46 protein-coding genes (2 of these 46 cut by a window edge) are annotated in these 57671 nt (G+C 71.0%); 26 read left to right on the top strand and 20 right to left on the bottom strand.

Annotation, left to right across the window (positions count from 1 at the left end; translation table 11 throughout):
- From H9Y04_RS31105 to H9Y04_RS31090, 4 genes are all read left to right on the top strand, one after another.
- Window positions 1-407: the 3' portion of an SACE_7040 family transcriptional regulator gene (locus H9Y04_RS31105; protein ID WP_187817437.1), read on the top strand. 184 nt of this gene lie to the left of the window's left edge; only the last 407 of its 591 coding nucleotides appear in the window; its start codon lies beyond the left edge, outside the window; it ends in the stop codon at window positions 405-407.
- Between the two features lie 422 nt (window positions 408-829).
- Window positions 830-1987 carry an acyl-CoA dehydrogenase family protein gene (locus tag H9Y04_RS31100; RefSeq protein WP_187817436.1) on the top strand — a complete coding sequence of 386 codons (1158 nt, stop codon included), beginning with the start codon at window positions 830-832 and terminating at the stop codon, window positions 1985-1987.
- 19 nt (window positions 1988-2006) lie between these two features.
- A complete protein-coding gene (gene tesB / locus H9Y04_RS31095) occupies window positions 2007-2879 on the top strand; it encodes an acyl-CoA thioesterase II (RefSeq protein WP_187817435.1) in 873 nt (290 codons plus the stop codon).
- A 171-nt stretch (window positions 2880-3050) separates the two neighbouring features.
- On the top strand, window positions 3051-3998 hold the full coding sequence (locus H9Y04_RS31090) for a cation diffusion facilitator family transporter (protein WP_187817434.1): 948 nt from the start codon (window positions 3051-3053) through the stop codon (window positions 3996-3998).
- On the opposite strand, the gene H9Y04_RS31085 is transcribed toward H9Y04_RS31090, so the two are convergent.
- Entirely contained in the window at window positions 3995-4570 is a 576-nt protein-coding gene (locus tag H9Y04_RS31085) for a TetR/AcrR family transcriptional regulator (protein WP_308801248.1), read from the bottom strand. The two genes, H9Y04_RS31090 and H9Y04_RS31085, sit on opposite strands and share 4 nt — an antisense overlap.
- Window positions 4571-4675: 105 nt before the next feature.
- On the opposite strand from H9Y04_RS31085, the gene H9Y04_RS47835 reads away from it, so the two are divergent.
- The gene (locus H9Y04_RS47835; protein ID WP_187817433.1) at window positions 4676-5851 is read left to right on the top strand and encodes a DUF2867 domain-containing protein; all 1176 of its coding nucleotides are present in this window, start codon (window positions 4676-4678) and stop codon (window positions 5849-5851) included.
- 160 nt (window positions 5852-6011) lie between these two features.
- On the opposite strand, the gene H9Y04_RS31075 is transcribed toward H9Y04_RS47835, so the two are convergent.
- Together H9Y04_RS31075 and H9Y04_RS31070 are read right to left on the bottom strand one after the other, a co-directional pair.
- A complete protein-coding gene (locus H9Y04_RS31075) occupies window positions 6012-6797 on the bottom strand; it encodes a phosphatase (RefSeq protein ID WP_187817432.1) in 786 nt (261 codons plus the stop codon).
- Window positions 6798-6866: 69 nt separating this feature from the next.
- Window positions 6867-8522, bottom strand: a complete 1656-nt coding sequence (locus tag H9Y04_RS31070) for a PucR family transcriptional regulator (protein WP_187817431.1) — start codon at window positions 8520-8522, stop codon at window positions 6867-6869.
- A gap of 122 nt (window positions 8523-8644) precedes the next feature.
- Here H9Y04_RS31070 and H9Y04_RS31065 point away from each other — a divergent pair, with 122 nt between their 5' ends.
- The 4 genes from H9Y04_RS31065 (at window position 8645) to H9Y04_RS31050 (ending at window position 16848) form a co-directional block, all read left to right on the top strand.
- Window positions 8645-10120: a sodium:solute symporter family protein gene (locus tag H9Y04_RS31065; protein ID WP_187817430.1), complete on the top strand. Its 1476-nt coding sequence runs from the start codon at window positions 8645-8647 to the stop codon at window positions 10118-10120.
- A gap of 242 nt (window positions 10121-10362) precedes the next feature.
- Window positions 10363-11355, top strand: a complete 993-nt coding sequence (speB, locus tag H9Y04_RS31060; RefSeq protein WP_187817429.1) for an agmatinase — start codon at window positions 10363-10365, stop codon at window positions 11353-11355.
- Window positions 11352-13040, top strand: coding sequence for a thiamine pyrophosphate-binding protein (locus H9Y04_RS31055; RefSeq protein ID WP_187817428.1), 1689 nt, complete (start codon window positions 11352-11354; stop codon window positions 13038-13040). The genes speB and H9Y04_RS31055 overlap by 4 nt, the downstream gene beginning before the upstream one ends.
- Before the next feature lie 76 nt (window positions 13041-13116).
- Window positions 13117-16848 (top strand): ABC transporter ATP-binding protein, encoded by a 3732-nt coding sequence (locus H9Y04_RS31050; protein ID WP_187817427.1) that lies wholly within the window; start codon window positions 13117-13119, stop codon window positions 16846-16848.
- Here the strand turns inward: H9Y04_RS31050 and H9Y04_RS31045 are convergent.
- Window positions 16832-17398, bottom strand: coding sequence for a hypothetical protein (locus H9Y04_RS31045; protein ID WP_187817426.1), 567 nt, complete (start codon window positions 17396-17398; stop codon window positions 16832-16834). The two genes, H9Y04_RS31050 and H9Y04_RS31045, sit on opposite strands and share 17 nt — an antisense overlap.
- 130 nt (window positions 17399-17528) lie before the next feature.
- On the opposite strand from H9Y04_RS31045, the gene H9Y04_RS31040 reads away from it, so the two are divergent.
- Together H9Y04_RS31040 and H9Y04_RS31035 are read left to right on the top strand one after the other, a co-directional pair.
- Entirely contained in the window at window positions 17529-17939 is a 411-nt protein-coding gene (locus H9Y04_RS31040; protein ID WP_214661802.1) for a hypothetical protein, read from the top strand.
- Window positions 17940-18094: 155 nt separating this feature from the next.
- Window positions 18095-19513, top strand: coding sequence for a S28 family serine protease (locus tag H9Y04_RS31035; RefSeq protein ID WP_187817425.1), 1419 nt, complete (start codon window positions 18095-18097; stop codon window positions 19511-19513).
- Window positions 19514-19606: 93 nt separating this feature from the next.
- On the opposite strand, the gene H9Y04_RS31030 is transcribed toward H9Y04_RS31035, so the two are convergent.
- The 4 genes from H9Y04_RS31030 to H9Y04_RS31015 form a co-directional block, all read right to left on the bottom strand.
- Window positions 19607-20224, bottom strand: a complete 618-nt coding sequence (locus tag H9Y04_RS31030; RefSeq protein ID WP_187817424.1) for a hypothetical protein — start codon at window positions 20222-20224, stop codon at window positions 19607-19609.
- A 139-nt stretch (window positions 20225-20363) separates the two neighbouring features.
- Entirely contained in the window at window positions 20364-22199 is a 1836-nt protein-coding gene (locus H9Y04_RS31025; RefSeq protein WP_187817423.1) for a glycoside hydrolase family 3 protein, read from the bottom strand.
- Between the two features lie 379 nt (window positions 22200-22578).
- Window positions 22579-23379 carry a sugar phosphate isomerase/epimerase family protein gene (locus H9Y04_RS31020; protein WP_187817422.1) on the bottom strand — a complete coding sequence of 267 codons (801 nt, stop codon included), beginning with the start codon at window positions 23377-23379 and terminating at the stop codon, window positions 22579-22581.
- 128 nt (window positions 23380-23507) lie between these two features.
- A complete protein-coding gene (locus H9Y04_RS31015) occupies window positions 23508-24461 on the bottom strand; it encodes a bifunctional helix-turn-helix transcriptional regulator/GNAT family N-acetyltransferase (RefSeq protein WP_187817421.1) in 954 nt (317 codons plus the stop codon).
- 148 nt (window positions 24462-24609) lie between these two features.
- Here H9Y04_RS31015 and H9Y04_RS31010 point away from each other — a divergent pair, with 148 nt between their 5' ends.
- Entirely contained in the window at window positions 24610-25392 is a 783-nt protein-coding gene (locus H9Y04_RS31010) for a GNAT family N-acetyltransferase (RefSeq protein WP_187817420.1), read from the top strand.
- Between the two features lie 276 nt (window positions 25393-25668).
- On the opposite strand, the gene H9Y04_RS31005 is transcribed toward H9Y04_RS31010, so the two are convergent.
- Entirely contained in the window at window positions 25669-26709 is a 1041-nt protein-coding gene (locus H9Y04_RS31005) for a LacI family DNA-binding transcriptional regulator (RefSeq protein WP_187817419.1), read from the bottom strand.
- 1478 nt (window positions 26710-28187) lie between these two features.
- Between H9Y04_RS31005 and H9Y04_RS31000 the strand changes: the two genes are divergently transcribed.
- The 3 genes from H9Y04_RS31000 to H9Y04_RS30990 all read left to right on the top strand — a co-directional run bounded on the left by H9Y04_RS31000 (window position 28188) and on the right by H9Y04_RS30990 (window position 31487).
- Window positions 28188-29345 carry a Gfo/Idh/MocA family protein gene (locus H9Y04_RS31000; RefSeq protein WP_187817418.1) on the top strand — a complete coding sequence of 386 codons (1158 nt, stop codon included), beginning with the start codon at window positions 28188-28190 and terminating at the stop codon, window positions 29343-29345.
- A 121-nt stretch (window positions 29346-29466) separates the two neighbouring features.
- Entirely contained in the window at window positions 29467-30633 is a 1167-nt protein-coding gene (locus H9Y04_RS30995) for a dihydrodipicolinate synthase family protein (protein WP_187817417.1), read from the top strand.
- Window positions 30630-31487, top strand: a complete 858-nt coding sequence (locus tag H9Y04_RS30990) for a sugar phosphate isomerase/epimerase family protein (protein ID WP_187817416.1) — start codon at window positions 30630-30632, stop codon at window positions 31485-31487. Before H9Y04_RS30995 ends, H9Y04_RS30990 begins: the two co-directional genes overlap by 4 nt.
- Window positions 31488-31545: 58 nt before the next feature.
- Here the strand turns inward: H9Y04_RS30990 and H9Y04_RS30985 are convergent, their stop codons facing one another.
- Entirely contained in the window at window positions 31546-32160 is a 615-nt protein-coding gene (locus H9Y04_RS30985; protein WP_187817415.1) for a DUF937 domain-containing protein, read from the bottom strand.
- A 278-nt stretch (window positions 32161-32438) separates the two neighbouring features.
- Here H9Y04_RS30985 and recD2 point away from each other — a divergent pair, with 278 nt between their 5' ends.
- Entirely contained in the window at window positions 32439-34703 is a 2265-nt protein-coding gene (gene recD2 / locus H9Y04_RS30980; RefSeq protein WP_187817414.1) for an SF1B family DNA helicase RecD2, read from the top strand.
- Between the two features lie 186 nt (window positions 34704-34889).
- Window positions 34890-36200, top strand: coding sequence for a citrate synthase (locus tag H9Y04_RS30975; protein WP_187817413.1), 1311 nt, complete (start codon window positions 34890-34892; stop codon window positions 36198-36200).
- Window positions 36201-36886: 686 nt separating this feature from the next.
- On the opposite strand, the gene H9Y04_RS30970 is transcribed toward H9Y04_RS30975, so the two are convergent.
- The 3 genes from H9Y04_RS30970 to H9Y04_RS30960 form a co-directional block, all read right to left on the bottom strand.
- Complete coding sequence (locus H9Y04_RS30970; protein WP_187817412.1) at window positions 36887-39166, bottom strand: heavy metal translocating P-type ATPase; 2280 nt, start codon at window positions 39164-39166, stop codon at window positions 36887-36889.
- Window positions 39167-39261: 95 nt separating this feature from the next.
- Entirely contained in the window at window positions 39262-39570 is a 309-nt protein-coding gene (locus H9Y04_RS30965) for a heavy-metal-associated domain-containing protein (protein ID WP_187817411.1), read from the bottom strand.
- Window positions 39571-39707: 137 nt separating this feature from the next.
- A complete protein-coding gene (locus tag H9Y04_RS30960; RefSeq protein WP_187817410.1) occupies window positions 39708-40613 on the bottom strand; it encodes a PrsW family intramembrane metalloprotease in 906 nt (301 codons plus the stop codon).
- Between the two features lie 55 nt (window positions 40614-40668).
- Here H9Y04_RS30960 and H9Y04_RS30955 point away from each other — a divergent pair, with 55 nt between their 5' ends.
- The gene (locus H9Y04_RS30955) at window positions 40669-41883 is read left to right on the top strand and encodes a cation:proton antiporter (RefSeq protein WP_187817409.1); all 1215 of its coding nucleotides are present in this window, start codon (window positions 40669-40671) and stop codon (window positions 41881-41883) included.
- 58 nt (window positions 41884-41941) lie between these two features.
- On the opposite strand, the gene H9Y04_RS30950 is transcribed toward H9Y04_RS30955, so the two are convergent.
- Complete coding sequence (locus tag H9Y04_RS30950; RefSeq protein WP_187817555.1) at window positions 41942-42589, bottom strand: TetR/AcrR family transcriptional regulator; 648 nt, start codon at window positions 42587-42589, stop codon at window positions 41942-41944.
- Between the two features lie 178 nt (window positions 42590-42767).
- Here H9Y04_RS30950 and H9Y04_RS30945 point away from each other — a divergent pair, with 178 nt between their 5' ends.
- Window positions 42768-44987 carry an MMPL family transporter gene (locus H9Y04_RS30945; protein ID WP_187817408.1) on the top strand — a complete coding sequence of 740 codons (2220 nt, stop codon included), beginning with the start codon at window positions 42768-42770 and terminating at the stop codon, window positions 44985-44987.
- Window positions 44988-45060: 73 nt separating this feature from the next.
- On the opposite strand, the gene H9Y04_RS30940 is transcribed toward H9Y04_RS30945, so the two are convergent.
- From H9Y04_RS30940 to H9Y04_RS30930, 3 genes are all read right to left on the bottom strand, one after another.
- Entirely contained in the window at window positions 45061-45258 is a 198-nt protein-coding gene (locus H9Y04_RS30940) for a helix-turn-helix transcriptional regulator (RefSeq protein ID WP_187817407.1), read from the bottom strand.
- Between the two features lie 365 nt (window positions 45259-45623).
- Window positions 45624-46553, bottom strand: a complete 930-nt coding sequence (locus H9Y04_RS30935) for a helix-turn-helix domain-containing protein (RefSeq protein WP_187817554.1) — start codon at window positions 46551-46553, stop codon at window positions 45624-45626.
- Window positions 46554-46590: 37 nt separating this feature from the next.
- Entirely contained in the window at window positions 46591-47499 is a 909-nt protein-coding gene (locus H9Y04_RS30930) for a sugar phosphate isomerase/epimerase family protein (protein ID WP_187817406.1), read from the bottom strand.
- A gap of 316 nt (window positions 47500-47815) precedes the next feature.
- Here H9Y04_RS30930 and iolC point away from each other — a divergent pair, with 316 nt between their 5' ends.
- From iolC to mmsA, 5 genes are read left to right on the top strand one after another with little or no spacing between them, the layout of a single operon-like run.
- Complete coding sequence (gene iolC, locus H9Y04_RS30925) at window positions 47816-48721, top strand: 5-dehydro-2-deoxygluconokinase (RefSeq protein ID WP_187817553.1); 906 nt, start codon at window positions 47816-47818, stop codon at window positions 48719-48721.
- Between the two features lie 11 nt (window positions 48722-48732).
- Window positions 48733-49605: a Cgl0159 family (beta/alpha)8-fold protein gene (locus H9Y04_RS30920; RefSeq protein WP_438818174.1), complete on the top strand. Its 873-nt coding sequence runs from the start codon at window positions 48733-48735 to the stop codon at window positions 49603-49605.
- Window positions 49606-49629: 24 nt separating this feature from the next.
- Window positions 49630-50433, top strand: a complete 804-nt coding sequence (gene iolB, locus H9Y04_RS30915; protein ID WP_187817404.1) for a 5-deoxy-glucuronate isomerase — start codon at window positions 49630-49632, stop codon at window positions 50431-50433.
- Entirely contained in the window at window positions 50430-52292 is a 1863-nt protein-coding gene (gene iolD / locus H9Y04_RS30910; RefSeq protein ID WP_187817403.1) for a 3D-(3,5/4)-trihydroxycyclohexane-1,2-dione acylhydrolase (decyclizing), read from the top strand. The genes iolB and iolD overlap by 4 nt, the downstream gene beginning before the upstream one ends.
- A 28-nt stretch (window positions 52293-52320) precedes the next feature.
- Window positions 52321-53823, top strand: a complete 1503-nt coding sequence (gene mmsA, locus H9Y04_RS30905) for a CoA-acylating methylmalonate-semialdehyde dehydrogenase (protein WP_187817402.1) — start codon at window positions 52321-52323, stop codon at window positions 53821-53823.
- Window positions 53824-53870: 47 nt separating this feature from the next.
- On the opposite strand, the gene H9Y04_RS30900 is transcribed toward mmsA, so the two are convergent.
- On the bottom strand, window positions 53871-54611 hold the full coding sequence (locus H9Y04_RS30900; protein WP_187817401.1) for a CTP synthase C-terminal region-related (seleno)protein: 741 nt from the start codon (window positions 54609-54611) through the stop codon (window positions 53871-53873).
- 106 nt (window positions 54612-54717) lie between these two features.
- On the opposite strand from H9Y04_RS30900, the gene H9Y04_RS30895 reads away from it, so the two are divergent.
- Window positions 54718-55671, top strand: a complete 954-nt coding sequence (locus H9Y04_RS30895) for a LysR family transcriptional regulator (protein WP_187817400.1) — start codon at window positions 54718-54720, stop codon at window positions 55669-55671.
- 23 nt (window positions 55672-55694) lie between these two features.
- On the opposite strand, the gene H9Y04_RS30890 is transcribed toward H9Y04_RS30895, so the two are convergent.
- Window positions 55695-56486 (bottom strand): SCO4651 family lipoprotein, encoded by a 792-nt coding sequence (locus tag H9Y04_RS30890; RefSeq protein WP_187817399.1) that lies wholly within the window; start codon window positions 56484-56486, stop codon window positions 55695-55697.
- Window positions 56487-56530: 44 nt separating this feature from the next.
- Window positions 56531-57025: an ATP-binding protein gene (locus H9Y04_RS30885; protein ID WP_187817398.1), complete on the bottom strand. Its 495-nt coding sequence runs from the start codon at window positions 57023-57025 to the stop codon at window positions 56531-56533.
- 111 nt (window positions 57026-57136) lie between these two features.
- Here H9Y04_RS30885 and H9Y04_RS30880 point away from each other — a divergent pair, with 111 nt between their 5' ends.
- On the top strand, window positions 57137-57671 hold the 5' portion of the coding sequence (locus H9Y04_RS30880; RefSeq protein ID WP_236071687.1) for a helix-turn-helix domain-containing protein. 290 nt of this gene lie beyond the right edge of the window; the window shows 535 of its 825 coding nt (coding positions 1-535); the start codon lies at window positions 57137-57139; the stop codon falls past the right edge of the window.

Raw genomic sequence — 57671 nt, 5'->3', positions numbered from 1 at the left:
TGGGGATCAGTGAGCAGCTCCTGACGGGCGGCAAGCGCCGCGTCTCCGAGGTGGAGGGCACGCCCTCCGAGCTCCTGGACTCGCTGATCGAGGGCCATATCGACTTCGCCCTCGACGACCGCCCGCTGATCACCCTGCACGACCGCGAGCTCGACCGCCTGCGCGACAGCGACCGCAAGCTGGTGCGCCAGCTGCAGCGGCAGTACGTGGAGCTGTGGGTCGAGGTCGTACGGAAGGTCTACCCGTCCCTGTCCGAGGCGGACGCCCGCGCCTCGGTCCACGCCGTCTTCGGCCTCCTCAACTCCACCCCGCACCTGAGCCGCCCGGGCGCGCTGCCGGGGCGCACGGCGATGGCGGCGCTGCTGCACCGGATGGCGCGGGGGGCGTTCGCGGCGGCGGCTGTGTAAGGCCGGCCCCGCCGAACCCGGTCATCCGCCTGCCGAGGCCTGCCGCCGAAGCCGAACCCGGTTGCCGAGCGCGCCACGGCTCGTCGATCCTGTGGCCTCGACACGAGGCAGGAGGACGTAGGCGCATGGGGCTGATTCTGTTTCCGGGGGACGGTGACACGACCAGCCCCGATTCCTCCTGGTCCTGCACCGGCTTCGATGCCTTCCGGCGGCGCCTGGCCGAAGCGGAGGGCTTCGCGGCGGCGACGACCTCTCGCCTGCCGAGTGCGCGGCGATCCTGCCCCGCTTGAGCGCCCCCCCCCGTGTGCGTGACACACATCTCTGGACGCACAGACCAACTGGCCGGTAACCTGAGCAAGCGCTTAGCCAGGGTGCGGCCTTCAACGACTGTGGGCGCGCCACCACACGTAAAGGAGACCTCCGTGCGCCGCACCGTATTCACCGAGGACCACGAAGCGTTCCGCGAGACCATCCGCGCGTTCATCGAGAACGAGGTCGTCCCGGTCTACGACGAGTGGTACGCCGCGGGCCAGGCCCCCCGCGAGTTCTACTACAAGCTCGGTGAGCTGGGCGTCTTCGGTATCCGCGTACCGGAGGAGTACGGCGGCGCCGGCATCGAGTCGCACAAGTACGAGGCCGTCATGTACGAGGAGACCGCCCGCGCCGGCGTCTCCTTCGGCGGCTCCGGTGTGCACGTGCTCCTCGGCCTCCCGTACATCGAGATGCTCGCCACCGACGAGCAGAAGAAGCGCTACCTGCCGAAGTTCGTCTCCGGCGAGGAGATGTGGGCGCTCGCGATGACCGAGCCGGGCACCGGCTCCGACGTCGCCGGCATGAAGACCACCGCGAAGCTCAACGAGGCCGGTACGCACTACGTCCTCAACGGCGCCAAGACCTTCATCACCGGCGGTGTGCACGCCGACCGCGTGATCGTCTGCGCCCGTACCTCCGCCCCGCGCGAGGACGACCGCCGCTTCGGCATCTCGCTGTTCGCCGTCGACACCAAGTCCGCCGGCTACTCGATCGGCCGCAAGCTCGACAAGCTGGGCCTGAAGACCTCCGACACCGCCGAGCTGGCGTTCGTCGACGTCGAGGTCCCGGTCGAGGACCTCCTCGGCGAGGAGAACAAGGGCTTCTACTACCTCGGCAAGAACCTCGCGAGCGAGCGCTGGGGCATCGCCTTCGGCGCGTACGCGCAGGCCAAGGCCGCGGTGCGGTTCGCCAAGGAGTACGTCCAGGAGCGCACCGTCTTCGGCAAGCCCGTGGCGTCCTTCCAGAACACCAAGTTCGAACTGGCCGCCTGCCAGGCCGAGGTGGACGCGGCCGAGGCCGTCGTCGACCGCGCGCTCGAGGCCCTGGACCAGGGCGAGCTGACCGCCGCCGAGGCCGCATCGGCGAAGCTGTTCGCCACCGAGGTCGCCCACCGCGTGATCGACCGCTGCCTGCAGCTGCACGGCGGCTACGGCTTCATGAACGAGTACCCGATCGCCCGCCTGTACGCGGACAACCGCGTCAACCGGATCTACGGCGGCACCAGCGAGGTCATGAAGACGATCATCGCGAAGGACATGGGCCTCTGAGGCTCCGAGGCCGGTCGCTTTGAACGACGAACTGCAGGGCCTGCTCGATCTGCTCGACTTGGAGCGGATCGAGCAGGACTATTTCCGCGGCCAGTCGCAGTCCGCGCTCGTGCCCAGGGTCTTCGGCGGGCAGGTCGCCGCCCAGGCCCTGGTCGCGGCGGGCCGCACCGTGCCCGAAGGGCGCGACGCCCACTCGCTGCACGCGTACTTCCTGCGCACCGGCGATCCCGGCGCGCCCATCGTCTACGAGGTCGACCGCATCCGCGACGGCCGCTCCTTCACCACGCGCCGGGTCGTCGCGGTCCAGCACGGCAAGCCGATCTTCCACCTCTCGGCCTCCTTCCAGGCGTACGAGGAAGGCCTCGAGCACCAGGCGGCGATGCCGGCCGCGCCCGATCCGGAGACGCTGCCGACCGCGGCCGAGATGCTGCCGCGGTACGCGGACAGCTTCGTGGATCCGCGGACCGTGCAGCGCATGATCAAGGCGCGCGGGGCGGTGGATCTGCGCTACGTGGACGCGCCGCCCTTCGGCACCGTGGGCGAGCCGCGCGAGCCGCGCTCGCAGGTGTGGTTCCGCGCGAACGGCAAGCTCGGCGACGATCCGCTGCTCCATGTCTGCCTGGCCACATACGTGTCGGACATGACGCTGCTCGACTCGGTCCTGCTCGCGCACGGCCGCGGCGGCTGGGCGGTCGGCGACGTGGTCGGGGCGTCCCTGGACCACGCGATGTGGTTCCACCGCCCGTTCCGCGCGGACGAATGGCTCCTCTACGACCAGGAGTCCCCCTCGTCCTCCGGCGGCCGCGGCCTCGGCCAGGCCCGCATCTACACGCAGGACGGCCGGCTCGCGATCTCCGTGATCCAGGAGGGCGTGGTCCGGGTACCCCGCTGAAACCTTTAGCCCCATTTCAGCCCCTGCGGCGCTTGAGCAGATCCGAACGAAGTTCGGACGCAGGGTCTGGGGCGAAGCCCCAGTTTCGGGAAGGGGCGGGGTGGGGGAAGAAAACGCCTGAACGCGACGTCCACATCGCACACCACCCCGTACCGGGCATAACGTCGCTCCATGAGCGAGCTGGAGTCCACCGGACAGTCGGACGAGTCCGTCGGGACAGTGATCGTCGCCGTTCTCACGAACCTCGGGATCGCCGTGGCCAAAGCGGTCGGCGGAGTCATCAGCGGTTCCAGCGCGATGCTCTCCGAGGCCGCGCACTCGCTGGCCGACACTGTCACCGAGGTGATGCTGCTCGTCTCCCTCAAGAGCAGCGAGAAGCCGGCCGACGAGGAGCACCCGCTCGGCTACGGCGGACGGCGCTACGTCTGGGCGCTGCTCGCGGCCGTCGCCACCTTCGTCGGCGGTGGCGTCTTCGCCGTGTACGACGGGATCCACACGCTCACGCACGGCGAGGAGCCGGGCAATCCGACGATCTCGTATCTCATCCTGGGCGTCGCCTTCCTCCTGGAGGGCTACTCGCTGCTCGTCGCCTGGCGCCAGGTCAAGGGCGAGGCGGCCCGCTTCCACACCCGGATCGGCCGCTATGTGCGCGAGACGCCCGACACCGCGGTGAAGGCGGTGCTCCTGGAGAACATCGCCGCCCTCATCGGCCTCGCACTCGCGGCCGGCGGCCTCCTCGGCGGCCAGCTCACCGGCTCCGGCGTCTACGACGGCGTCGCCTCGATCCTGATCGGCGCGCTCCTGGTGTGGGTGGCGTGGGAGCTGGGCCGCAGCAACGCCGAGCACCTGATCGGGCGCTCGCTGCCGCCGGAGATGCGCGAGCGGGTGCGGGCCGAACTTCTCGCCGTGCCGCATGTGATGGAGATCGTCGAGCTGGTGACGATCGTGCAGGGCCCGGACGAGGTCCTGATCGCGGTCAAGGCCGACTTCCGCGATGTGGCCACGGCGGCGGACGTGGAGTGGGCCTGCGAGGAGGCGGAGCGGCGGCTGCGGGCCCATCTCCCCGCGGTGCGGCGGGTGTTCATCGACCCGACGCCGCCGGTGGCGGCCACGGACTAGGACGACGGACCGGCGGCCGGCGGTCGGTTGAGCAGCAGGTCGGCCGCGCGCCGTACGACCTCCGCGCGGCTGCGCCCGCCGTGGTCGGCCGCGAGGAAGTGCTCGCCGATGGCCACGCAGAAGGCGAGCAGGCTCCGGGCCTCGACCTCGTCGGGGTCGGAGCAGAAGGTGCCGATCATTTCGCGGAGCAGCTCCATGCGCCGGTTGTCGACCCGGCGCAGCCGCTCGGCGACCGCCTCGTCGCGCCGGGCCCAGTCGCGTACCGCCAGGTCGATGGGGAGCAGCCGGTCGTCCGAGAAGGTGAGCGCTCCCGCCCGCTGGATCTTCGTCTTCGGGTCCCCGCCCTCCTCCTCGACCTGCTGGAGCACGTCGTCGGTGCTCTCCCGCTCCCAGGTGTCGAGGATGGCGGTCAGGAGCGCGGCGCGGTCGGTGAAGTAGCCGTAGAAGCCGCCCTTGGTCACCCCGAGACGCTTGGCCAGCACCTCCACCCGTACGGCTTCGGTGCCGCCGTCGGCCAGGGCCCGCATCCCTTCCTCGATCCACCTCTCCCGCGGTGTGCGCGCAGCACCCACTGTGTGTCCCACCTCACCCTGCCGTCGTGCGCTCGGTTATACGCCACCGTATAAAAGGCGCTAGCCTCCATATGTACGCCACCGTATATCGGAGTGGAGGCAGCGATGAGGCTTGCGGACACTGCCCATGGGGACCAGCCGTGGCGCATCCATGAACTGGCGGCGGACTTCCGGCTCGAGGACGTGTGGGCCATCCGCACCCCCGGCGCCGGACCGGAGGACTTTCCGGAGATGCTCGAAGCCATGGAGGCGGCCTTCGAGCCGGCCCGGCAGCCGTGGCCGCTGCGGTTCCTGTTCGCGGTGCGCTTCAAGCTCGGCGCGCTGCTCGGATGGGACAAGGCGGAGTCGGCGCCCGCGGCGCGGGGCGGCTCGCTGCGGGAACGGCTGCCCGACGATCTGCGCGCGACCCTGACCGCCGACGACGTCGTCGCCACCGGCGCGAACGACTTCACCACCCTGTACGCACTGGACCGCGAGTGCGCCCGCGAGATGGCGAATCACACCGCCCACGCGATCATGCACCTCGGCTGGGTACCGGCCGCCGGCGGCGAACACGAGCTGCGGATGGCGGTCCTGGTCAGGCCCAACGGGCGGCTCGGGCGCCTGTACATGGCCGCGATCGGGCCGCTGCGCCACCTCGTGGTGCTGCCCGCGATGACCCGGGTGTGGGAGCGGGCGTGGCGGGAGCGGGCATCGCGGGAAAGGGGCGGGGTGCAGGACGGAAGCGGGGCGAAGGACGGAAGCGGGGCGAAGGACGGAAGCGGGGCACCGGGCGGAAGCGGGACACCGGACGGACCGCGCAAGGTCCGGTCCGCGGTCGGCAGGCGTGCCGTTCCCGCGGAGGCCCAGGCGCTGAGCTCGCTGCCGGATGCCGACTACGCCGACTGGTTCGCCCTCGCCACGGACGCGGCGGGGGATGTCACCGCCGAGCACTGGGCCCGGGCGATGTTCGGCGATGTACCGAGCCGCTCGGAGCGGTTCATCTGGCGCGGGCTGCTCGGACTGCGGCTCGCCGAGGGCCGTTCACCGCGGACCGTGGCGGGCTGGCGGCTCGCCGCGCGGGGCGACGACTGGGTGCGCCTCGAGACGGAGTCGGGCTTCCTGACCGGCAACCTGGTCGTAGGGGCCGCCGACGGGCAGCTGTCCCTGACGACCCTCCTGCGCTATGACCGGCCGCTCGGCCGGCGCATCTGGCCGCCGCTGTCCGCGGTGCACCGGGGCCTGTGCCCCGGGCTGCTGCGCGAGACGGTGGCGAAGGTCGAGGCGGGGCGGCGGGCCTGACGGTACGGCGGCGAAGCGGCGCGCCTGAGGGGGCGCGGTGAAGCCGGTGAACTCGCCCGCGGGGGCGGTGAATTCCACACCCCCGCGACGGGTTCGCCGACGTGGCAATGACGTGCATCCGACGCGCCACCGACGCGCATCCGGTAGCAATCGGCCGGACCTACACCTGGTCGAACCCCGCCGCGTCCAGCAGAAAGGCCGTCATCGGCTCGTAGAACCGCGGATCAAGTACGTGGTCGTCGAGCGGGACCGTCACCTGGACGATGCCCTCGGCCTCGCCGAGGAACAGCGCCGGGTCGTTGCAGTCCGCGTACCCCACCGAGTCGATCCCGCGCTGCCCGGCCCGCCCCGCCCAGCCGTGGTCGGCGACCACGAGGTCGGGCAGCGGGCTGCCCTCGGCCTCCAGGGCGTCGAGGATCGCGTTCATCGGCTCGGGGGAGTGGGTGTGCCACAGGCTGGCGCCCCGCTCGAAGACGGCGACATCGGCGAACTGGAAGACATAGCCCTCGTCCGCGACGAGCCCGCCGGGGATACGGACGATCTCGCAGCCCGCACGGCGCATGGCGTCCGCGGTGGCCCGGTGCACATCGAGCAGCGCGCCGGGGTGGCCGGTCGCGAACAGCACGCGCTCACCCGCATCGGCGGCCTTGCGAAGCCGTGCGGCCATCCGCTCCAGACCCGCGACGGTCAGATCGGGGTCGATGGTGTCCTGCCCGAACCGGTGCTCGGGGTCGTCGATCACGCCGCAGCGCTCGGCCATCACGGCGAGCACGTCCTGCTCGTCGGTCCAGCGGTCGCCGAGATCGATCCCCAGCCAGTAGTGGCGGTCGCCGTTGGAGAGCTTGCGGTAGTGGCTGAGGTTGTTCTCGCGGGGTGTGGCGACATCACCGGCGATACGCGTACGGACGAGATGGTCGACGAGGGCTTCGCGGCTGGGTATCGGCATGCGCTCATTGTGCCTTCAGGGGGCGGCAGGCGGCTGGGCGTCCCGGTCGGTGGACGGCACATGAGTCCTTCAATGCCCCTGCCGCAACGCGAACCACAGCTCCATACGGACATCCGGATCGTCCAAGTCCGTGTCCAGGAGGGCGGCACAGCGGGCCACGCGCTGGCGGACCGTGTTGCGGTGGACGCCCTGGGCTGTGGCCGTACGGTCCCAACTGCCGTGCAGCGAGAGCCACGTGCGGAGGGTTTCGGCGAGGACATCGCCGTTCGGAGCCCGGTGCAGCGGGGCGAGGAGCGCGCGGGCGTGGGCCGCGGCCTCGGCGGGCGGGACGAGCTCGCCGAGCCCCGCATGGGCCCCATGCCGTACGAAGGGAGAGCGCGTCGCTTCCGCACGGCCCAGTGCCCGCATCGCCTGGACATCCGATACGGCCAGTTCGGCAGGGTCGACGGGCGCGCCCGCGCCCAGCGTCCAGCCCGGCACCGCGGCCGGCGCGACGCCCGCGGTGAGCACCACCCGCACCCCGTCACGGTCACCGTCGAAGAGCGCGCTGCCCAGCGCCGCCGCCAACGCGCCCGGGTCCCCCGCGGTTTCGGTGGGCCGTCCCCGTACGACCGTCCATGGACCAGGACCGAGCAGCGGGGTCACGTCCCCGGCCCGCTCGCCGAGCAGAAGCCGGACGAGCGCGGCGCTGCGCCGGGCCTGGGCGGCGCCCTGGTGTTCCGCGGTGAGCAGGGAGAGCAGGACGGCCGCGGCGCCCGCGATCGTGTGGTCGCCCGGCTTACGCGCCGAGGTGACGACGCCGAGCGCGAGGCCCGGCGCTCCGGCGAGGGCGTATGCGGCGAGATGGGCGGGTGCTTCGGGTGGGGTGTGTGCGCGGGGCGGGGCGTGCGTGTGGAGTGGCGCTTGCAGAGTGCGGGCGCAGTCCGTGCCGAGGCGGTCGTCCGCCGGGACCGTGGCGGTACCGAGGCGCTCGCTCGCCGGGACGGTCTCCGGACCGAGGCGCTCGCTCGCCGGGACCGTGCCCATACCGAAGCGCTCGCTCGCCGAGACCGTGTCCGTGGCCGACGCGGGGCGGGACGCGCCGGGCCCGACCACCTGCGCGAGCCGGTCGAGGGCCGCGCGTACGGGCGGCTCGGGCGACGTGCCCGCCGAGTGTTCCGGGGACGAGCCGAGCAGCACCGCGTATCCGCCCAGGCGGCGGGCGAGTTGGCGCAGTACGGAGGGGACGGGGTCGGGGCGGGCGGCCGCGGCGGCGAGGGCCTGCTGGGCCTCGGCGACCCGGCGCAGTTCGGCGTGCCGGGCCTGCGCCATCAGCTGCCAGACGGCCCGCGCGACCGTCGTGAACGGGGTCTTCGGCGCGACTTCGAGCAGCGGAAGCCCGTAGCGGTCGCAGGCCTCGATCAGCGGCCGCGGCACCCGGTCGTGCACCGGTGCGATCCCGAACCCGAGCGCCGCCCCGCCGGCCTGCACGATCCGGGCGGCGTACCGGTCGTAGTGCGCGGCGTCGGACGGGTCCGTGCAGTGCACGCCGGCGGAGAGCAGCAGCTCGCCGCCGAGGAGGTACGGGTAGGGGTCGGCCATCTCGCTGGTGTGGACCCAGTGGACGGCGGTGTCGGTGTCCAGGGGGCCCGCGACCTGGCGCAGCGCGAGGTCGGGGTGGGCGAGGAGGGCGGCGAGGGAGATGGGAGGGGTGGGGGGTGCCGTCGGCGGGGAGGTGTCCGGCATGGTGGGCGAACCTTCCATCGACGGGCTCGTGAATGGATGAAACGTACACTTCACGGCCTTGCGCGGGCCACCTAGTGTCAACCCACGAACCCGCCCCCAGGCGCATCGGAGGATGGCACCCCATGGCTGTCGATTACGCGGTGATCGTCGTCTATCTCGCCGGCATGCTCGCCATGGGCTGGTGGGGGATGCGCAGGGCCCGCAACAAGAGCGAGTTCCTGGTGGCCGGTCGGCGCCTGGGGCCCTGGATGTACTCCGGGACCATGGCCGCGATCGTCCTCGGCGGCGCCTCGACCATCGGCGGCGTGGGGCTCGGCTACCAGTACGGCCTGTCGGGCGCCTGGATGGTGTTCACCATCGGCCTCGGCCTCCTGGCGCTGAGCGTCTTCTTCTCGGCGCGGATCGCGCGTCTGAAGGTCTACACCGTCTCGGAGATGCTCGACCTGCGGTACGGAGGCCGCGCCGGCATCATCTCGGGCCTCGTGATGTGGGCGTACACCCTGATGCTCGCGGTCACCTCGACGATCGCGTACGCCACGATCTTCGACGTCCTCTTCGACCTGAACCGCACGATGTCGATCATCCTCGGCGGCTCCATCGTCGTCGCGTACTCAACGCTCGGCGGCATGTGGTCGATCACGCTCACCGACATGGTGCAGTTCGTGGTCAAGACGATCGGTGTGCTGCTTCTGCTCCTGCCGATCGCCGTCGTCAAGGCGGGCGGTTTCGGCGAGATGAGGGACTCCCTGCCGACCTCGTACTTCGACCCGCTGGGCATCGGCGGCGAGGCGATCTTCACGTACGTCCTGATCTACACGTTCGGCATGCTGATCGGGCAGGACATCTGGCAGCGGGTGTTCACCGCACGCAGCGACACGACGGCCAAGTGGGGCGGGACGGTGGCCGGCACGTACTGCCTCGCGTACGCCCTGGCCGGCGCCGTGATCGGCACCGCGGCCAAGGTGCTCTTCCCGGGACTCGGCTCGTCCGACGACGCCTTCGCGACGATCGTGAAGGAAGAACTGCCGGTCGGCGTCCGGGGATTGGTGCTCGCCGCCGCCCTCGCCGCGGTGATGTCCACCTCCTCCGGAGCGCTGATCGCCTCCGCGACCGTGGCGAACAACGACATCTGGGCGCGGATACGCGGCGTGGCCGGGGCCGGCGGCCGCGCCGAGGGCAGCGATCACGACGAGGTCAGGGGCAACCGGATCTTCATCCTGATCATGGGCGTCGCGGTCATCGTGATCGCGATCCAGCTCGACTCGGTCCTGGAGGGACTGACCGTCGCCTACGACCTGCTGGTCGGCGGGCTGCTCGTGCCCATCCTCGGCGGTCTGCTGTGGAAGCGCGGCACGGTGTACGGGGCGCTGGCGGCGGTCGGTACCGGGGGTGTGACCGTGATCTTCCTGATGTGGAAGTACGGGATCCTCGCGAACGAGCCGGTCTACTACGGGCTCCTGGCCTCGCTTGCCGCCTACGTCGTCGTCTCCCTCGCCACCAGGCCCACCGACGAGGCCGTGCTCGCGAACTGGCGGGAGCGGCTGGCGGGGCGGGGCGCGGCCGAGGAGTCCGCCGAGCCTGCGCAGGCCACCGTGTAGCCCTGGCCGGTGCAGGCCAGGGTGCGGCCCTCCGAGGGTGACGGAGTTTTCCACAGCCCGTCGGTTGTCCACAGCCCGAAACTCGCGCGGGCGACCTGAGCGACACTTGATCCCGCGAGACCCGCACCACCGGCACCACCCGCAATCCCGCTGGACCTGTACCACCCGCAATCCCGCTGGACCTGTACCACCCGCAATCCCGCGAGACCCGTACCACCCGCACCACCTGAAGGAGCTCGACGATGAGCAGCAGCGACACCACCGGCACCCCGTCCGCCTCCCCGCGCGGACCCGTGGATTCCTCCCGTATTCCGCGGTACGCGGGTCCGGCGACGTTCGCTCGCCTGCCGCGCCTCGACGAGGTCGGCACCACCGACGTCGCCGTCGTCGGTGTGCCCTTCGACAGCGGGGTCTCCTACCGTCCGGGCGCCCGGTTCGGCGGCAATGCCATCCGTGAGGCCTCCCGGCTGCTCCGCCCCTACAACCCCGCGCAGGACGCGTCCCCCTTCGCGCTCGCGCAGGTCGCGGACGCGGGTGACATAGCGGCGAACCCGTTCAACATCAACGAGGCGGTGGAGACCGTCGAGGCCGCCGCCGACGAGCTGCTCGGCACGGGCGCCCGTCTGATGACCCTCGGCGGCGACCACACCATCGCGCTGCCCCTGCTCAGGAGCGTCGCCAAGAAGCACGGCCCGGTCGCGCTGCTTCACTTCGACGCGCACCTGGACACGTGGGACACGTACTTCGGCGCGGAGTACACGCACGGCACGCCGTTCCGGCGCGCGGTCGAGGAGGGCATCCTCGACACGGAGGCGCTGTCGCACGTCGGTATCCGCGGCCCGCTGTACGGCAAGCAGGACCTGACCGACGACGAGAAGATGGGCTTCGGCATCGTCACCTCCGCCGATGTCTACCGGCGCGGTGCGGACGAGGTCGCGGACCAGCTGCGCCAGCGCATCGGCGACCGCCCGCTGTACATCTCCATCGACATCGACTGCCTGGACCCGGCGCACGCGCCCGGCACGGGCACGCCCGAGGCGGGCGGCATGACCTCGCGTGAACTCCTGGAGATCCTGCGCGGTCTGTCCTCCTGCAACCTGGTCTCGGCGGATGTCGTCGAGGTCGCGCCCGCGTACGACCACGCGGAGATCACCGCGGTGGCGGCCTCGCACACGGCGTACGAGCTGACGACGATCATGAGCCGGCAGATCGCCGAGGCCCGGGGCACCAAGTGACCCACGACCACGACATCGAGCTGCGGCCCACACCGGCCCAGATCGCGGCGGCGCTCGACCCGCCCGCCGGGCGCACCGGCGGGGATCTGGTCATCGAGACCCTGCAGGGGCTGGGCGCGACCACGGTCTTCGGGCTGCCGGGCCAGCACGCGCTCGGCATGTTCGACGCCCTGCGCCGCTCCGACCTGCGCTATGTGGGCCTGCGGGTGGAGAACAACGCGGGCTTCGCGGCCGACGCCTACGGCCGGGTCACGGGCGAGGCGGCCCCGCTGCTCCTGTCCACCGGCCCCGGCGCGCTGACCTCGCTCGCCGCGCTCCAGGAGGCGGTCGCGGCCTCCGCGCCCGTCCTCGCGATCTCCAGCCAGATCCCGACGGCCGGCCTCGGCGGCGGACGCCATGGCTATCTGCACGAACTGCGGGACCAGCAGGCCTCGTTCCGCGACATCGTGAAGTCCGTGCACACGGTCCGTACGCAGTCGCAGATCCCCTCGGCGATCGCGGCGGCCTGGGAGTCGGCCCTCACCGCGCCGCACGGCCCGGTGTGGGTGGAGATCCCGCAGGACGTGCTGACCGCGGAGACCCTGCTGCCGCAGGTCACACCGGTCGACGCCTTCCCGCACGACCTGCTGCCCCGCCCCGAACTGACCGCGGTCGCCGCCGATCTGCTCGCCAAGGCCGTCAGGCCCGCGATCATCGCGGGCGGCGGCGTGGTCCGCTCGGACGCCTCGGGCAAGCTGCGCGCGCTCGCCGAGCAGCTGAACGCGCCGGTCGTCACGACCTTCGGCGGCAAGGGCGCCTTCCCCTGGGAGCACCCGCTCTCCCTCCAGTCCTGGCTGGAGGACCGCCATACGACCGACTTCCTGGAGGACGCGGACGTCCTGCTCGTCGTCGGCTCGGGCCTGGGCGAGCTCTCCTCGAACTACCACACGTTCAAGCCCCGCGGCCGAGTGATCCAGATCGAGGCGGACGCGGGCAAGCTGGAGTCCAACCTCCCCGCGCTCGGCATCCACGCGGACGCCCGGATCGCGCTGACGGCCCTGCTCGAAACCCTCGACGGACCGCGCGAGGACGCCACGGCGGCCGACCGGGTACGGGAGGTGCTCGGCCGGGTCCGCGAGCGGATCGACGCGCAGGGCCTGGACGCGGAGCAGCGGCTGCTCGCCTCGATCCGTGCGGCGCTGCCAGACGCCTCGCCCAGCTTCTGGGACATGACGATCCTGGCGTACTGGGCCTGGTCCGCCTTCGACGCCCGCCGTCCCAACACGATGCACTCGGCCCAGGGCGCCGGCGGTCTCGGCTACGCCTACCCGGCGGCCCTCGGCGCGGCGGCGGCCGACCCCACCCGGCCCGTCCTCGCGGTCTCCGGCGACGGCGGCGCGATGTACTCGATCGCCGAGCTGGCCACGGCCAGGCAGTACGGCCTGCCCGTGACCTGGCTGATCATCGACGACGGCGGCTACGGCATCCTGCGCGAGTACATGACGGACGCCTTCGGCGAGGCCACGGGTACGGAGCTTGCGCGGCCCGACTTCGTGGCCCTCGCGGAGTCCTTCGGTGTTCCGGCGGTGCGGGCATCGGCGGGCACCCTGGAGGAGGACCTGGCGAAGGCGCTCGCCGAGCCCGGGCCCTCGGTCGTGGTGCTGCCGGCGGTGGTGCGGCTGTTCGCGGCCACGCACCTGGACTGAGGTACGCACCTGGGATGAATCCGGCCCACCCCCGTGTTGACCATTCCGGCAGGAGCGGACCAACGGGAGGCAGCACGTGTCAGAGGCGGCGACGCAGGGGTGGGCCCGGAGACTGACCGGGTACGCATGGCGCTACCCCAAGGACGTCATCCTCGCCCTCGGCTCCAGCCTCGGCGGCATGGCCGTCATGGCGGTCGTCCCGCTGATCACCAAGGTCGTCATCGACGACGTCATCGACACCCATGAGCGCTCGCTCGGGACCTGGACCGGTCTGCTGATAGCGGCCGCCCTGGTCGTCTACGTCCTCACGTACATCCGCCGCTACTACGGCGGCCGGCTCGCGCTCGACGTGCAGCACGATCTGCGCACCGACATGTACGGGGCGATCACGAGGCTCGACGGACGCAGGCAGGACGAGCTCTCCACCGGACAGGTCGTCGGCCGCGCCACCAGCGACCTCCAGCTGATCCAGGGCCTGCTCTTCATGCTGCCGATGACCATCGGCAACATCCTGCTCTTCCTGATCTCCCTCGGGATCATGGCCTGGCTCTCGCTGCCGCTCACCCTGGTCGCGCTCGCCGTCGCCCCCGCCCTCTGGTTCATCGCCAAGCGCAGCAAGACGCGTCTGCACCCGGCCACCTGGTACGCCCAGGCGCAGGCCGCCGCCGTCGCGGGCGTGGTCGACGGAGCCGTCTCCGGCGTACGCGTCGTCAAGGGCTTCGGCCAGGAGGACCAGGAGACCGGCAAGCTCAGGGAGGTCGGCCGCCGTCTGTTCGCGGGCCGCCTGCGCACCATCAAGCTGAACTCCCGCTACACCCCGGCCCTCCAGTCCGTCCCGGCTCTCGGCCAGGTCGCGATGCTCGCCCTCGGCGGCTGGCTCGCGGTCCGCGGTGAGATCACGCTCGGCACGTTCGTCGCGTTCTCGACCTACCTCGCCCAGCTCGTCGGTCCGGTCCGCATGCTCGCCATGGTCCTGACCGTCGGGCAGCAGGCCCGCGCCGGCGTGGAGCGCGTGCTCGAACTGATCGACACGAAGCCGGTCATCGACGACGGCACCAAGACGCTGCCCGCCGACGCGCCCGCCACGGTCGAGTTCGACGACGTCTCCTTCGCGTACGAGGACGGCCGTCCGGTCCTGAAGAACTTCTCGCTCACCATCGAGCCCGGCGAGACCGTCGCCGTCGTCGGCTCCTCCGGCAGCGGCAAGTCCACCGTCTCGCTGCTGCTTCCCCGCTACTACGACGTCACCCACGGCGCCGTCCTCGTCGGCGGCCACGACGTACGCGAGCTCACCCTCGAATCCCTCCGGGCCGCGATCGGCCTGGTGCCCGAGGACTCCTTCCTCTTCTCGGACACGGTCCGCGCCAACATCGCGTACGGCGCCCCGGACGCCACCCAGGAGCAGATCGAGGCCGCCGCCCGCGCCGCGCAGGCCGACCGTTTCATCGACGAACTGCCCGAGGGGTACGACACCAAGGTCGGCGAGCACGGCCTCACCCTCTCCGGCGGCCAGCGCCAGCGCCTCGCGCTGGCCCGCGCGATCCTCACCGACCCCCGTCTGCTCGTTCTCGACGACGCCACCTCCGCCGTGGACGCCCGCGTCGAGCACGAGATCCACGAGGCCCTCGCGCAGGTGATGGCCGGCCGCACCACCCTGCTCATCGCCCACCGCCGCTCCACCCTCGGGCTCGCCGACCGGATCGCCGTGCTCGACGAGGGCAGGCTCGCCGACATCGGCACCCACGAGGAGCTGGAGCGGCGCTCGGCCCTCTACCGCCGGCTGCTCACCGACCCGGACGAGCTGGGTTCCGTATCGCCCGGGCACCTGCTGCAGAAAGCACCCGCGCAGGACGATCAGTCCGTACGAGCGGAGCTGGACGCCGAGTTCGACGCCGAGCGCGGGATCACCCCGCAGCTGTGGGCGGGCGACCGCACCCCGAAGGACACCGCGCTCAGCGACACCCCCTCCACACCCGAGCTGCTCGCCCAGGTCGACGCCCTGCCCCCGGCCGACGACACCCCCGGTATCGACGAGGCCAAGGCGGTCGCGCCCGAGAAGTCGTACGGCCTGCGCCGCCTCCTCAAGGGCTTCGGGAAGCCGCTGCTCGTGGCCCTCACCCTCGTCGCGGTCGACGCCGGCATGGGTCTGCTGCTCCCGGTCCTCATCCGGCACGGCATCGACGAGGGCGTCAACCAGGCCGCGCTCGGCGCCGTCTGGGCAGCCGCGGGTCTCGCGTTGCTCGCCGTGCTCGTGCAGTGGGCCGCGCAGACCGGGGAGATCCGCAAGACGGGCCGCACCGGTGAACGGGTCCTGTACTCACTGCGGCTGAAGATCTTCGCCCAGCTCCAGCGCCTCGGCCTCGACTACTACGAGCGCGAGCTGACCGGCCGCATCATGACCCGGATGACCACGGACGTGGACGCCCTGTCCACGTTCCTGCAGACCGGACTCGTCACGGCCTTCGTCTCCGTCGTCACCTTCTTCGGCATCATGGTCGCGCTCCTCGTGATCGACCTCCAGCTCGCCCTGGTGGTCTTCGCGACCCTGCCGGTCCTGGTGGTCGGCACGTACTTCTTCCGCAAGTCCAGCGTGAAGGCGTACGAACTCGCCCGCGAGCGCGTCTCCGTGGTCAACGCCGACCTGCAGGAGTCCGTCTCCGGCCTCCGTATCGTGCAGGCCTTCCGCCGCGAGCGCTCCGGTGCGCAGCGGTTCGCCGAGCGCAGCGACAGCTACCGCCAGGCCCGTATCAAGGGCCAGTGGCTGATCTCGGTCTACTTCCCGTTCGTGCAGTTCCTGTCCTCCGTCGCCGCCGCGGCCGTCCTGATCGTGGGCGCGCACCGCGTCGACGCGGGCACGCTCACCACCGGCGCCCTGGTCGCGTATCTGCTCTACATCGACCTGTTCTTCGCCCCCGTGCAGCAGCTCTCGCAGGTCTTCGACGGCTACCAGCAGGCGACCGTCTCGCTCGGCCGGATCCAGGAGCTGCTGCAGGAGCCGACCTCGACCAAGGCGGCCGACGAACCGCGCGAGGTCCTCTCGCTGCGCGGCGAGATCGCCTTCGAGGGCGTCCAGTTCGCTTACGGCGACGGCGAGGACGCACTGCACCAGGTGGACCTGACGATCCCCGCCGGCCAGACGGTCGCGTTCGTCGGCGAGACCGGCGCGGGCAAGTCCACGCTGGTCAAGCTGGTCGCGCGGTTCTACGACCCGACCGGCGGCCGGGTCACCGTGGACGGCAGCGATCTGCGGGACCTCGACCTCACCTCGTACCGCCACCGCCTCGGTGTCGTACCGCAGGAGGCCTATCTGTTCGCCGGGACCGTGCGCGATGCCATCGCGTACGGACGCCCGGACGCGACCGACGCCCAGGTCGAGGCGGCGGCCCGCGCGGTCGGCGCGCACGACATGATCGCGACGCTCGACGGCGGCTATCTGCACGAGGTCAGCGAGCGCGGCCGCAATCTCTCGGCGGGCCAGCGCCAGCTGATCGCGCTCGCCCGGGCCGAACTGGTCGACCCGGACGTCCTGTTGCTCGACGAGGCCACCGCCGCGCTCGATCTCGCGACCGAGGCGCAGGTCAACCAGGCCGCCGACCGGCTCGGCGCGCGCCGCACCACACTCGTGGTCGCGCACCGCCTCAGCACGGCGGCCCGCGCGGACCGGGTGGTCGTGATGGACCACGGCCGGGTCGCCGAGGACGGCACGCACGACGAACTGCTCGCCCTGGACGGCAAGTACGCGCGGCTGTGGCGCACGTTCATCGGGGAGGCCGAGGCCGAGGACGCGGCGGTCAGTACTTCTCGGTGATCTCCGAGATCTTCCCGCTCTCCAGCTCCGTGGTCACCTTCAGGTAGGTGTACCTGCGGTCCTTGCCCTCGCCCCAGGTCAGCCGGACCGTGGACCAGGTGGATCCCATCCCGCTGCCCTCGGGGGTCACCCGCCAGGCGGTGGGGGAGTTCTGCGCCCGCAGCACCCCGTCCGCCTCGTTGCGCCGCTCCCAGTCGGCGAGGCGCTTCTGGGCGGCGGGGGTCAGGTAGAAGGCGCGCAGCGCGGTGGCCGCCGCGTTGGAGCCCGGGTCGCTGGCCACGTCGACATACGCGGCGTAGAAGTGCGCGACACGGGCGTACGGGGTCTCGGGATCACCGCTCAGGACGGGGGCGGGCGGGGGCTCCTGGTCCGGGGCGGGTGCCGGCGCCTGGTCGGGGCCCCGCACCGCTGTGGTCGCGGCCCGTGGTGCCGCCTCGCTGGGCGCGTAGTCCATTGACGACGCCGGCACCGCGAGGAGACCGGCGAGCGTGCCGGCCACGAGCAGCGCCCGGCCGGGCCTGCGTGCGGAGAGAGTACGCGTGTGGGTCATGGCTTCGCCTTTCGCGTCGGTCACAAGAGTGCCCCGAACCCGCCATATCCCTCACAGGACCACACGCTTTCGGCCAGTTCCGGAACCACCCGGCGTCCGTCCGGCGTCCGTACCTTCGTACGCTTCAGGGATGGGAGGGACGCACGTGACGCATGGGGCGATCCGCAAGGCGCGCGCCGGCTTCGTGCTGCTCTCTGTCGCGCTGCTGCTCCTGCTGGTCGGCCCGCTGACCGGGGACGCGCAGGCCGCGACCCGCTGTGCGGGGCGCAAGGTCGACACCCTGACGTTCTCGACCGGATCCGTGCACGTGTACCGCAGCGGCGGGTTCCTGTGCGCCATGACGTACGCCAAGCACCCGGGCACCACCCGCAGCATGTCCGTCAGCATCCAGGCGCGCGGCAGCCGGGCCGTGGTGAAGTCCGGCCGAGCCAAGAAGTCCATGGGCCCCGTGCGCACGCTCGCCGGCAGCCGCAAGGTGTGGATCAAGGGCTCGGTGGGCGGCGGCAAGGTCAGCGAGGGCTGGATCCGCTATCCGCGGTGACGCCGGGTGGACCGGGTGGACCGCGTGAAGGGCCTCCAGCGGAACCGCGTGATTCCCGCAAAACCATCACTTCGAGCAGGGAACTCCCCCTGGTGCGGGACAAGTTGCTGCACTAGGTTCCGGTGCTATCTGTGACCACAGGGGGAGGTACCAGCATGCGGAAAGCGCTCAGACGGCTGCTCACGCTCATGGTCCTGATAGCCACCATGGCGGCGGGTACAGCCACGGCGACCGCCGCCGCCGGACCGCAGACGGCCGACATCCTGGACCGTCTGCTCGCGATCAAGGGCATGAGCCTGATCCAGGAGAAGCCCTACGCCGGCTATCGCTATTTCGTTCTCAACTACACCCAGCCCGTGGACCACCGCGATCCGTCCAAGGGCACGTTCCAGCAGCGGATGACCCTGCTGCACAAGGACACCGCGCGTCCGACGGTGTTCCACACCTCGGGCTACGGGGTCTCCACCAACCCCGGCCGCAGCGAGCCGACCCGCATCATCGACGGCAACCAGGTCTCCATGGAGTACCGCTTCTTCACGCCGTCCCGGCCGCAGCCCGCCGACTGGACCAAGCTGGACATCTGGCAGGCCGCCAGCGACCAGCACCGCATCTTCCAGGCGCTCGACGGCCTCTACCCGGGCCGCTGGCTCGCCACCGGCGGGTCCAAGGGCGGCATGACCGCCACGTACTACGAGCGCTTCTACCCCAAGGACATGGACGGTGTCGTCGCCTATGTGGCGCCCAACGACGTCGTCAACGACGAGGACTCCGCGTACGACCGCTTCCTGTCGAAGGTCGGCACCCAGGAGTGCCGCGACAAGCTGAACAACATCCAGCGCGAGGCGCTCATCCGGCGCGGCCCGCTGGAGGAGAAGTACGCCGCGTACGCGAAGGAGAACAACTTCACCTTCAACACGGTCGGTTCGCTCGACAAGGCGTACGAGGCCGTCGTCCTCGACTTCACGTGGGCGTTCTGGCAGTACAGCCTGCTCTCCGACTGCGCCGCGATCCCCGTCGCCAAGTCCGCGACGAACGAGGAGATCTGGAACACGGTCGACGCGATCTCCGGCTTCTCCTTCTACACCGACCAGGGGCTCTCGCCGTACACGCCGTACTACTACCAGGCGGGCACCGAGCTCGGCTCACCGGACATCGAGCAGCCGCATCTGGGCGGCCTTTCGCGGTACGGCTACCAGCCGCCGCGGAACTTCGTGCCGCGGGAGATCGAGATGAAGTTCAAGCCCTGGGTCATGCGGGACGTGGACAGCTGGGTGCGCAAGAACGCCACGCGCATGATGTACGTCTACGGCGAGAACGACCCGTGGGGCGCCGAGCGCTTCCGCCCGGGCAAGGGCACGCACGACAGCCATGTGTTCACCGCGCCGGGCGCCAACCACGGCGCCAACGTGGCGGGTCTGAAGGCCGATGACAAGGCGCTCGCGACCGCGCGCATCCTGGAGTGGGCCAATGTGGCCCCGGCTTCGGTGCAGGCCGATCCGGGCACGGCGAAGGCGCTCACCGCGTACGACGCACGGCTCGACGGGCAGGACGGACCGCGCACGCTGCGGCCGTAACAGCTGAGAACGCCGGAAGATTGCGCCCGTCGCCTGGTCCAGGCGGCGGGCGCAATGGTGTCCGGGTCCCGGTCCTGGGCCCCGGGGCCCAGGTCAGGCCGGCACCGCGCACCCGACCGGCTTGCTGCCGCCCAACTGCACATACAGTTCGGTGCTCTTCGGGCACTTGTCGCGGTTCTGGACCGCCGAGCGCACCTTGAACTCGGGCTTGTTCTCGCCCGACCCGTCGCACGCCGTCTCGCGGACCTCGCCCTTGCCCGCCGTGTAGACGCAGTCGCCGACGATGGTGCGCGGGCCGCCGCCTCCGCCCGGGTCGCCCGGGTGCGGGGACTCCAGATTGCGCATGCAGGCATAGCCCTTGGGCACGGCGCCGTCGCCGTCCTCGTCGTACGCGGGCCGTGACTCGCTGATGTGCAGGACGAAGTCCGTGTACGCGGGGCAGGCCGGGCCCTCCGACTGCCTGCCGTCATAGCGCGCGATCACCTGGGCCTGTGCCTTCTCGCTGGTGCAGGGCACCTCGGTCGACCCTCTGCCGCGCGAGGCGCACTCGTCGACACCGAGGAAGACCAGGCCGTAGCCGGATGGAGACTTGGACGCGGATGTGTCGTTGAGACTGCCGCTCGCGCCGGGCGACTTCTGACACCCCATCAGTGCCAGGACCCCCACAAGTACCGGCGCACACATCACCCGCGCGAATCGTGCTCTGCGCATGCTGAACCCCCCGAGACGTCCTCCCAGCGTGAGGGCAGGGGCGGGGCGCACGCCAGATGTGCAGGGTGCTTTGGGTCAGTTGGGGGTCGCGCGCCGGGTGTGCGGCGTACGCCGGGTACGCCGCACATCAGGTGTCCGGCTAGTACGACAGTCCGTAACCGATCGGATACAGCGTGGTGGTGGGATCGTCGGCCCGCTGGACCGGTACGGGCAGCCGGCCCTGGGGTTCCGCCTTCCCGGCGATCACCCGCGCCGCGGCGCGCAGTTCGGTGTCCGTCCAGGAGTACGCGGCGAGCACGGCCTTCGCCTCGGGCAGCCGTGCCACGTCGTACGGGCGGTTGACCGCGATCGTCACCACGGGGACGCCGGTCGCGGCGAGCCGGCCGACGAGGGTGCGCTGGGAGCTGGTCGCCGAGACGTTGTACGTGAGCACGGCGACCACGTCCTTGCCCGCGGCCGCCGCCACCGCCTCCTCGATCTTCGCGGCGGTGGGTGCGGTCCCGGTGGACAGTGCCGTCGCCGTGAAGCCCAGCTCGGTCAGCGCCTTGCCGAAGACAGTGGTCGGCGGCCCCGTCGTACCGGAAGGGGAGGCCGGATCGGCGCCCAGGACAAGGACGTTGGGGCTCGTCCTTGCGGACAGCGGAAGGAGTCCGCCGGTGTTCACGAGGAGCGTGGTGGTGTCGTCGGCGATCTGCTCGGCCGCGCGCAGATGCTCGGAGATGCCGACGGTGCGGTCCACGTCGCGATGGGTGGTGTACGGGTCGCGGAAGAGCCCGAGTCTCGCCTTGAGGCGCAGCACGCGCAGGATCGACTCGTCGAGCCGCTCCTCCGTCAGCTCCCCGCCGCGTACGGCATTGAACACCGCGTTCCAGGCGACCTCCAGCGAAGGCGGGTTGAGCAGCTGGTCGACGCCGGCCTTGAGGGCGAGCACGGGGACCCGGTCGTCGCCGTACTTGGTGCGGACCCCCGCCATGCCGAGGGAGTCGGTGACCACCACGCCGTCGTAGCCGAGCTGTTCGCGCAGGACGCCGGTGAGGATGGGGCGCGAGAGGGTGGCCGGGTCCTCGTTCGGGTCGAGGGCGGGGACCACGATGTGCGCGGTCATGATCGAGTCGATGCCGGCCCGCACCGCCGCCTCGAACGGCGGCAGATCGAGCCGCTCGAACTCCTCGCGGGTGTGGTGGATGTAGGGCAGCGCGTAGTGGCTGTCGTCCGTGGTGTCGCCGTGCCCGGGGAAGTGCTTGGCGGTGGCCGCGATCCCGGCGCCCTCGTACCCGTCGACCTGCGCGGTGACCATACGGGCGACCGCTGCGGGATCGGCGCCGAAGGACCGTACGCCGATGACGATGTTGCCGGGGTTCACGTTGACGTCCGCGACGGGGGCGTAGTTCTGCCGGATGCCGAGCGCGGCGAGCTCGCGGCCCGCGATCCGGGCGGCGCGGCGGGCGTCGGCGCGCGAACCGCTCGCGCCGAGGGCCATCGCGCCGGGCATCAGCGTGGCGGGCTTGCCCACGCGGCAGACGATGCCGTGTTCCTGGTCGGTGGATATCAACATCGGTACGGGGGTGGCCTGTTGGAGCGCCACCTTCTGTATCCCGTTCGACAGGTCGGCTATCTGGTGCGGTTCGCGGACGTTGTGCGCCCAGCCGAAGTAGATGATCCCGCCGACGTGGTACTTCGCTATCAGCTCGGCGGCGTCGCGGACGCCCAGCTGGGCGAGGTTGAGGTCGATGTCCGCCTGAGCGGGGTTCGTGGCCGTCTCCCCGTACACGCGGGAGACGAAGAGCTGGCCGACCTTCTCCTCCAGGGACATCCGGCCGATGATCCGGCGCAGTTCGCGGTCCCTGCTGTCGGCGGGCTGCGCGTCGGCGGCCTGTGCGGGGGAGGGGATGGTGCCGAGCGCGGCGGCCGCGGCGGCGGTCGCCGTGGCGGTGAGAAGCGTGCGTCTGGAGGTGTGGAGCGGGCGTTGCTGCACGAGCACTCCCAACTGTCCATGCGTCTCCGGGGGTTGGCCCCGGATCTCCTGGCATGTCCTGGCTGAAGGAAACTTCCAGGGATCACGGATAGTAGGAAAATTTCTGCCGGTCAAGATGGCGGACCGTGCGGGCGGAACCCGTCGTGGCCCCGGCCCGTCCTATCGCCAGCTGCCGGAGAGTCACCGCGGTGCGCTGTCGGCCTCGCTGCTGGCTGCGAACGCTGACCACCCTCTCCAACGCACGCGGCCGGCAGCATGCCGTCACCGGCGCGCCCCCCTCCGAATGCGCCGGTGACGGCCCCTCTTCCGGGCCTGCTGGGTGGTTCCTACGGGCCTTTGGGTGGGCCTTGTGGCCTTTGGGCGGGGCTTGGCGGGGCTTTCAGGCCGCCTCGTTGAGGAGCCGGCACAGGTGCTCGCGGCCCGCGGTCAGCAGGGTCGGCAGCTCGGCCGCGTGCGGATACCACCGCTTCTCGTACTCCCAGCACAGCCAGCCGTCCCACCCCGCCCGGCTGAGAACCTCCACGCATTCGGTGAGCGGCAGCACTCCCGCACCGAGCGCGAGTGGAGTGGTGTCTTCGGCGGAGGCGATGTCCTTCACCTGGACGTAGCCGAGATACGGGGAGAGCGCGGCGAACGACGTACTCGGCTGCTCCCCGCCCAGCCAGGTGTGCATCAGATCCCAGATCGCACCGACATTGCGGTGCCCGACGGTGCCGAGCACGCGGCTCACGGCGGTGGCCTCGCGATGCGAGTCATGGGTTTCGAGCAGGATGCGCACCCCGAGATCGGCGGCGGTCTCCGCGGCGGTGGCGAGCCGGCGCGCGGCGGTGGCGTCGGCCTCCTCGGCGCTCTGCTCGGTGCCGCCGCCCGGGAAGACCCTGACGAACGGAGCCCCGAGATCACGGGCCAGCTCCAGGAGCGCCCGTATCTCGGTGAGCACGGGGGTGTCGTCCCCGGGCTCGGCCACCTTCGCGTACCCGGCGAGCCCGAGGATCTCGACCCCCGAGGCCTTGAACTCGGCCACGGCATCGGCCCGTTCGGTGATTCCGAGCCCGGTGTGCACGGGTTCCTCGGGATGCACGCGGAGCTCGACGCCCTGATAGCCGTGGGTGGTGGCCAGCCAGAGGGTGTCGTGGAGGGGGAGGGCGGGGATGCCGAGGGTGGAGAAGGCGAATTTCATGGGTTCTGCTCCTTGCTGGCTGGCTGGCTGGCTGGCTTGTTGGCTGTGCGTCCGGCTGGCTGGCTGGCTTTCTGGCTCTGTGGGTGGTGGGGGCATTCCAGCGGGCCGGCCCACCCCGCCTCAAGGCCTCACACCGCCTCCTCGTGCAGCGACAACCTCCAGTCCTGCCCCACCAGATCGCGCCCGAACGACCGGTGCGCCCGCTCCGCGGTCAGCACGAACCCGTGCCGCTGATAGATCCGCCGGGCCGCATCCAGCACGTCGTTCGTCCACAGGACCACCTCCCGGTACCCCTGCTCCCGGGCGAAATCCACCACCGCGGAGACCAGCCGGTCGCCGATTCCGTGTCCGCGCGCATCCGGCTCCACGAGCAGCAGCCGCAGCCGCGCCGTCCCGGGCGCGTCATCGCGTACGCACATCACCGACCCGACCGGAATCCCGTCGAGATCCGCGATCCACACCCGCTCCAGATGCGGATCGTGGTCCTCGGCGAAGTCGGCCACGATGCGGGCCACGAGTCCCTCGTAATCCGCGTTCCATCCGTACTCCGCCGCGTACAGCGCCGCGTTGCGCATCACCATCCAGCCGAGGTCGCCGGGTCCCGGTTCGCGCAGCCGGACCTCGGCGGGCTTGGTGGGCCGGGCGTCGGACAGGACGGTCCGCACCGTGCGCATCGCCTCGGTCAGCCGCGGCCGTTCGGCGGCCGGCACCTTGCTGAGCAGCACGCCGACCGCCTCGCGCGAACGCTCCTCCTGCAGATCCGCCGCCTCACGCCCCCGCGGGGTGAGCGTGATCCGCTGGCGGCGCGGATCGCGCGGCGAGGGCCCGCGCTCGACCAGGCCGTCCTTCTCGAACTTGGTGAGCAGACGGCTCAAGTACCCGGCGTCGATGCCGAGTTCGGCCCGCAGATCCGCGGCCTCGGGTTCCTCGCGGTGGGCGAGCTCGTACAGGACGCGGGATTCCGTCAGCGTGTACGGGAGGTACAGGTGGCGGCTGTAATCGAGCGCGCCGATCAGGTTGGTGTAGAAGCGGTTGAAGGCCCGGATCTCGTGGATGAACTGCTGGGACTTGGGCTGGGGCATGGCGCACCTCGGTATCGCGAGAAATACCGTTGACTGAGTCAAAGGTAGCGTGGGGCTCCGGCCGGGGGAACCGGTCTGCGCGGGGCCGGCGTTCTGCGCCCCTGTAATGCGGTGGACAGCTGTCGGGCGGCGGGTGAGTATCGCCGCGATGACCCACATACCTGCTGCTGATCCTGAGCGCGTCCGCTCCGGTGTTCGCTTCGGCGTCCGTCCTGACGTCCGGCCCGACGGTTCCTCCGGTGTTCGCTCCGGTGTCCGTTCCGGTGTCCGTTCCGACGTCCGTTCCGACGTCCGTTCCGGTGTCCGTTCCGATGTCCGTTCCGACGTCGGTCTTGATGTCGGACCCCGCGTCCGGCACCGCATCCGTTTCGCCGAACTCAGCGTGAAGGCGCTGCGGGCGCTCGCCGACGGAGATCTCGCCGGCGCCCGCGCCGAGGCCGGGGTGGCTCTCGACCCCCACTTCGTCGGCGACCGGGCCCGGTCGATCTTCCGCTACCGCGCCGACCAGATCGACGCGGACCCGTCCGCCGCACCCTGGACGACGCGGGCGGTGGTGTCCGAGCCGGACGGGGTCGTCGTGGGAGACGCCGGGTTCCATGGGCCGCCGGACGAATCCGGGATGGTCGAGGTCGGCTACAGCGTGGTGCCCGAGCACCGGCGCAAGGGCTACGCCCGCGCCATGCTGGGCGCGCTGCTCGCACGGGCCGCCGCCGAGCCGGGTGTGAGGACCGTACGGGCCAGAGTCAGGGCCGACAACGCCGCCTCCTTGGCCACCCTCGGGGGCTTCGGCTTCACCCAGGTCGGCGAACAGGGCGACGAACGCGGCGGGTTGATGCTGGTCTTCGAGGTTCCGGCGGGTGCGGTGGACGGGGTGGATGGGGTGGCCGGGGTGGATGCGGCGGATGGGGTGGATGCGGTGGCCGGGGCCTGAACGGGGGCGGTGGGGCGGTCAGTTGCGGGCTCGGTGGGTCTGACCAGGGCCCGGTGGGTCTGGCCAGGGCCCGGTGGGTCTGACCAGGGCCCGGTGGGTCTGGCCAGGGGCCAGTGGGGCCGGTCAGGTGCGGGTCCGAGGGGGTCGGACCAGGGGCCGGTGGCTCGGTCGGGTGCGGTCGCGGGGGTCTGACCAGGGATCGGCGGGCCGGTCAGGTGCGGGCCCGAGGGGGCTGCCCTCGCCGCCCGCCCGCGGCCCTCTCGCCCCGCGTCCGGCTCACTTGCGCGGTGGCGCCGTGGACCCCCGTACCATCAACTCCCCTGCGATCACGGACATCTTGCCCGGCGGCTCCGGCTCGCGGCCCATCGCGATACGGCCGGCCCGCGCGCCCGCCTCGTGCAGGGGGAGGCGGACGGTGGTGAGCGCGGGGACGACGTCGACGCTGAACGGCAGATCGTCGAAGCCCGCCACCGACACATCCTCCGGGATCCGCAGCCCGGCCTCGCGCAGCGCGGCGCAGGCGCCGAGCGCCACGGTGTCGTTCGCGGTCACGATCGCGGTCAGGTCCGGCTCCCTGCGCAGGAGTTCACGCGTGGCCTCGTAGCCGGACCGCCGGTCGTACGGGCCGTGCACCGTCGCGCACTCGTCGACGCCCGCCTCCTTCAGGGCATCGCGGTGGCCTTCGAGGCGGTGCCGCGTGGTGGTGCGCTCCTCGGGGCCCGCGACATAGCCGATACGGCGGTGGCCGAGGCCGATGAGGTGCTCGGTGAGCCGCCGGCCGCCGCCCCGGTTGTCGAAGGCGAGGGCGATCGCGCCGGTGTCGGGCACGGGCGGGCGGCCGCACAGCACGATGCGCGTGCCCGCCTCGCCGAGCCGGCGCAGCTTTCCGGCCATCGCCTCGGCGTGCACGGGGTTCTCGACCGCGCCGCCGGTGATCACCACGGCGGCGGCGCGCTGGCGCTGGAGCAGGGTGAGGTAGGTGAGCTCGCGTTCGGAAGAGCCGCCGGTGTTGCAGACCACCGCGAGACGTTCGCCGCCGGCGCGTCCGCCGGGGCCGCCGATCTCGGACTGCACGGCGCCGGCCATGATCCCGAAGAACGGGTCGGCGATGTCGTTCACCAGGATCCCGACCAGGTCGGAGGTGGCGGCGGCGAGGGCGCTCGCGGGGCCGTTGAGCACGTAGTCGAGATCGTCGACGGCGCGCAGAACACGTTCGCGGGTGGCCGCGGCGACGGGGTAATTCCCGTTCAGGACACGGGAGACGGTCGCGGGGGAGACCTGGGCGCGGGCCGCCACATCCGCCAAAGTCACGGTCATCTGATCCTCCGGGGCACCGGGAGCTGGAGTGTTCTGTCGGGTCGCCGCTCGGTCACCGGCGCGGGTCCGGGCGCAGTCGTGGTCAGCGGGCTGCACCGTTGCAGTAAGTGATACCGCCTGGCCGCCGCCCGCGTGCACCCTTTCCAGCCACAAGCCGACTGCGACCCGGGCCCCATCGTCGCAGAGACCCCGAGGGGGGCGGCTGGGGGTGGGGCGGGGGCGGCTGGAGGGAGTCCGGGGGCGGGGGAGGCGGCTGGGGCGTCTGGGGTTGAGCGGGGGTGGGGGAATCGCTCGGGACGCTCGGGGTTGAGCGGGGGTGGGGGAGTCGCTCGGGACGCCCGGGGCGGCCGGGTTGCGGGGGACGGCCGGGGGTGCTGGGGATGCGGCGCGGTGCGCTGGGGCGGTCGGGGTCACGGGGGCGCTGCCCCCGGCCCCCCGCTGGTGGCTTCGCCCCCAGGCCCCCTCTGCTGGGGCTGCGGTTTCGTGTCCGGCTTTCTGACCGTCGCGGGGTGGGGGCTGCGGTTTCGTGTCCGGCTTTCTGACCGTCGCGGGGTGGGGGCTGCGGTTTCGTGTCCGGCTTTCTGACCGTCGCGGGGTGGGGACTGCGGTTTCGTGCCCGGGTTCCTGCCGGTGCGCTGTGCCGCCCCCTGTTTCGTCTTGGGTCGGTGCCGGGGTGGGGTACCTGGTTTTCGGGCAATGTGGGCCGGTACCGAGGGACTCGCGTGGTCGTCTCGGACCGCCCGAAAACCAGGCACCCCACCCCGTCCCCTCCGGCCGTCCCGCGACTGCCGCCCGGTGGGGCTTCCAGCCGGTCCGGCAATCCAGCCCCTGCGGCGCTTGAGCAGATCCGCACGAAGTGCGGATGCGGGGGTGCAGGGGGCGAAGTCCCGGCGGTCGCATCCACCTGGGGGTGGAGGGGGCGAAGTCCCGGCGGTCCCAGCCGCCCGGGGGTGCAGGGGGCGGTGTCCCGGCGGTCCCACCCGCCTGGGGGTGCAGGGGGCGAAGTCCCCGCGGTCCCACCCACCCGGGGGTCCGGGGCGCAGCCCCAAATGCGCCCACCCACCCGGGGGTCCGGGGCGCAGCCCCAAATGCGCCCACCCACCCCGGGGTCCGGGGCGGAGCCCCGGTTTCGGGAAGGGGCGGGTAGGGGAAATCCGCCCGCCGCAGGCGCACCCCACCGCAGCCCCACCGCAGCCCCAACGAACCCGCAGGGAACCCCGGGCGCCCCGACCGAGGCGTCGCCCCGCCCGCAGACACCCCCGCCAACCCCCGGCGATTTCCCCCGCCCCCTTGTCCACGCATCGCCCCGCAGGCTAACTTGCCCGCAGACATAGATAGAAAGCGCTTGCTATCGAAGGCTCGGCAGGGGGCCGACGCTGCCCGTGCCTGCCCCGGAGCAGCGCCCGCAACTCGCCGACCCATCACCAGACCCGGCGTCGCAGCCGACCGGCACGCGCCTGCCAAACGGAGGGACATCAGTGACACGCAAAACGGTGCGTATTGCCATGAACGGCGTGACGGGGCGCATGGGTTACCGCCAGCACCTGGTCCGCTCGATCCTCGCGCTGCGCGAACAGGGCGGCCTCGACCTCGGCAACGGCACGGTCCTGTGGCCGGAGCCCGTCCTCGTCGGCCGCCGCGAGTACGCCCTGCGCGAGCTCGCCGAGCGCCACGGCCTCGACCAGGCCAATGTCTCCACCGACATCGACGCCGTACTCGCCGACGACTCGGTCGACATCTTCTTCGACGCCGCGATGACCTCCACCCGCGAGGACATCCTCAAGAAGGCCATCGCCGCCGGCAAGCACATCTACACCGAGAAGCCCACCGCCACCTCGCTCGAAGGCGCCCTGGAGCTGGCCCGTCTCGCCAAGGAAGCGGGCATCAAGCACGGCGTCGTCCAGGACAAGATCTTCCTGCCGGGCCTGCTCAAGCTGAAGCGCCTGATCGACGGCGGCTTCTTCGGCCGGATCCTCTCCGTACGCGGCGAGTTCGGCTACTGGGTCTTCGAGGGCGACTGGCAGGAGGCCCAGCGCCCCAGCTGGAACTACCGCGCCGAGGACGGCGGCGGCATCGTCGTCGACATGTTCCCGCACTGGGAGTACGTGCTGCACGAGCTGTTCGGCCGCGTGAAGTCTGTGACCTCGCTCGTCTCGACCCACATCCCGCAGCGCTGGGACGAGCAGTCCAAGCCCTACGACGCCACCGCCGACGACGCCGCGTACGGCATCTTCGAGCTGGAGAGCGGCGCGGTCGCGCAGATCAACTCCTCCTGGGCGGTACGGGTCAACCGCGACGAACTCGTCGAGTTCCAGGTCGACGGCACCGAGGGCTCCGCCGTCGCGGGTCTGCGCAACTGCCGCGTCCAGCACCGCTCGGCCACCCCGAAGCCCGTCTGGAACCCGGACATCCCCGTCACCGAGTCCTTCCGCGACCAGTGGCAGGAGGTGCCGGACAACGGTGAGTTCGACAACGGGTTCAAGGTCCAGTGGGAGCTCTTCCTGCGCCATGTCGTCCTGGACGAGCCCTACCACTGGGACCTGCTCGCAGGCGCCCGCGGCGTGCAGCTCGCCGAGCTGGGCCTCAAGTCCTCGGCGGAGGGCCGCCGTTACGACGTCCCCGAGCTGAACCTGTGACCCGCCGCCCGGTCTCACCCGCGCCGGTGACCCGTCCCGCCTCGACCGCACCCCCCTCGACCGCACCCGCACCGACCGCGCCCGCGGCCCACCGCACCCGCGCAATCACGGAGCCCGCACCATGACGATCCACCTGCCCCGCGCCGGCGGCGGCACCTTCGCCTACGACCCGCGCACCGAACCGCTCGCCGTCTCGGGCAGCGCACCGCTCGTCTCCCGGACGGTGTTCTCCGCCGCCCACGTGGTCGCCGACCCGTACGCCGACGTCTCGCAGGACGACCCGGCCGCCGTCGACTGGGACGCCACCCTCGCCTTCCGCCGCCACCTGTGGTCGCACGGCCTCGGTGTCGCCGAGGCCATGGACACCGCACAGCGCGGCATGGGCCTGGACTGGGCGGGCGCGGCCGAGCTGATCCGCCGCTCCGCCGCCGAGGCCAAGGCAGTGGACGGACTGATCGCGTGCGGAGTCGGCACCGATCAGCTCACCCCGAAGAACGGCGTCACGCCGACGCTCGCCGAGGTGACGGCCGCGTACGAGGAACAACTCGCGCTCGTGGAGGGGACGGGCGCGCAGGCGATCCTCATGGCGTCCCGCGCCCTCGCGGCCGTCGCCCGCGGCCCCGAGGACTACCTCACCGTGTACGGGGGCCTGCTGCGCCAGGCCTCCGAGCCCGTGATCCTGCACTGGCTGGGCCCGATGTTCGACCCGGCGCTCGAGGGCTACTGGGGTTCGGCGGACCTGGACGCCGCGACCGAGACCTTCCTGGAGGTGATCGCCGCCCACTCGGACAAGGTGGACGGCATCAAGGTCTCGCTGCTCGACGCCGACCGCGAGGTCGCGCTGCGCCGCCGGCTGCCCAACGGCGTGCGCTGCTACACCGGCGACGACTTCAACTACCCCGAACTCATCGCCGGCGACGACCAGGGCTTCAGCCACGCCCTGCTCGGCATCTTCGACCCGCTCGGTCCGCTCGCGGCCGAGGCGGTCCGTGTCCTGGACACGGGTGACGCCAAGGGCTTCCGTGAACTCCTCGACCCCACGGTCGAGTTGTCGCGGCACCTGTTCCAAAAGCCCACTCGCTTCTACAAGACCGGCGTCGTCTTCCTCGCCTGGCTCGCCGGGCACCAGTCCCACTTCTCGATGGTGGGCGGCCTGCAGTCGGCACGCTCGCTGCCGCACCTGGCGCACGCCTACCACCTGGCCGACCAGCTCGGCCTGTTCCCGGACCCGGCGCTCGCCGAGGCCCGGATGAAGTCGCTGCTCGACGTGTACGGAGTGGGCCGATGACCGCCCCGGACGGCCTCGCGCGCTTCAGCATCAACCAGATGACGGTCAAGCAGCTCTCGCTGCCCGAACTCGCCGAGACCTGCGGCAAGTTGGGCGTCACGGGTGTCGGGCTCTGGCGTGAACCCGTGCAGGAATTCGGCGTCGAAGCGGCGGCGAAGCTGGTCAGGGACGCGGGCCTGACCGTCACCACGCTCTGCCGCGGCGGCTTCTTCACCGCGATCGACCCGGCCGAACGCCGTCGCGCGCTCGACGACAACCGCGCCGCGATCGACGAGGCCGCGACCCTCGGCACCGACACCCTCGTCCTCGTCTCGGGCGGACTGCCCGCAGGGGACAAGGACTTGGCCGGCGCCCGCGAACGCATCGCGGACGCCCTCGCAGAACTCGGCCCGTACGCCGCCGAGCACGGCGTACGGCTCGCGATCGAACCGCTGCATCCCATGTACGCGGCCGACCGCTGCGTGGTCTCCACGCTCGGCCAGGCCCTCGACCTCGCGGAACGCTTCCCCGCCGAGCAGGTCGGGGTCTGCGTGGACACGTATCACATCTGGTGGGACGACCTGGCGCCCGCGCAGATCGTGCGCGCGGGTGCGGGTGGCCGGCTGCACACGTTCCAACTGGCGGACTGGACCACGCCGTTGCCCGAGGGCGTTCTCACCGGACGCGGCCAGCTCGGCGACGGTTCGATCGATCTCGCGCACTGGTGGCGCCTGGTCGACGCCGCGGGCTACACGGGCCCGGTGGAGGTCGAGCTCTTCAACGCGGAGCTGTGGGCGCGCGAGGACGGCGCGGCGGTGCTCGGCGAGACGGCGGAGCGCTTCTCCGCGGTCGCCGGCGAGGTCACCGCGGGCTGAACGCAGGAGGGTGCGGCCGCCCGGGCACGGGGGACCCGGGCGGCCGCACCCTGTGCGCCTACTTCTTTCCGCCGCCGAGAATGCTGCCCAGGATCTCGCCGAGATCGAGGCCGCCGCCTGCCTGGCCGCCCGTCGGACCCGGTGTCGGCGTGGCACCCGGTGCCGCACCGGGGACCGGGCCCGGCGTGGGAATCGGGCCGGAGGACGAAGCCTGCGCCGATCCGGCTCCGGCGCCCTTCGTCGACGCGGCCCGTTTCGTCAGTACGGCGAGCAGGACGGGGATGAGCAGCTCGATGGCGCGCGACACGGTCGTCGCCGGGATACCCGTCTTCTTGGACACGGCATTGGCGACCGGCTTGCTCATCTTGGATAGCATGCCGGCCATCATCCCGCCGCCGAGCAGCCCGCCGAGGCCGCCGCCCAGGGTGGCCACGCCCTGCAGCGGAGCGTCGCCGGCCTCGGCGAAGGCCTGGCGCATCTCGTCGACTTCTTCGGGAGCGCCGTTGGCGGCCTTGTCCTGAAGCCCGCCGGAGAGCGCGGAGACGGTCTCGGTGATCATGTTCTGCGCGCCGGCGGCGTCGGTGTCGAGCAGACCGGCGATCTCCTGCAGCTTGTCGTCGCCGAGTTCGTCGATCACAGCCTTCTCAAGCGGCACATTCGCATCTTCGCTCATGTCTGAAACGCTACGGCTGCCCCGGTTTGTCGGCACCCGGAAGCGGAAGCGGGGACCCGCACGAAAATTACTGCCCGCAGCCGTACAACCCTTTCTCGGTGACGTGGGTCGTACTAGGCATCAGGGCTTCTGGGAGGGGATCCGGGGGGATCGGGGGAAGCGCTGAGGGAGGGGAACCGAGGGGGTTCGGCCGGGGGGCCGGGCCCCCTCAAACATGGGCCCGGGCAGGTTTTCCACAGGCTTCCCGCGCTGTCGGTGCCGCCCGCTAACGTCGCCTCATGACCAGCCGTACCGGCAACAGCCCAGGGCTGCCCCAGCCCCGGCTCGCGGTGCTCGAAGGAGTCCTCGAGCGGATCACGTATGCCAATGAGGAGAACGGATACACGGTCGCCCGCGTGGACACCGGACGCGGCGCCGGCGATCTGCTCACCGTCGTGGGCTCGCTGCTCGGCGCCCAGGTGGGAGAGTCGCTGCGGATGGAGGGCCGCTGGGGCTCGCATCCGCAGTACGGCAAGCAGTTCACGGTGGAGAACTACACGACGCTGCTGCCCGCCACGATCCAGGGCATCCGCCGCTATCTGGGATCGGGCCTGGTCAAGGGCATCGGTCCGGTGTTCGCGGACCGCATCACGGAGCACTTCGGCCTGGACACGCTCAGGATCATCGAGGAGGAGCCCAAGAGGCTCATCGAGGTACCGGGGCTCGGACCCAAGCGCACCAAGAAGATCGCGGACGCCTGGGAGGAGCAGAAGGCCATCAAGGAGGTCATGGTCTTCCTGCAGGGCGTCGGCGTCTCCACGTCCATCGCCGTGCGCATCTACAAGAAGTACGCGGACGCCTCGATCTCCGTCGTCAAGAATGAGCCGTACCGCCTGGCCGCCGACGTCTGGGGCATCGGCTTCCTGACGGCCGACCGCATCGCCCAGGCCGTGGGCATTCCGCACGACAGCCCGGAGCGGGTCAAGTCCGGGCTGCAGTACGCCTTGTCGCAGTCCACCGACCAGGGCCACTGCTTCCTGCCCGAGGACCTCCTGATCGCCGACGCGGTCAAGCTCCTCCAGGTCGACACGGGCCTGGTCATCGAGTGCCTGGGCGAGCTGGCCGAGGACCCGGAGGGAGTCGTACGGGAGCGGGTGCCGGGCCCGGACGGCGAGCCGGTCACCGGGGTCTTCCTCGTCCCCTTCCACCGGGCCGAGCTCTCCCTCGCGGGCCGGATCAAGCGGCTCCTGAGCACCGACGAGGACCGGATGCCCGGCTTCCGGGACGTCTACTGGGACAAGGCGCTCGGCTGGCTCAAGACCAGGACGGGGGCCTCGCTCGCGCCCGAGCAGGAAGAGGCGGTCAAGCTTTCGCTGACCCGCAAGGTCGCGGTCCTCACCGGCGGGCCCGGCTGCGGCAAGTCCTTCACCGTACGGTCGATCGTGGAGCTGGCCCGGGCCAAGAAGGCCAAGGTGGTCCTGGCCGCTCCCACGGGCCGGGCCGCGAAGCGCCTCGCCGAGCTCACCGGCGCGGAGGCCTCCACCGTGCACCGGCTCCTGGAGCTGAAGCCCGGCGGGGACGCGGCCTATGACCAGGACCGGCCGCTCGACGCCGATCTGGTCGTCGTCGACGAGGCCTCGATGCTCGATCTGCTCCTGGCCAACAAGCTGGTCAAGGCCGTGCCGCAGGGCGCCCATCTGCTGTTCGTCGGCGATGTGGACCAGCTGCCCAGCGTCGGCGCGGGCGAGGTGCTCAGGGATCTGCTCGCCGAGCAGTCACCGGTGCCGGCCGTGCGGCTCACCCGGATCTTCCGCCAGGCACAGCAGTCCGGTGTCGTCACCAACGCCCACCGCATCAACTCCGGTCTCCCGCCCCTCACCCAGGGCCTCAGCGACTTCTTCCACTTCGTCGAGGAGGAGACCGAGGACGCCGGGCGGGTCACGGTGGATGTGGCCGCCCGCAGGATCCCCGCGAAGTTCGGCCTCGATCCACGCCGTGACGTGCAGGTTCTCGCCCCCATGCACCGCGGGCCCGCCGGCGCGGGGACGCTGAACGGGCTGCTGCAGCAGGCCATCACGCCCGCCCGCCCCGACCTCGCCGAGAAAAGGTTCGGCGGCCGTACGTTCCGCGTCGGCGACAAGGTCACCCAGATTCGCAACAATTACGAGAAGGGCGCCAACGGGGTGTTCAACGGGACCGTCGGAGTGGTCACGGCACTCGATGTCGTCGACCAGAAACTGAAGGTGCTGACAGACGAGGACGAAGAGGTCGATTACGACTTCGACGAACTCGACGAACTGGCCCACGCCTATGCCGTGACCATCCACCGGTCCCAGGGCAGTGAGTACCCCGCGGTGGTGATCCCGATCACCACCGGTGCCTGGATGATGCTCCAACGCAATTTGCTGTACACCGCTGTCACCCGGGCGAAGAGACTGGTCGTGCTCGTGGGGTCGCGCAAGGCCCTTGGCCAGGCGGTACGCACGATTTCCGCGGGCCGGAGGTGCACTGCCCTGGCTTTCCGGCTCGGTGGGACCGAACGAACCGCGGGGGGTGATCGTTGATCGATCATCCCGGTGGCAAACATCACGGAGGGGTTCCGGAACCGGGTGCAAGGGGGCAGGATGGGCAGGCTGGCGGCACTGAGTGCCGTCAATAGACCTAATGGTCGACCCCGAGTGCACTGCCCAGGGCCAAACGGGGGATGGTGGACAGCAGTCAGGGCACCTCGAAGAAGAGGCACTACGTCGGTGAGGGATGACGTGAGCGACAACGCGAACAACGCTGTAGTAGTTCAGTACGGCGATGGCGAGTACACCTACCCGGTGATCGACAGCACCGTCGGGGACAAGGGCTTCGATATCGGGAAGCTGCGCGCCCAGACCGGTCTGGTGACCCTGGACAGCGGCTACGGGAACACGGCCGCGTACAAATCGGCCATCACGTATCTCGACGGTGAGAACGGCATCCTGCGCTACCGGGGCTACCCGATCGAGCAGCTGGCCGAGCGCTCCACGTTCGTCGAGGTCGCGTACCTGCTGATCAACGGTGAGCTGCCGACCGTGGACGAGCTGGCCACGTTCCGCAACGAGATCACCCAGCACACCCTCCTTCACGAGGACGTCAAGCGGTTCTACGACGGCTTCCCGCGGGACGCGCACCCGATGGCGATGCTGTCCTCGGTCGTCTCCGCGCTGTCGACCTTCTACCAGGACAGCCACAACCCGTTCGACGAGAAGCAGCGTCACCTCTCGACGATCCGCCTGCTCGCGAAGCTTCCGACGATCGCCGCGTACGCGTACAAGAAGTCGGTCGGCCACCCGGTCGTCTACCCGAGCAACAACCTCGGTTACGTCGAGAACTTCCTGCGCATGACGTTCTCCGTGCCGGCCGCCGATTACGAGCTGGACCCGACCGTGGTCGCCGCGCTCGACAAGCTCCTGATCCTGCACGCGGACCACGAGCAGAACTGCTCGACCTCGACGGTGCGTCTGGTCGGCTCGTCGCAGGCCAACATGTTCGCGTCGATCTCCGCCGGTATCTCCGCGCTCTGGGGCCCGCTGCACGGCGGCGCCAACCAGTCCGTCCTGGAGATGCTCGAGGGCATCCGCGACTCGGGCAACGACGTGGACACCTTCATCCGCAAGGTGAAGGACAAGGAGGACGGCGTCCGCCTGATGGGCTTCGGCCACCGGGTGTACAAGAACTTCGACCCGCGCGCGAAGATCATCAAGGCCGCCGCGCACGACGTTCTCTCCGCCCTCGGCAAGTCCGACGAGCTCCTGGACATCGCCCTCAAGCTGGAAGAGCACGCGCTCTCCGACGACTACTTCGTCGAGCGCAAGCTCTACCCCAACGTGGACTTCTACACGGGCCTCATCTACCGCGCGATGGGCTTCCCGACCGAGATGTTCACCGTGCTCTTCGCCCTCGGCCGCCTGCCGGGCTGGATCGCCCAGTGGCACGAGATGATCAAGGAGCCGGGATCCCGCATCGGCCGCCCGCGCCAGATCTACACGGGTGTCGTCGAGCGCGACTTCGTTCCGGTCGAGGCTCGCTGATCTTTTTCGGCTGAGCGCCTGATCGCTTCCCGCGCCGCGTGGCTACTCGTTTTACGGGTGCCGCGCGGCGCTTTTGTGTGTGCATCCGAACTTCGTTCGGATCTCCTCAAGCGCCGGAGGGGCTGGGTTGCCCGGAGGGGCCGGGAGGAAACAGAAAAGCGCCCCACCCGCCGGTCCCCCCACGGGCCGGCTGGCGGGGCGCTTTCCTTAGCCCCGGTGCGGATTCCCCCCACGGGATCCGGCCGGGCGTCTTCGGAGCGCACAAGCCATGCGGTCGAGCTCTTCGGTTGGAGCTCGACGTCCTGCTGGTCCTGCACTTCGGTACTGCGGGTCCTGCGGTCTGCCGGGACGCGTAACGACGGGAGGGCCGCTCAAAGCTCTCCGTGCACGTGCCCCGGCCAACGCGGACTGGGAACGTCCCCCAAGACATCCCCTGATGAAGGAAACGCCCCCCAAGACGTTTCTGCCATCAGCCTCTTAGACCTACGAGCCCCCCGAATGGTTACGTTGGAATCTCTGTGATCTACGTCTCTCGGCTATGTCCTGAACCGGCGCATCGAACCTGATATGCCGAACCGGTCCATAGCGTAAGGGAGTTGTGGGGAGAATGTGAAGCCCCAGCTGGAACCCGACCGGACCCCAGCTCGACCCCGAACGGTCCCTTGCCGGATCGCGGCCGGACAGCGTCAGGAGAACCGCCGCAGCCGCAGGCTGTTCGAGACCACGAAGACGGACGAGAAGGCCATCGCCGCCCCCGCGATCATCGGGTTGAGCAGCCCCGCCGCGGCCAGCGGAAGCGCCGCCACGTTGTAGCCGAAGGCCCAGAAAAGGTTGCCCTTGATCGTGGCCAGCGTGCGCCGCGCGAGCCGGATCGCGTCGGCGGCCACACGGAGGTCCCCCCGCACGAGCGTGAGATCGCCGGCCTGGATCGCGGCATCCGTGCCCGTGCCCATCGCGAGACCGAGATCGGCGGTGGCGAGGGCGGCCGCGTCGTTCACGCCGTCGCCGACCATCGCGACCGTGCGCCCCTCGGCCTGCAGCCGCCGTACGACGTCGACCTTGTCCTGCGGCAGCACCTCGGCGATCACGTCCTCGGCTGCGATTCCCACCTCGGCGGCCACGGTCCGCGCGACATCGGCGTTGTCCCCGGTGAGGAGCAGCGGCTTCAGACCCAGCTCCCGCAGCCGCGCCACCGCCTCGGCGCTGGTCGGCTTCACCGCGTCGGCCACACCGAGCACCGCCCGTACGCGCCCGTCCCAGGCGACCAGGACGGCGGTGCGCCCCTCGGCCTCGGCCGCGGACCGTGCGGCGGCGAGCGCGCCGGAGGCGGGCACGGAGATCCCCTCCGAGGCGAGCAGCGCAGCCCGTCCCACCAGGACCGTGCGCCCCTCGGCGGTCCCGCGCACCCCGAGCCCGGGCGTGTTCGCGAAGTCCGAGACAGGCGGCAGCTCCCCGTCGAACCCCGCGGCCACCGCGCGCCCCACCGGATGCTCCGAGGCCTGCTCGACGGCCGCCGCGTACCGCAGCACCTCTTCGTCCCGTACGGAGTCCTGTGCGGAGCCGTCGGTGACCACCGACACCAGCTCCATCCGCCCCGACGTCACCGTCCCCGTCTTGTCCAGGACCACCGTGTCCACGCGGCGGGTGGACTCCAGGACCTCGGGGCCCTTGATGAGGATGCCCAACTGGGCGCCGCGTCCCGTGCCGACCATGAGCGCGGTCGGCGTCGCGAGGCCGAGGGCGCACGGGCAGGCGATGATCAGGACCGCGACCGCCGCCGTGAACGCCGCGTTCGCGTCCCCGGTCGTCCCGAGCCACCAGCCGAGCGTGCCCGCCGCGATGAGGAGGACCACCGGCACGAACACCGCGGCGATCCGGTCCGCGAGCCGCTGCACCTGCGCCTTGCCGTTCTGCGCGTCCTCCACGAGCTTGGCCATGTGCGCGAGCTGGGTGTCGGCGCCCACCCGCGTGGCCTCGACGACGAGCCGCCCGCCGGCGTTCACGGTCGCGCCCGTCACCGGCGAACCCACCACCACGTCCACCGGTACCGACTCCCCGGTGAGTAGCGAGGCGTCGATCGCCGAGGCGCCCTCGACCACCGTCCCGTCCGTGGCGATCTTCTCGCCGGGCCGTACGACGAAACGGTCGCCCACCCGCAGCGCCGCGACCGGCACCCGCACCTCGACCCCGCCGCGCAGCACCGCCGCGTCGCGGGCGCCCAGTTCGAGCAGCGCCCGCAGGGCGGCACCCGCCTTGCGCTTGGCGCGCGCCTCGAGCCAGCGCCCGAGCAGGATGAAGGTGACGACCCCTGCGGCCACTTCGAGATAGATCGTGGACGAGCCGTCCGCACGCGAGACCGTGAGATCGAACCCGTGCCGCATGCCCGGCATGCCGGCGTCACCGAAGAACAGCGCCCACAGGGACCAGCCGAAGGCGGCGAGCGTGCCCACCGAGACCAGGGTGTCCATGGTGGCCGCGCCATGCCGCGCGTTGGTCCACGCGGCGCGGTGGAAGGGCAGCCCGCCCCAGACCACGACGGGCGCGGCGAGGGTCAGCGAGAGCCACTGCCAGTTGTCGAACTGCAGCGCCGGCACCATCGCCATCAGGATCACGGGCAGCGCGAGCACTGCGCTGACGGTGAAGCGCTGCCGCAGGGCATCGGCCTCGTGTGCTTCGGGAGAGCCGGAGGGCTCGGGGGAGTCCGCGTCCACGGGCGGCTCGGGCACGATCTCGTGCGCCGAGTACCCCAGCTTCTCCACGGTCGCGATCAGATCGGGGACCGCCACCTGCCCGCCGTACGCGACCCGTGCCTTCTCCGTGGCGAGGTTGACCGAGGCCGTGACGCCCTCGATCCGGTTGAGCTTGCGCTCGATCCGCGAGGAGCACGAGGCGCAGGTCATCCCGCCGATGGCGAGCTCGACCTCGGCGGTCGGCACGGTTATGGCGTCAGGGGCTGCTGAGGGCATGGGGTTCTTTCGGGAGTGCTCTGGGCTACGAGGACCAGGGGGCGTACGGCCTGAGGCCGCACACCCCCTGGTGCGTCAACTGGTACGGCGACGGCTCAGGCGCGGCCGGTCAGCTCGTAGCCGGCCTCGTCGATCGCGGCGCGTACGGCCTCGTCGTCGAGCTCGGCGTCGGAGATCACGGTGACCTGGCCGGTGGAGGCGACGGCCTTCACGGAGGTGACGCCCGGCAGCTCGGAGAGCTCGGCGGAGATGGCGCCCTCGCAGTGGCCGCAGCTCATGCCGGTGACCTGGTAGACGGTGGTCACACTGCCCTGCGCGTCGGCGGCCGGGGTGCTGCTGCAGCCACCGCCGCCGCAGCAGGAACCGGTGGTCTCGGCCTGGGGGAGCTCGGTCTGGGCGGTCATGTCGTTCTCCTGTCGAGGGAGTGCGTCTTCGAAGTGCGTCTGCTGAAAGGGCACAAAGCGGCACGGTGTCGCACCAGGGTGCCCCATGAGGAGGCCGGTACTGCCGGGGCCTCCCTCACGCTCTCCACCGTATACCCCTAGGGGGTACTTTTCCAAGTGCTGTCGCGATGGGCGAGCGAGCGGAGCCACTTGATGCCGACCAGCGAGATCAGCACGAGGCCGCCGACGGAGAACAGCGTGAAGAGATGTTTCTGCTGGTCGGTGGGTTCGGGGATATAGCCCTGCGCGAAGAGCGAGCGGTCGAGGCCGCTGGTGGTGATGCGGGCGACCAGCCAGATCGCGATGCCGTGCATCGAGTCCCACAGTGCGTGCAGGAGCGCCACCCCCAGATACGTGCCGATCACGGGGCCCGCGAAGCGGAAGCGGCCGTCGGGGCGGCGGTACGCGAAGAGCACCGCGCCCGCGATCGCCGTCCACAGGCCGTGGCCGAACGGGGCGAGTACCCCGCGAAGGAGCTCCGTCTCCAGGAGGGCGCGCAGATCGATGCCCTTCGTGGTGACCGCGGCGTTGAAGGCGTACCCGGCACTCTCGAACGCGGCGAACCCGAAGCCGACCGCAGCGCCGAGCACCAGACCGGTGCGGATACCGCGCAGCTGCGGACGCCGGCGGACCACCCACATCAGGGCGGCGAGCTTGACCGCCTCCTCGATCAGGCCGACCCCGACGAACATCCACAGGGAGGGGTGCAGGAGGTAGTACTCCATCACCGAGGCGCCGAGCACGCCCAGGATTCCGCCGGTCACGAAGCAGCCGAGGATCACGCCCACGCCGAGGTCGCGGCCGTGCCGCTCGTACGCCCACATGACGAAGACGGCCGGCACCAGGAAGCTGCCGAGCAGGATCAGGGTCGGCAGGAGTGTCGTGTTCTTCGTGGCGTACGTGACGACCGCGGTGAGCAGCCAGAGGGTCAGGCCGCCCCAGAGGCAGCGTTTCCACAGGCCGGGGGTGATCTCGGGGGTGTTGCCCACGGGAGTGGGGGGCATGGCAAGTACCTCCGGATTCGGCTGATTTGACCGGAGCCTATGGTAAACAGCCGTTATGTCGCAGTCTGGGACGCTGATCCTGATCATGTCCATCGCGGTTCTCGCGCCCCTGCTCGCCTACGGCGTGGGCCGCTGGCTGCCCGTGCCGCTGGTCATCTTCGAGATCGTGCTCGGCATCGTCATCGGCCCCGATGTGCTCGGCTGGGCGACCGAGGGCGACCTGGTCGACGGCCTGTCGCATCTCGGCCTCGCCATGCTGATCTTCCTTGCGGGATACGAGATCGAGTTCGACCGGATCCGCGGCGACACCCTGACCCGCGCGGCCTGGGCCTGGGTGTGCGCGCTCGTCCTGGGGCTCGGCGTGGGGTTCCTGCTCGCGGCCGGGGGCTTCAGCAAGGCCGTCTGCATCGGCACGGCGCTCACCTCGACCGCGCTCGGCACGGTGCTGCCGCTGCTCCGGGACGCGGGCGATCTGCGCAGCCGCTTCGGCTCGGTGATGCAGGCGGTCGGCGCCTGCGGCGAGTTCGGGCCGATCATCGCGATGGCGGTGCTGCTCAGCGGGCGCAGCGCGGGCGAGTCCACCGTGGTGCTCGTGCTGTTCGCGCTGCTCACCGCCGGAGCGGTGCTGTGGGCGATGCGGCCGCACCAGCCGTGGTTCGCCCGGGTGATCGCCAAGACGCTGCACAGCAGCGGGCAGTTCGCGGTCCGTCTGGTCGTCCTGCTGCTCGCCCTCATGCTGGGCCTGGCGACCTGGCTCGGGCTCGATGTGCTGCTCGGCGCGTTCGCCGCCGGGATGATCACGCGGATCGTGCTGCACCGGGCCGCGCCCGACAGTGCGCACGAGGTCGTCTCCAAGGTGGAGGCGATGGGCTTTGGCTTCCTGGTGCCGGTGTTCTACGTGGTCACGGGGATCAGCTTCGACCTCGGCGCACTGCTCGACGGCGGCCGGGCGCTGTTGCTGCTTCCCTTGTTCCTCGTGCTGTTCCTCCTCGTGCGCGGACTGCCCGTATGGCTGCTCGCACCGCGTGACCTGGGGCGGCGCGACCGTACGGCGCTGAGTCTGTATGCCTCGACGGCGCTTCCGCTGGTCGTGGCGATCACGACGATCGGCCTGGAGGAGGGGCTGCTCAAGAGCAGCGAGGCGGCGGCACTCGTCGGGGCGGGGATGGTGTCGGTGCTCGTGTTCCCGCTCACCGCGATGAAGCTGCGGGCCGGCGTCGGTCAGAAGGCGCTGCCCGAAGGGCGGGTGCAGGGGTCGGAGGCCTGGTGAAGGTGCAGGGGAGTCGAGGTCTGGTGAAGGGGCAGAGGGCGCCGAGGCCGCGTCCGCGTTACGGGCCGGGCGGCAGGCAGTCCCCGATCACCGGATCGAGGTAGCGGAACAGGGCCCTCTTCAGCTCCGTGCGGTACGCGGCCTGCTCGTCCTGATGGACGGCGAGCAGGTCGAGCCCGGCTTTGAAGAGGGCGAGCACGGTGTTGGCGAAGATCGTGATCTCGGACTTCGGGGTGTCCGGCAGATAGAGCGCGAGCAGCTCCTCGATCCGCCGGCACACCGCGCCGTGCAGGGTCTCGAAGGCCTCCGTGACCTGGCCGGGGCTGTCCGGACCGTGCATGAGCACATGGAACGCGGGGTTCCGTGAGTTGAACTCGAGGAGCGGGTCCACCATCGCGTCCACCATCTGGGCGAGCGGCAGTTGGACGTTCTCGGGCGACAGTGCCCGGCCGTTCGTGGTGCGCCACTGCTCCAGGAGCCGGCCGCCCAGCTCGACGGCGATGGCCTCCTTGTTCGGAAAGAACTGGTACAGCGTCCCGGGCGAGACCCCGGCCTCGCGTGCGATGGCGTTGGTGCTCGCCGCCGTGTAGCCGACCTCGGCGAAGACGACGGCCGCGGCGTCGAGGAGCTGGGCGGCCCGGCGCTCCCCGCGTGCCTGGCGGCGGCGCGGCTTCGAAGCCGCGGCCTCTTGCGCCTGGTCGGGCATCGCGCTCTCCACTCCCTGGCCCACGCCCACTCCCTCGTCCTCTCCCGCTCCCACGCCCTGAGGTCCGAGCCTATGTGAGCCCATGGTGCAGGAGGCGGTTGACAAATGCGAGCGGTCGCTCGCATTCTGAAGAAACGCGAGCGATCGCTCGTGTTTCGTACGGTGAAGGGGACACCGCATGCCTGCCGAACCCGCCAGCAGCCCGCCGGAGCTCCGGGGCTTCTCCCGGCTCGTGACCGCCCGCCCCCGGCTCTCGCTCCTGCTCGCCCTGGTCGTCACCGCACTCGCCGTGTTCGCCGGCAGCGGGGTCGCCGACCGGATGGGCAGCGGCGGCTGGGAGGATCCGGCCGCCGAATCCACGTATGCGACCGAGGTGTTGGAGCGGGAGTTCCCCGAGTCGGAGCCCAATGTGCTGCTCCTCGTCGACAGCGGCGAGGCCGGGGTCGACGCCCCGGCCGTGGCCGCCGAGGGCCGCGGGATCGCCGAGCGGCTCGCCGCCGAGGACGGAGTCACCGGCGTCGGCTCGTACTGGCAGGCGCCCGAGCGGGCGCGGGCCGCGCTGCGGGCCGAGGACGGCCGCCGCGCGCTGATCTCCGCCCGGATCGAGGGCGACGAGAAGACCGCGGCCGAGACCCTGGAGCGGATCGCGCCCGGTCTGCGCGGGCAGCACGGGCCGGTCGAGGTGTCCGTCGGCGGGCCCGTCGCGGTGCAGCACGAGATGACCGAGACCATCCAGGAGGACCTGCTCAGGGCCGAGATGATCGCCCTGCCGGTGACGCTCGTGCTGCTCGTGATGGTCTTCGGCAGTGCGGTCGCCGCGTTGCTCCCGCTGCTCGTCGGCATCGTGGCGATCCTCGGGACCAACGCGGTGCTTCGCGGCATCACCGAGTTCACCGACGTCTCGGTCTTCGCGATGAACCTCACGACCGCGCTCGGCCTCGGACTCGCCATCGACTACGCCCTGTTCATCGTCCGCCGCTACCGCGAGGAGCTCGCCGCGGGCGCCGATGTGCGGGCCGCGGTGGGCACGACGCTGCGGACCGCCGGGCGGACCGTCCTGTTCTCGGCGCTGACCGTCGCCGTCTCGCTGGCCGCGATGCTGCTCTTCCCGCAGTACTTCCTGCGCTCCTTCGCGTACGCGGGGATCGCGGTGGTGCTGCTCGCGGCCGCTGCGGCACTGATCCTGCTCCCGGCGGCGCTCATGCTGCTCGGCGAGCGCGTCAACTCCCTCGATCTGCGCAGGCTGTGGCGTCGCAACCGGGAACCCCGCAAGGAGCAGGGCGCGGGCTGGGGCAGGGCGGCCGCGCTGGTGATGCGCCGGGCTCCGGTCTTCGCCGTGGCCACCACCGCCGGGCTGCTGCTGCTCGGACTGCCGTTCCTGGGCGTCAAGTTCGGCACCCCGGACGACCGCCAGCTGCCCGCGAGCGCCGAGTCCCATGTCGTACAGGAGCACATCCGCGACGGCTTCCCGGGCAGCCCGGCCGGCACGCTCAAGGTGCTCGCGGGCAAGGCGAGCGCGCAGGAGTACGCGGCGTATCGCGACGGTGTCGACAAGCTGCCGGACGTGCTGCGGGTCGAGGGCCCGGTGCCCTCGGCCTCAGGCGGCGCCGCGTACTTCACCGTGCTGCCCAAGGGTGAGGCGGTCGGCGAGCAGGCGCAGCGTCTGGTGCACGAACTGCGCGGTCAGCAGGCCCCGTTCGAGACCTCGGTGACCGGACGCGCCGCTCAGCTGGAGGACTCCAAGGCGGCGATCGGCGAACAACTTCCGTGGGCGCTCGGGATCATCGCCGTCGTCACCCTGCTCCTGGTCTTCCTGCTCACCGGCAGTGTGCTGATCCCGCTCCAGGCCGTGCTGCTCAACGGCCTCAGTCTCACCGCGATGTTCGGCGCGATGGTGTGGATCTTCCAGGAGGGGCATCTGTCGGGACTGCTCGGCTTCACCACGACCGGGGACATCGAGACGACCCTGCCCGTCCTGATGTTCTGCGTGGCCTTCGGACTCTCCATGGACTACGGGGTGTTCCTGCTCTCGCGGATCAAGGAGGAGTACGACCGGACCGGGCGGCACGAGCACTCCGTGAAGTTCGGCCTCCAGCACACCGGTGGGCTGATCACGGCCGCCGCGGTGATCCTCGCGGTGGTGATGGTGGCGATCGGCACGTCACGGGTCACCAACACCAAGATGCTGGGCCTCGGGATCGCGCTCGCCGTGCTGATGGACGCGATGGTCGTACGGAGCCTCCTCGTCCCTGCCGTGCTCAAGCTCACCGGGCGCTGGACCTGGTGGGCGCCCGGGCCGCTGCGGCGGATGCATGAGCGGTTCGGGCTGAGCGAGGGGGAGTCCGGGACGGTGGTGGCCGAGCCGGAGGTGCGCGAGAAGGTCGGCGCCGGAGTCTGAGCGGTCGGGCTCGCGGCCCGAACGGCCGGGCCCCCGCTCCCTGTTCGGGGAGCGGGGGCCCGCTGCGTTCTGCTTACTCCTTGCGGCCTCTGTTGCCCGGCCGGCTGGCCACCCAGCGGCGGATCGTGTCGGCGTACCAGTACGGCTTGCCGCCTTCCACATGGTCCGGCGGAGGGAGCAGCCCGTGTTTGCGGTACGAGCGCACGGTGTCCGGCTGGACCCGGATGTGTGCGGCGATGTCCTTGTACGACCAGAGCTCGCGGTTGGCCATGTGCGGCACCTCCCTGTGCGCACCGCGGCTTCGGCCCGGGGGAGCCGTCGGGGGAGCCGGGTGCGGTGTTCTCGGCGATCACTCAGCGTGTGCTCGTGATCACTCAGCCTCTGCCCCGTGAACGACGGGGAGTGACGAGAGGGATGTGCCTGTTGAGGGGGTGTGACGGGAAACCCGCGTGAGTGAGACAGCTGTGACGGAAGGGGGACGTTTGTCGCGAATCCGTGAGGCTTTGTCCCGAAATGCCGTGGCCTTGGCATGGGGTTCTGCAACGAAGGCAGCCGAAGGGCCGGGCACCCTGCGACGGAGCCCGGCCCTGATCGACCCCCGTTCCCCCGTCGGCAGGTCGACCCGCTCAGATTGCCTCAGAGCATCACAGCAGTCTTGGAGAAAGGCGCAGCTCCGTTTGCCGGAAGCAGCAGGCTCGTCGCCTCGCCCTGCAGCCGGTCCGGATTCGGCGGTCCTGACTCCACCGCGGGGGAGCGGCGGGCCGCGGTGAACTCGCCCGGTGTGAAGCCCGTCATGGCGCGGAACTCGCCGCTGAGATGCGACTGGTCGTAGAACCCGCAGGCCGCCGCCGTCTCGGCCTGGGTGCGGCCCGCCGCGAGCAGTCTGCGCGCCCGTGTCAGGCGAAGGACCCGCGCCGCCGCCTTCGGGCTGAGCCCTATCTGCTCGCGGAAGCGGTTCTCCAACTGGCGTACGCTCCAGCCGACTTGTTCGGCGAGATGCGCCACGGGCACGGCGCCGGAGGTGCGCACCAGCTCGTTCCAGGCCGCGACCGTGCGCGGTGAGGACGGCGAACCCTGCTCCGACCAGCGGGTGAGCACCTCGTCGAGCAGGGCGAACCGTGCGCTCCACGTCGGCAGCGTGCCCAGCGCGTCCGCCAGGCTGTCCACCGACCCCCAGCGTCCGCGCGGGGCAGGCAGTGCGTCGTCCGGATCGGCGACCTGGTCGGCGAGTTCGTGCTGGTCGAGGCCGAAGAGGGTGAAGGCGGCCCAGGGCGCGATCATCACCTCGATGCCCGACAGGCGTCCGTCGTGCTCGCCGACCACCGCCGTCGTCGCGAGCCCCGAGACGGCGCAGACCCGCGACACCGTGGGCCTGCGGGGATGGTGCACCCGCAGCGCGCGGTCGAAGCCGAGCAGCAACGTGACCGCGGGCACCGGGGTCTCGAGCCGCCGCCGCGGCGCGGGCAGCGCGAGCCGGAAGCCCCGGTAGGCGAGGACCCCGGGCCGCAGCCGCGGATGGGGCACACCGATGGCCCGCTCCCAGGTCCCGGCCGGACACCGCGACATACGGGGCGCCTTGGACCGCACCACTCTTCCTCCTAGGTCACGCCCCACAGGAGCGCAGATAGGCGCGGGTGCGGCGCGCGATGGGCAGGGGACGGTCGGGTTCGCAGGGGTACATGTCCTGCTCGACGATCGCGAAGAGCTCGATGTCGAGGGACTGAGCGGCTGTCAGGACCGGCTGCAGGGCGGGGAGTCCGGCCGGCGGTTCGCACATCACGCCGCGCGCGACCGCGGGGCCGAAGGGCAGGTCCTCGTCCCGTACGGCGGCGAGCACCGCCGGGTCGACCTGCTTGAGATGCAGATAGCCGATCCGCGAACCGTAGGTCTCGATCAGCTTCACGTTGTCGCCGCCGCAGTACGCGTAGTGCCCGGTGTCCAGGCACAGCGAGACCAGGTCCGCGTCGGTGGCGTCGAGGAAGCGGGTGACGTTCTCCTCGGTGTCGATATGCGTGTCCGCATGCGGATGGACCACGATCCGCAGCCCGTACGTGTCGCGGACCTCGGTGGCCAACCGCTCGTATCCATGGGCTAGTTCGCGCCATTGTGCGGCTGTCAGCTCGCGGTCCTCCAGGACCGCGCCCGTCTTGTCGTCCCGCCAGAACGACGGGATGACGACCAGGTGCCCCGCACCCTGCGAGCGGGCGAGCGCGGCGACCCGCGAGACCTGCTCCCAGGTGGACTCCCAGACGGAAGGACCGTGGTGCAGTCCGGTGAACACCGTGCCCGCCGACACCTTCAGCCCTCGCCGCTCGGTCTCCGCGCGCAGCACCTCGGGGTCGGTGGGCAGATAGCCGTACGGTCCGAGCTCGATCCACTCGTAACCCGAATCGCTGACCTCGTCCAGGAACCGGTGCCAGGGCACCTGCCGCGGGTCGTCGGAGAACCACACGCCCCAGGAGTCCGGAGCGGAGCCGATGCGGATACGCGAAAGGCCGGGCGCTGGCGTCATGGGCGCCAGCTTTCCGGCGATATGAGAGGGGTGTCAAGGAGGGCGACGGACCATGGTCCGAATGTAAGGACAATCCGTTGACAGTGTGGCGCGCCCGGCGTTAGACCTGGAGTCTGCGGTACCACGGGATCAGGGACGACATGGACCGGGGCGAGCCGAAAGGGTGTGGCCGGTGTCCGAACCGCAAGGCCGGAGCGAAGTCCCGGATCCGCAAGGCCGGAGCGAAGTCCCGGATCCGCAAGGCCGGAGCGAAGTCCCGGATTCCCCAGGGCTGTTCGAGGCTCCCGATTCCCCGGGGCCGTTCGATGTGATCACCATGGGCCGGATCGGCGTGGATCTGTACCCCCTGCAGACGGGTGTGCGGCTCGCCGACGTGGAGACCTTCGGGAAGTTCCTCGGCGGTTCCGCCAGCAATGTCGCCGTCGCCGCGGCCCGGCTCGGGCGGCGCACGGCCGTGATCACCCGTACGGGAGCGGACGCGTTCGGCGCGTATCTGCACAAGGCGCTCCGGGAGTTCGGCGTCGACGACCGCTGGGTCACGCCCGTCGCGGGGCTGCCGACCCCCGTAACCTTCTGCGAGATCTTTCCGCCCGACGACTTCCCGCTCTACTTCTACCGGCAGCCGAAAGCGCCCGACCTGGAGATCCACCCGGGCGAGCTCGATCTCCAAGCGGTGCGTGCGGCAGGGGTGTTCTGGATGACCGGCACCGGCCTGAGCGAACAGCCGAGCCGCGACGCCACCCTCGCCGCGCTCGCCGCCCGCGGCCGCGAGGGCTGCACGGTCTTCGACCTCGACTGGCGCCCGATGTTCTGGCGTGAGGAGCCGCGCCCCCACTACGAGCAGGCCCTCGCCCACGCCACCGTCGCCGTCGGCAATCTGGACGAGTGCGAGATCGCCACCGGCGTACGGGAACCTCTGCACTCCGCACGGAAGTTGTTGGAGTACGGGGTCGAGCTCGCCGTCGTCAAGCAGGGGCCCGAAGGGGTACTCGCCCTGAATGCCAAGGGTGAGCGCGCCGAGGTCCCGCCCGTGCCCGTCGAGGTGGTCAATGGGCTCGGGGCCGGTGACGCCTTCGGCGGTGCGCTGTGCCACGGACTGCTCGCGGGCTGGGAGTTGGAGCACATCATGCGGTACGCCAATGCGGCCGGCGCGATCGTCGCCTCCCGGCTCGCCTGCTCCTCCGCGATGCCCTTCCCGCATGAGGTCGAGGCGGCCCTGTGAGCCTCCCCGCGATCAGCCCCGCCGAGCTCGCGCGGACCAGGGCCCGGCACCCCGAGGCCGTGGCGGAGGCCGCCGCGCGACGGCGCCGCAGGGCGCTGATCGGGCCCGGCGGCCGTCTGATGATCATCGCCGCCGACCATCCGGCGCGCGGCGCGCTCGCCGTCGGCGGCCGGCAGCTCGCCATGGCCAACCGGCTCGACCTCCTTACGCGGCTCTGTCTGGCCCTCGAACACCCGGGCGTGGACGGCGTGTTGGCCACCGCCGACATTCTCGACGACCTGCTGCTTCTCGGCGCGCTCGACGACAAGGTGGCGCTCGGCTCCATGAACCGGGGCGGGCTCGCGGGCTCCGCCTTCGAGCTCGACGACCGCTTCACCGGCTACCGGCCCGTCGATCTGCAGCGCTCGGGCCTGGACGGCGGCAAACTGCTGCTCCGGATCGACTACGACGACCCGGGCTCGCTCGCCACCCTGCACTCCAGCGCCCGGATCATCGACGAGATGGCCGAGCGACGGCTGCCGGTGTTCGTCGAGCCGTTCGTCTCGCGCCGCACGGACGGACGCCTCGGCAACGATCTGTCCGCCGAGGCCGTCACCACCTCGATCGCCATCGCCTCCGGACTCGCCGGCACCTCCGCGTACACCTGGCTGAAGGTGCCCGTCACCGAGAATCCGGACGACATGGAGCGTGTCATGGCGGCCTCGACGCTGCCGTCCGTCATCCTCGGCGGCGACACCCAGGGCGATCAGGACGCGGCGTACGAGAAGTGGCGGGGCGCGCTGCAACTGCCCACCGTGCAGGGGCTCGTCGTGGGACGGTCGCTGCTCTATCCGCCCGACGACGATGTGGCGGCGGCCGTCCAGACAGCCGTCGGTCTGCTGTAGAGCCCTTGTAGAGGAGTGGCGGCGATGCATGTACGTGCGGGAGAGACGGCGCACGGTCCGTATGCCCTGGACATCGGCCCCGAGCGGGCCGGCTGGACGTTCGCGTCCCTGCGGGTGCTCGACCTGCCGCCCGGTGGTTCGCACACCCTGGTGAGCGGTGACAGCGAGTGGATCGTGCTGCCGCTGACCGGGGGTTGCACCGTCTATGTGAACGGCCTGCTGATCGAACTCGACGGCCGCAAGGACGTGTTCGCGAGCGCCACCGACTTCGCGTACGTGCCGCGTGACGCGCACACCCAGATCGCCTCCGCCGTGGGAGGCCGGTTCGCTTTGGCAGGAGCGAAATGCGAGCGCAGACTCCCGGCTCGCTACGGCCCCGCGGCGGAGGTTCCCATCGAGCGCCGGGGCAGCGGCCGGTGCTCGCGCGAAGTGCGCAACTTCGGTGCGGCCGGCGTCTTCGAGTGCGACCGCCTGATCGCGGTGGAAGTGCTGACCCCCGGCGGCAACTGGTCCTCGTATCCGCCCCACAAGCACGACGAGCAAGTGCCGGGCATGGAGAGCGAGTTGGAGGAGATCTACTACTTCGAGATCGACGGCGGCCCCGAAGGCCTCGGCTACCAGCGGGTCAGCCCCTCGCGCGACGGCGGTACGGATGTGCTCGCCGAAGTCCGTACGAGGGATGCGGTTCTGGTGCCGGACGGCTGGCACGGTCCGTCGATCGCGCAGCCCGGGCATGACATGTACTACCTGAACGTCATGGCAGGACCCGGTGCCGGCCGGGAGTGGCGGATCCGGTTCCACCCCGACTATGCGGAGGGTTACCGATGAAGCTCACCGTCGCCCAGGCACTCGTCCGCTTCCTGTCCCGGCAGTACACCGAGCGCGACGGGATCCGGCACCGGCTGATCTCCGCGACCTGGGGGATCTTCGGACACGGCAATGTGGCCGGGCTCGGCCAGGCGCTCGTCGAGTACAGGGACCTCATGCCCTTCCACCAGGGGCGCAACGAGCAGGCCATGGTGCACGCGGCGGTGGGATACGCGCGTCACTCACGGCGCCTGTCCGCGCACGCGGTGACGACCTCGATCGGCCCCGGCGCGACGAACCTGGTGACGGGCGCGGCCCTCGCCACCATCAACCACCTGCCCGTCCTGCTGCTGCCCGGCGATGTGTTCGCGGCCCGGCCCGCCGATCCCGTACTGCAGCAGCTCGAAGTGCCGTACGCGGGCGATGTGTCGGTGAACGACTGTCTGCGGCCGGTGTCGAAGTTCTTCGACCGGGTCACGCGTCCCGAGGCCCTGATCCCGGCGGCGCTGAGCGCGATGCGGGTGCTCGCGGATCCGGTGGAGACCGGGGCGGTGACGCTCGCGCTGCCGCAGGACGTACAGGCGGAGGCGTACGACTGGCCGGAGGAGTTCTTCACGGAACGGGTCTGGCGGGTGCGGCAGCCCGAGGTCGACGACCGTGCGCTGCACGAGGCGGCCGGTCTGATCCGTGCCGCGAGCCGTCCGCTGATCGTGGCGGGCGGAGGCGTGCGGCACGCCGGAGCCGAGCACACGCTCAAGGCGCTCGCCGACAGCACGGGCATCCCCGTGGCGTCGACCCAGGCGGGCAAGGGCGCGCTGCCGTACGACCATCCCGCCGACGTCGGCGGGATCGGGCACACGGGCACCGCGGTCGCCGACGGGCTCGCCCGCACCGCCGACGTGGTGATCGGGATCGGCACGCGCTACACCGACTTCACGACGGCGTCCGGCACGCTCTTCGAGCACCCGGGGGTGCGGTTCGTGAACCTCAACATCTCCGCGTTCGACGCGCACAAGATGAGCGGCGTCTCGCTGGTCGGGGACGCGCACAAGGGGATCGCGCAGCTCCGTGACCTCCTCAAGGAGCGGGTCCCCCCGGCCTACGAGGCCGAGTACACCGAGGCCAAGGCGGACTGGGAGTCCCTGGTGAGCCGGGCCTACGCCGCCGCGGATCCGGACGCGGCGCCGACCCAGGCCCAAGTCCTCGGCGTATTCGACGCGTTGGTGGACCAGCGGGACGTGCTGATCAACGCCGCCGGATCACTCCCCGGCGATCTGCACAAGCTGTGGCGCACCCGGACCGCCGACCAGTACCACGTCGAATACGGCTACTCCTGCATGGGATACGAGATCCCGGCGGCCATCGGCGTCAAGCTCGCCGACCCCGCGCGCGAGGTCTGGGCGCTCGTCGGCGACGGGACGTATCTGATGATGCCGACCGAAATCGTCACCGCCGTGCAGGAGGGGATCGCGATCAAGGCCGTGATCCTGCAGAACCACGGATACGCGTCCATCGGTGGCCTCTCCGAGTCCGTCGGGGCCGAGCGGTTCGCCACCGGATACCGGTACCGGGCCGCGGACGGGACGTACACCGGGGACCCGCTGCCGGTGGATCTCGCGGCCAACGCGGAGAGCTTGGGGATGCGGGTGCTGCGTGCCGGGACCGTACGTGAGCTGCGGGAAGCGCTCGCCGCGGCGCGCGCCGCCGACGGTCCCACATGTGTCTATGTGGAGACGGAATCCGCAGACATTGTGTCGGGCGTGCCACCCGCGCAGGCGTGGTGGGATGTTCCCGTGGCCGAGACCGCGAGCCGTGAGGCGGCGGTGGAGGCGCGCCGGACATATGAGAGGCAAGTGCGGGCCCGCCGGCGCCATCTGTGACAACCAGCAGGAGTTCGAGGAGTACGCCATGACGAAGACCGTGCACCACTGGATCGGTGGCAAGACCGTCGAGGGCGCCTCGGGCCGCTCCGGGCCGGTCACCGACCCGGCGACCGGCGCCGTGACCACGCAGGTCGACTTCGCCTCCGTCGAGGAGGTGGACGCGGCGGTCGCCGCGGCCAAGGAGGCCTGGGCGACCTGGGGGCAGTCCTCGCTCGCCCAGCGCACCACGGTCCTGTTCAAGTTCCGCGCGCTGCTCGACGCGCACCGCGACGAGATCGCCGCGCTGATCACCGCCGAGCACGGCAAGGTGCACTCGGACGCACTCGGCGAGGTCGCCCGCGGTCTGGAGATCGTGGACCTGGCGTGCGGGATCACCGTCCAGCTCAAGGGCGAGCTGTCGACCTCCGTGTCCAGCCGCGTGGACGTGGCCTCGATCCGCCAGCCGCTCGGCGTGGTCGCGGGCATCACGCCCTTCAACTTCCCGGCCATGGTGCCGATGTGGATGTTCCCGCTGGCCATCGCGTGCGGCAACACCTTCGTGCTCAAGCCCTCCGAGAAGGACCCCTCGCCCTCGCTGAAGATCGCCGAGCTGCTCGCCGAGGCCGGTCTGCCGGACGGTGTGTTCAACGTCGTCCACGGTGACAAGGTCGCCGTCGACCGTCTTCTGGAGCACCCGGACGTCGCGGCCGTCTCCTTCGTCGGCTCGACCCCGATCGCCCGCTACATCCACACCACCGCCTCCGCCAACGGCAAGCGCGTCCAGGCGCTCGGCGGCGCGAAGAACCACATGCTGGTCCTTCCCGACGCCGACCTCGACGCGGCCGCCGACGCGGCGGTCTCGGCGGCGTACGGCTCGGCGGGCGAGCGCTGCATGGCGATCTCCGCGGTCGTGGCGGTCGGCGCGACCGGCGACGAGCTGGTCGCGAAGATCCGCGAGCGGGCCGAGAAGATCAAGATCGGGCCTGGCAACGACCCGACCTCCGAGATGGGCCCGCTGATCACCGCGGCCCACCGCGACAAGGTCGCCTCGTACGTGCACGGCGCCGCGGACCAGGGCGCGGAGGTCGTCCTCGACGGCACCGGTTACACGGTCGAGGGCCACGAGGACGGCCACTGGATCGGTCTGTCCTTGCTCGACCGCGTACCGGTCACGGCCGATGCGTACAAGGACGAGATCTTCGGCCCGGTCCTGTGCGTGCTGCGCGTCGATACGTACGAGGAGGGCCTGGCCCTCATCAACAACTCGCCCTTCGGCAACGGCACCGCGATCTTCACCCGCGACGGCGGCGCGGCCCGCCGCTTCCAGCTGGAGGTCGAGGCCGGCATGGTCGGCGTCAACGTCCCGATCCCGGTCCCCGTCGGCTACCACAGCTTCGGCGGCTGGAAGGACTCCCTCTTCGGCGACCACCACATCTACGGCAACGACGGCACGCACTTCTACACCCGCGGCAAGGTCGTCACGACCCGCTGGCCGGACCCGTCCGAGGCGCCGGCCGGCGTGGACCTGGGCTTCCCGCGCAACCACTGATCCCGTCTGCGGGTCGGAACCACTGATCCCGTCTGCGCACCTACCGCTCACACGGTGCTCTTCGCCGCGGTGGCCTCCCTCAGGGCCGCCGCGGCGAAGCCGTGGATGAGGGGGTGGGGGCGGGTGCCGTCGCCGGACAGTTCCGGCTGGAAGAGCGTGGCCAGGAAGAACGGGTGGTTCGGCAGCTCGGCGACGCGGACGGCGCCCTCGTCGTCCGTGCCGGTGAAGCGCAGGCCGTGGGCGTGCAACGTGTCCCGGTACTCCTCGGCCAGGGCGTACGAGCAGTGGTAGCGCTCCAGCGAGCGTTCGGTGCCGAGGAGTTGCCGCACCAGGGAGTCCGGTGCGAAGTGGACCGCCCCCTCGTGTCCGACCAGGGAGCAGGCGAGCGGAGCGATCACCTGCCGTTCGGTGCCCGGGTCGGTCTCCGCGTGGACGGCGTCCGTCAGACCGCAGACGCCGCGTGCGAACTCCAGGACCGCGTGCTGGAACCCGCCGCACGTGCCCAGGAACGGGATGCCCCGCTCGCGCGCGGTCCGCACGGCCCTCAGGGCGCCCGCCTCGCTGCGGTACGGGCTGCCGGGCAGCACCCAGATCCCGTCGAAGCCTTCGACCCCCTCGGCCGCCGCCTCCTCGGTCGGAATCCAGTACGCCTCCAGATCGAGGTACTCGCGCTCGCGCAGGGCGTCGAGCAGGCCCGGAATCCGGGTGTGGGAGCGGACGTTGGGGGAGCGGTCGCCGACGAGGGCGATACGGGCGGTGTGTTGTGGGGTGTCCTTGTCGTTCGGCATGGCTTCATCGTGGACCGGCCGTCCGCATCAGGTCCAACGATGATTTCTGGAGGTCGCATCAGGACCGCTGATGCAGCCTGATGGGCGCCGATGCACACTGGCGGGCGTGGATCCCCATTTTCTGCGGACCTTCGTCGCCGTCGTCGACCACGGTTCGTTCTCCGTCGCCGCGAGCGCGCTCGGCTATACGCAGTCCGCCGTCTCCCAGCACATCGCGGCCCTCGAAACCGACCTCGGGACGCCGCTGTTGACCCGCCGCCCCGTCGCCCCGACCGTGGCCGGGGCCCGGCTCATGGAGCACGCCCGGCCGCTGCTCCTGCGTCTGGACGCGGCCCGCGCCGACCTGGCCCGCCTCAACCAGGCGCCGGGGCAAGGGATTTCCGTCGCGTGTACGCCGCTGGCGCGCACGGCGCTGCTGCGTTCGGGGGTGCCGGGGCGCGGCTTGGGGCTGCCGGGCGGGCTGGATCTGCCGGTCCGGGGCGCGGAGCTGCCGGGGCGCGGCTTGGGCCTGCCAGGCCGTGGCTCGGTGCTCAGGGTGCTGGGGCGGGACGAGGCGCTGCAGGCCGTGACCGCCGGTGAGGTGGACCTCGCCCTGGTGGACGGTGCGGCCGCGCCCAGCGATCCGCTCGCCCTCGCCGACCTCGGCCCGCTCACGACGCTGCGGGTCACCGAGGAGCCGCTGTCCGTGGTCCTCCCCGCAGGCCACCCGCTTGCCCGCCGCCCCTCCGTACGCCTTGCGGACCTGAGCGAGGCGCCCTGGATCGACGCCCCCGACACGGGGATCGAGCTGCCCCGGCTGCGGACGGCGGCAGCCACCGACGGGTTCCGCGCCCGGATCACGTACGAGGGCACGGATGTCCTCACGCTCGGAGCGCTGGTCGCGGCCGGGCATGGGCTCACGCTCCTGCCGCAGGCGGTGGCGGCGCGGCTCGACGGTGTGGCCGTGACGGGTGTCTCGGCGCCACGGATCGTCCATCGCGTGGAGCTGGTCCACGGGCGGCTGCCGGAGGGCCCGGCCCGGGAACTGGTGGAGCGGATCGGGGTGGTCGGGGCCGGGTAACCCGGCGAGGCCGGACTGCGCTGTCAGGAGCCCTGCAGCTGTTCCTCGACGATTGCCGACATGTCGCCGGTGTCGTTCGCGGGCGGCGCGGTGATCTTCTTCGTGGCGCCGAACTTCTTGAAGTCCATGCTCATCTTCAGAGCGCCCATGTCCTGCTTGATGCGGACCGGCATGCTCTGGTCGTCGAGCCAGACATCCAGGGTGACCTCGTCGAAGCCTTCGCCCATGACGTTGGCGAGTCCCTTCTCGGCGCCGCCGCCGAGCGAGTCGGCGGGGTACGAGGTCTTGTAGTGCGTCGTCTTCTTGCCGAGGACCGTCTCCTCGCCCACCTTCTCGACGTCCTTCGCGTCCTTGATCCCCCGCAGGCCCGAGACCGGATTGCCGGACACGTCTATCTGCGCGGCAGCCTCCTCGCCGAGCACGGCGGATGCCTCGACCTTCGCCCAGTGCACGCCGTCGAGGGGGCCGGAAGACTGCGGAAGCACGTTGTAGTAGTAGGCGCCGTCGACCAGCAGGGCACGTATCTTCTCGCCATCGGCCAAGGCGCCCATCCCTGCGGCCTCGGCGTCCATCTGCACGTCGTACGCCATGCCCTCGCCCCAGGAGAAGGTGCCGTCCATGGTCACGGGCGTCCCCTGGCCGATCTCCGTGACCATCGCCACCTCGGCCGATCCGGCCTGCTGCGCCTTGTCGGACGCCTTCGTCAGTGCGCTCAGGAGCGCCGCACCCGTGTCGACGGTCGAGCCCGCTCCGCACGCGGTGGCGCCGACTGCGACGACGACGAGGGCGGCGGTCGCCGCGAGGGTGCGCTTCATGGATGTCCGCCTCTGCTGGGGTGTTCGCCGGGTTCACGGCAACCCTAGGGACGCGCGGCGGGCATACGGCCGGACGTAAGGCCCGGATAAGCAGGACCTGTGTCACCAGCTCTCAGCCCGGAGTGCCGCGCCGTGAACTCGCACCACACCACCTTGCCGGGGTCCCGCCCGCCCACGCCCCACTTGTCGGCGAGCGCCTCCACGATGCACAGACCGCGACCGCTCTCGTCGGCGGCGTCGGGGATGCGCGGGCTGCCCGGCCCGCTGTCGTGCACTTCGATACGGAGCGCGGCGGCGTGGGGGTCACCGTCGGCGTGGGCGTCGCGGGTCAGCCGCAGCAGGAAGCCGCGGCCCGGCGGGACGCCGTGCAGCAGCGCGTTGGTGGCGAGCTCGCTCACACAGAGCAAGGGGTCGTCCGGGCCGGACCACCCCCAGTCGGCGAGCGCCTCACGGGCGAACTGCCTGGCGGCGGGGATGGACTGCCACTCGCGACGCAGGAACTTCTCGCGTACGAGGGGGAGTTGGGGTTCTTCGTTCATGGGGCGAGGGTTGCGGAGCGTGACTATCGTGGAACAGTCAGTCGGCTCATACCCGTGAGCTGTATGACCTCGGGCCGGGTCGAGTAAGGGGCGGTGGGGGATTTGACGGACATGGCTGTCAGGAAGCGCCCCCGGAAGAACGCGTCGGCGATGCGGATGGTCGGCGCGCTGGTGGCCCGGTTCCGCAGGAACGCAGGGCTGACGCAGCGCGAGCTGGCGGAACGGCTGATGGTGGCGGAGGTGACGATCGCTTCCATCGAGCAAGGGGTGCGGCCGCTGTTGCCGGATCTGGCGGAGTCCTTGGACCAGGTGCTGGGAAGCCAGGGGGCGATGGCTGTTGCGGTGGCCAACATGCCGGAGGTCGATCTGGTCCCGCTGTGGGCGGCGGAGTTCCTGGATTTGGAGCGTGAGGCTCTCGGGTTGTCCTCGTACCAGAACCAGGTACTTCCTGGTCTGCTCCAGACCAGGGCGTACGCCCGTGCGGTCTTCAGCAATGACGTCCCGGCGCTCACCCGGGACGAGATTGAGCTCCGAGTCGAAGCTCGTATTCAGCGCCAGGAGATCCTGCACCGGAAGGATCCCCCAAGGGCGTGCTTCATCCTCTCCGAGGCGATCCTCGTCGACCGGCTGGGCGGGGACGCTGTGT

It is taken from the genome of Streptomyces polyasparticus (assembly GCF_014493765.1).
Classification (GTDB): domain Bacteria; phylum Actinomycetota; class Actinomycetes; order Streptomycetales; family Streptomycetaceae; genus Streptomyces; species Streptomyces polyasparticus.
The sequence above is the reverse complement of the archived record's forward strand: the minus strand, read 5'-3'. Positions and strand labels throughout refer to the sequence as shown.

What these genes read in the sequence shown, in the direction of transcription:
- H9Y04_RS31090 (WP_187817434.1), top strand. Translation starts at nt 3,051, where the DNA reads ATGAGCGAGCTGGAGTCCACCGGACAGTCGGACGAGTCCGTCGGGACA.
- H9Y04_RS47835 (WP_187817433.1), top strand. Translation starts at nt 4,676, where the DNA reads ATGAGGCTTGCGGACACTGCCCATGGGGACCAGCCGTGGCGCATCCAT.
- H9Y04_RS31075 (WP_187817432.1), bottom strand. Translation starts at nt 6,797, where the DNA reads ATGCCGATACCCAGCCGCGAAGCCCTCGTCGACCATCTCGTCCGTACG.
- H9Y04_RS31070 (WP_187817431.1), bottom strand. Translation starts at nt 8,522, where the DNA reads ATGCCGGACACCTCCCCGCCGACGGCACCCCCCACCCCTCCCATCTCC.
- H9Y04_RS31065 (WP_187817430.1), top strand. Translation starts at nt 8,645, where the DNA reads ATGGCTGTCGATTACGCGGTGATCGTCGTCTATCTCGCCGGCATGCTC.
- speB (WP_187817429.1), top strand. Translation starts at nt 10,363, where the DNA reads ATGAGCAGCAGCGACACCACCGGCACCCCGTCCGCCTCCCCGCGCGGA.
- H9Y04_RS31045 (WP_187817426.1), bottom strand. Translation starts at nt 17,398, where the DNA reads ATGACCCACACGCGTACTCTCTCCGCACGCAGGCCCGGCCGGGCGCTG.
- H9Y04_RS31040 (WP_214661802.1), top strand. Translation starts at nt 17,529, where the DNA reads ATGGGAGGGACGCACGTGACGCATGGGGCGATCCGCAAGGCGCGCGCC.
- H9Y04_RS31035 (WP_187817425.1), top strand. Translation starts at nt 18,095, where the DNA reads ATGCGGAAAGCGCTCAGACGGCTGCTCACGCTCATGGTCCTGATAGCC.
- H9Y04_RS31030 (WP_187817424.1), bottom strand. Translation starts at nt 20,224, where the DNA reads ATGCGCAGAGCACGATTCGCGCGGGTGATGTGTGCGCCGGTACTTGTG.
- H9Y04_RS31020 (WP_187817422.1), bottom strand. Translation starts at nt 23,379, where the DNA reads ATGAAATTCGCCTTCTCCACCCTCGGCATCCCCGCCCTCCCCCTCCAC.
- H9Y04_RS31015 (WP_187817421.1), bottom strand. Translation starts at nt 24,461, where the DNA reads ATGCCCCAGCCCAAGTCCCAGCAGTTCATCCACGAGATCCGGGCCTTC.
- H9Y04_RS31010 (WP_187817420.1), top strand. Translation starts at nt 24,610, where the DNA reads ATGACCCACATACCTGCTGCTGATCCTGAGCGCGTCCGCTCCGGTGTT.
- H9Y04_RS31005 (WP_187817419.1), bottom strand. Translation starts at nt 26,709, where the DNA reads ATGACCGTGACTTTGGCGGATGTGGCGGCCCGCGCCCAGGTCTCCCCC.
- H9Y04_RS30995 (WP_187817417.1), top strand. Translation starts at nt 29,467, where the DNA reads ATGACGATCCACCTGCCCCGCGCCGGCGGCGGCACCTTCGCCTACGAC.
- H9Y04_RS30990 (WP_187817416.1), top strand. Translation starts at nt 30,630, where the DNA reads ATGACCGCCCCGGACGGCCTCGCGCGCTTCAGCATCAACCAGATGACG.
- H9Y04_RS30985 (WP_187817415.1), bottom strand. Translation starts at nt 32,160, where the DNA reads ATGAGCGAAGATGCGAATGTGCCGCTTGAGAAGGCTGTGATCGACGAA.
- recD2 (WP_187817414.1), top strand. Translation starts at nt 32,439, where the DNA reads ATGACCAGCCGTACCGGCAACAGCCCAGGGCTGCCCCAGCCCCGGCTC.
- H9Y04_RS30970 (WP_187817412.1), bottom strand. Translation starts at nt 39,166, where the DNA reads ATGCCCTCAGCAGCCCCTGACGCCATAACCGTGCCGACCGCCGAGGTC.
- H9Y04_RS30965 (WP_187817411.1), bottom strand. Translation starts at nt 39,570, where the DNA reads ATGACCGCCCAGACCGAGCTCCCCCAGGCCGAGACCACCGGTTCCTGC.
- H9Y04_RS30960 (WP_187817410.1), bottom strand. Translation starts at nt 40,613, where the DNA reads ATGCCCCCCACTCCCGTGGGCAACACCCCCGAGATCACCCCCGGCCTG.
- H9Y04_RS30955 (WP_187817409.1), top strand. Translation starts at nt 40,669, where the DNA reads ATGTCGCAGTCTGGGACGCTGATCCTGATCATGTCCATCGCGGTTCTC.
- H9Y04_RS30950 (WP_187817555.1), bottom strand. Translation starts at nt 42,589, where the DNA reads ATGCCCGACCAGGCGCAAGAGGCCGCGGCTTCGAAGCCGCGCCGCCGC.
- H9Y04_RS30945 (WP_187817408.1), top strand. Translation starts at nt 42,768, where the DNA reads ATGCCTGCCGAACCCGCCAGCAGCCCGCCGGAGCTCCGGGGCTTCTCC.
- H9Y04_RS30940 (WP_187817407.1), bottom strand. Translation starts at nt 45,258, where the DNA reads ATGGCCAACCGCGAGCTCTGGTCGTACAAGGACATCGCCGCACACATC.
- H9Y04_RS30935 (WP_187817554.1), bottom strand. Translation starts at nt 46,553, where the DNA reads ATGTCGCGGTGTCCGGCCGGGACCTGGGAGCGGGCCATCGGTGTGCCC.
- H9Y04_RS30930 (WP_187817406.1), bottom strand. Translation starts at nt 47,499, where the DNA reads ATGACGCCAGCGCCCGGCCTTTCGCGTATCCGCATCGGCTCCGCTCCG.
- iolC (WP_187817553.1), top strand. Translation starts at nt 47,816, where the DNA reads ATGGGCCGGATCGGCGTGGATCTGTACCCCCTGCAGACGGGTGTGCGG.
- iolB (WP_187817404.1), top strand. Translation starts at nt 49,630, where the DNA reads ATGCATGTACGTGCGGGAGAGACGGCGCACGGTCCGTATGCCCTGGAC.
- iolD (WP_187817403.1), top strand. Translation starts at nt 50,430, where the DNA reads ATGAAGCTCACCGTCGCCCAGGCACTCGTCCGCTTCCTGTCCCGGCAG.
- mmsA (WP_187817402.1), top strand. Translation starts at nt 52,321, where the DNA reads ATGACGAAGACCGTGCACCACTGGATCGGTGGCAAGACCGTCGAGGGC.
- H9Y04_RS30900 (WP_187817401.1), bottom strand. Translation starts at nt 54,611, where the DNA reads ATGCCGAACGACAAGGACACCCCACAACACACCGCCCGTATCGCCCTC.
- H9Y04_RS30890 (WP_187817399.1), bottom strand. Translation starts at nt 56,486, where the DNA reads ATGAAGCGCACCCTCGCGGCGACCGCCGCCCTCGTCGTCGTCGCAGTC.
- H9Y04_RS30885 (WP_187817398.1), bottom strand. Translation starts at nt 57,025, where the DNA reads ATGAACGAAGAACCCCAACTCCCCCTCGTACGCGAGAAGTTCCTGCGT.